This window comes from Rahnella sp. AN3-3W3 (assembly GCF_003263545.1).
Classification (GTDB): Bacteria; Pseudomonadota; Gammaproteobacteria; order Enterobacterales; family Enterobacteriaceae; genus Rahnella; species Rahnella variigena.
Genome location: NZ_JYDG01000013.1, coordinates 115,343 through 173,013, shown reverse-complemented (window position 1 = coordinate 173,013; position 57,671 = coordinate 115,343). Strand labels below are relative to the sequence as shown.

General features: G+C 53.3%; 52 protein-coding genes and 1 pseudogene (2 of these 53 running past the window's edge). 32 read left to right on the top strand and 21 right to left on the bottom strand.

Annotated elements, in window-relative coordinates; genetic code table 11:
* Positions 1-469 carry the 3' portion of a bifunctional methylenetetrahydrofolate dehydrogenase/methenyltetrahydrofolate cyclohydrolase FolD gene (gene folD / locus UC15_RS06090; RefSeq protein ID WP_095925051.1) on the top strand. It extends 404 nt beyond the left edge of the window, so only the last 469 of its 873 coding nucleotides appear in the window; its start codon lies beyond the left edge, outside the window; the stop codon is at positions 467-469.
* A 32-nt stretch (positions 470-501) separates the two neighbouring features.
* Entirely contained in the window at positions 502-720 is a 219-nt protein-coding gene (ybcJ, locus tag UC15_RS06085) for a ribosome-associated protein YbcJ (RefSeq protein WP_112287597.1), read from the top strand.
* An 87-nt stretch (positions 721-807) separates the two neighbouring features.
* On the opposite strand, the gene UC15_RS06080 is transcribed toward ybcJ, so the two are convergent.
* Complete coding sequence (locus UC15_RS06080; protein WP_112287596.1) at positions 808-1,875, bottom strand: DUF1176 domain-containing protein; 1,068 nt, start codon at positions 1,873-1,875, stop codon at positions 808-810.
* Between the two features lie 255 nt (positions 1,876-2,130).
* Here UC15_RS06080 and UC15_RS06075 point away from each other — a divergent pair, with 255 nt between their 5' ends.
* Positions 2,131-3,306 (top strand): DUF3298 domain-containing protein, encoded by a 1,176-nt coding sequence (locus UC15_RS06075; RefSeq protein WP_112287595.1) that lies wholly within the window; start codon positions 2,131-2,133, stop codon positions 3,304-3,306.
* Positions 3,307-3,390: 84 nt separating this feature from the next.
* Here the strand turns inward: UC15_RS06075 and nudK are convergent, their stop codons facing one another.
* Both nudK and UC15_RS06065 read right to left on the bottom strand, forming a co-directional pair.
* Positions 3,391-3,981 (bottom strand): GDP-mannose pyrophosphatase NudK, encoded by a 591-nt coding sequence (nudK, locus tag UC15_RS06070; RefSeq protein WP_112287594.1) that lies wholly within the window; start codon positions 3,979-3,981, stop codon positions 3,391-3,393.
* A gap of 72 nt (positions 3,982-4,053) precedes the next feature.
* Positions 4,054-4,338, bottom strand: coding sequence for a helix-turn-helix domain-containing protein (locus UC15_RS06065; protein WP_198659671.1), 285 nt, complete (start codon positions 4,336-4,338; stop codon positions 4,054-4,056).
* 351 nt (positions 4,339-4,689) lie between these two features.
* Between UC15_RS06065 and acrD the strand changes: the two genes are divergently transcribed.
* From acrD to serC, 7 genes are all read left to right on the top strand, one after another.
* On the top strand, positions 4,690-7,845 hold the full coding sequence (gene acrD / locus UC15_RS06060) for a multidrug efflux RND transporter permease AcrD (RefSeq protein WP_112287592.1): 3,156 nt from the start codon (positions 4,690-4,692) through the stop codon (positions 7,843-7,845).
* A gap of 447 nt (positions 7,846-8,292) precedes the next feature.
* On the top strand, positions 8,293-8,676 hold the full coding sequence (locus tag UC15_RS06055) for an ArsC family reductase (RefSeq protein ID WP_112287591.1): 384 nt from the start codon (positions 8,293-8,295) through the stop codon (positions 8,674-8,676).
* A 1-nt stretch (position 8,677) separates the two neighbouring features.
* Positions 8,678-9,805, top strand: a complete 1,128-nt coding sequence (gene dapE / locus UC15_RS06050) for a succinyl-diaminopimelate desuccinylase (RefSeq protein ID WP_112287590.1) — start codon at positions 8,678-8,680, stop codon at positions 9,803-9,805.
* An 11-nt stretch (positions 9,806-9,816) separates the two neighbouring features.
* Positions 9,817-10,500 carry a M15 family metallopeptidase gene (locus tag UC15_RS06045; protein ID WP_181955506.1) on the top strand — a complete coding sequence of 228 codons (684 nt, stop codon included), beginning with the start codon at positions 9,817-9,819 and terminating at the stop codon, positions 10,498-10,500.
* Positions 10,487-10,672, top strand: coding sequence for a YpfN family protein (locus UC15_RS06040; protein ID WP_112287588.1), 186 nt, complete (start codon positions 10,487-10,489; stop codon positions 10,670-10,672). Before UC15_RS06045 ends, UC15_RS06040 begins: the two co-directional genes overlap by 14 nt.
* A gap of 130 nt (positions 10,673-10,802) precedes the next feature.
* Entirely contained in the window at positions 10,803-12,083 is a 1,281-nt protein-coding gene (locus tag UC15_RS06035; protein ID WP_112287587.1) for a RimK family alpha-L-glutamate ligase, read from the top strand.
* Between the two features lie 2 nt (positions 12,084-12,085).
* On the top strand, positions 12,086-13,144 hold the full coding sequence (gene serC / locus UC15_RS06030; protein ID WP_232829823.1) for a 3-phosphoserine/phosphohydroxythreonine transaminase: 1,059 nt from the start codon (positions 12,086-12,088) through the stop codon (positions 13,142-13,144).
* A gap of 118 nt (positions 13,145-13,262) precedes the next feature.
* Here the strand turns inward: serC and ypfH are convergent, their stop codons facing one another.
* The 7 genes from ypfH to dapA form a co-directional block, all read right to left on the bottom strand.
* Entirely contained in the window at positions 13,263-13,913 is a 651-nt protein-coding gene (gene ypfH / locus UC15_RS06025) for an esterase (protein ID WP_112287586.1), read from the bottom strand.
* A gap of 108 nt (positions 13,914-14,021) precedes the next feature.
* The gene (locus UC15_RS06020) at positions 14,022-16,007 is read right to left on the bottom strand and encodes a tRNA(Met) cytidine acetyltransferase TmcA (protein ID WP_112287585.1); all 1,986 of its coding nucleotides are present in this window, start codon (positions 16,005-16,007) and stop codon (positions 14,022-14,024) included.
* Position 16,008: 1 nt separating this feature from the next.
* Positions 16,009-16,461 carry a DUF441 domain-containing protein gene (locus UC15_RS06015; protein WP_112287584.1) on the bottom strand — a complete coding sequence of 151 codons (453 nt, stop codon included), beginning with the start codon at positions 16,459-16,461 and terminating at the stop codon, positions 16,009-16,011.
* Positions 16,462-16,575: 114 nt separating this feature from the next.
* Positions 16,576-17,454 carry a neutral zinc metallopeptidase gene (locus tag UC15_RS06010; RefSeq protein WP_112287583.1) on the bottom strand — a complete coding sequence of 293 codons (879 nt, stop codon included), beginning with the start codon at positions 17,452-17,454 and terminating at the stop codon, positions 16,576-16,578.
* A 220-nt stretch (positions 17,455-17,674) separates the two neighbouring features.
* A complete protein-coding gene (purC, locus tag UC15_RS06005) occupies positions 17,675-18,388 on the bottom strand; it encodes a phosphoribosylaminoimidazolesuccinocarboxamide synthase (RefSeq protein ID WP_112287582.1) in 714 nt (237 codons plus the stop codon).
* Between the two features lie 56 nt (positions 18,389-18,444).
* Positions 18,445-19,524, bottom strand: coding sequence for an outer membrane protein assembly factor BamC (bamC, locus tag UC15_RS06000; RefSeq protein WP_112287581.1), 1,080 nt, complete (start codon positions 19,522-19,524; stop codon positions 18,445-18,447).
* A gap of 16 nt (positions 19,525-19,540) precedes the next feature.
* Positions 19,541-20,422 carry a 4-hydroxy-tetrahydrodipicolinate synthase gene (dapA, locus tag UC15_RS05995; RefSeq protein WP_095925033.1) on the bottom strand — a complete coding sequence of 294 codons (882 nt, stop codon included), beginning with the start codon at positions 20,420-20,422 and terminating at the stop codon, positions 19,541-19,543.
* Between the two features lie 145 nt (positions 20,423-20,567).
* On the opposite strand from dapA, the gene UC15_RS05990 reads away from it, so the two are divergent.
* Positions 20,568-21,134, top strand: a complete 567-nt coding sequence (locus tag UC15_RS05990) for a glycine cleavage system transcriptional repressor (protein WP_112287580.1) — start codon at positions 20,568-20,570, stop codon at positions 21,132-21,134.
* Between the two features lie 25 nt (positions 21,135-21,159).
* Positions 21,160-21,633, top strand: a complete 474-nt coding sequence (gene bcp, locus UC15_RS05985) for a thioredoxin-dependent thiol peroxidase (RefSeq protein WP_112287579.1) — start codon at positions 21,160-21,162, stop codon at positions 21,631-21,633.
* Positions 21,634-21,708: 75 nt separating this feature from the next.
* Here the strand turns inward: bcp and UC15_RS05980 are convergent, their stop codons facing one another.
* Positions 21,709-22,773 carry an AI-2E family transporter gene (locus tag UC15_RS05980; RefSeq protein WP_112287578.1) on the bottom strand — a complete coding sequence of 355 codons (1,065 nt, stop codon included), beginning with the start codon at positions 22,771-22,773 and terminating at the stop codon, positions 21,709-21,711.
* Positions 22,774-23,027: 254 nt separating this feature from the next.
* On the opposite strand from UC15_RS05980, the gene UC15_RS05975 reads away from it, so the two are divergent.
* Together UC15_RS05975 and arsC are read left to right on the top strand one after the other, a co-directional pair.
* Positions 23,028-24,563, top strand: coding sequence for a M48 family metallopeptidase (locus UC15_RS05975; protein WP_112287577.1), 1,536 nt, complete (start codon positions 23,028-23,030; stop codon positions 24,561-24,563).
* Between the two features lie 27 nt (positions 24,564-24,590).
* Positions 24,591-24,947, top strand: coding sequence for an arsenate reductase (glutaredoxin) (gene arsC / locus UC15_RS05970; RefSeq protein WP_112287576.1), 357 nt, complete (start codon positions 24,591-24,593; stop codon positions 24,945-24,947).
* Between the two features lie 63 nt (positions 24,948-25,010).
* On the opposite strand, the gene hda is transcribed toward arsC, so the two are convergent.
* The 3 genes from hda to upp form a co-directional block, all read right to left on the bottom strand.
* Positions 25,011-25,718, bottom strand: coding sequence for a DnaA inactivator Hda (hda, locus tag UC15_RS05965; protein WP_013576559.1), 708 nt, complete (start codon positions 25,716-25,718; stop codon positions 25,011-25,013).
* A 164-nt stretch (positions 25,719-25,882) separates the two neighbouring features.
* Positions 25,883-27,175, bottom strand: coding sequence for a uracil permease (gene uraA, locus UC15_RS05960; protein ID WP_112287575.1), 1,293 nt, complete (start codon positions 27,173-27,175; stop codon positions 25,883-25,885).
* A gap of 91 nt (positions 27,176-27,266) precedes the next feature.
* Positions 27,267-27,893 carry a uracil phosphoribosyltransferase gene (upp, locus tag UC15_RS05955; RefSeq protein WP_095925026.1) on the bottom strand — a complete coding sequence of 209 codons (627 nt, stop codon included), beginning with the start codon at positions 27,891-27,893 and terminating at the stop codon, positions 27,267-27,269.
* Positions 27,894-28,241: 348 nt separating this feature from the next.
* Here upp and purM point away from each other — a divergent pair, with 348 nt between their 5' ends.
* The 5 genes from purM to ppx all read left to right on the top strand — a co-directional run bounded on the left by purM (position 28,242) and on the right by ppx (position 34,747).
* Positions 28,242-29,279: a phosphoribosylformylglycinamidine cyclo-ligase gene (gene purM / locus UC15_RS05950; protein WP_112287574.1), complete on the top strand. Its 1,038-nt coding sequence runs from the start codon at positions 28,242-28,244 to the stop codon at positions 29,277-29,279.
* Positions 29,280-29,321: 42 nt separating this feature from the next.
* Positions 29,322-29,960 (top strand): phosphoribosylglycinamide formyltransferase, encoded by a 639-nt coding sequence (gene purN, locus UC15_RS05945; RefSeq protein ID WP_112287573.1) that lies wholly within the window; start codon positions 29,322-29,324, stop codon positions 29,958-29,960.
* A 219-nt stretch (positions 29,961-30,179) separates the two neighbouring features.
* A complete protein-coding gene (speG, locus tag UC15_RS05940) occupies positions 30,180-30,755 on the top strand; it encodes a spermidine N1-acetyltransferase (RefSeq protein WP_112287572.1) in 576 nt (191 codons plus the stop codon).
* A gap of 355 nt (positions 30,756-31,110) precedes the next feature.
* Positions 31,111-33,180, top strand: coding sequence for a polyphosphate kinase 1 (gene ppk1, locus UC15_RS05935; RefSeq protein ID WP_112287571.1), 2,070 nt, complete (start codon positions 31,111-31,113; stop codon positions 33,178-33,180).
* Positions 33,181-33,202: 22 nt separating this feature from the next.
* Positions 33,203-34,747 carry an exopolyphosphatase gene (ppx, locus tag UC15_RS05930; RefSeq protein WP_112287570.1) on the top strand — a complete coding sequence of 515 codons (1,545 nt, stop codon included), beginning with the start codon at positions 33,203-33,205 and terminating at the stop codon, positions 34,745-34,747.
* Between the two features lie 82 nt (positions 34,748-34,829).
* On the opposite strand, the gene UC15_RS05925 is transcribed toward ppx, so the two are convergent.
* The gene (locus tag UC15_RS05925; RefSeq protein WP_112287569.1) at positions 34,830-37,061 is read right to left on the bottom strand and encodes an EAL domain-containing protein; all 2,232 of its coding nucleotides are present in this window, start codon (positions 37,059-37,061) and stop codon (positions 34,830-34,832) included.
* Between the two features lie 503 nt (positions 37,062-37,564).
* Here UC15_RS05925 and UC15_RS05920 point away from each other — a divergent pair.
* The 3 genes from UC15_RS05920 (at position 37,565) to UC15_RS05910 (ending at position 41,727) form a co-directional block, all read left to right on the top strand.
* Positions 37,565-37,783, top strand: a complete 219-nt coding sequence (locus UC15_RS05920) for a YfgG family protein (protein WP_112287568.1) — start codon at positions 37,565-37,567, stop codon at positions 37,781-37,783.
* Between the two features lie 9 nt (positions 37,784-37,792).
* Positions 37,793-39,232 (top strand): magnesium transporter, encoded by a 1,440-nt coding sequence (gene mgtE, locus UC15_RS05915; protein ID WP_112287567.1) that lies wholly within the window; start codon positions 37,793-37,795, stop codon positions 39,230-39,232.
* Between the two features lie 158 nt (positions 39,233-39,390).
* Positions 39,391-41,727 (top strand): PAS domain S-box protein, encoded by a 2,337-nt coding sequence (locus tag UC15_RS05910; RefSeq protein WP_232829822.1) that lies wholly within the window; start codon positions 39,391-39,393, stop codon positions 41,725-41,727.
* 10 nt (positions 41,728-41,737) lie between these two features.
* On the opposite strand, the gene alkA is transcribed toward UC15_RS05910, so the two are convergent.
* On the bottom strand, positions 41,738-42,601 hold the full coding sequence (gene alkA / locus UC15_RS05905) for a DNA-3-methyladenine glycosylase 2 (RefSeq protein ID WP_232829825.1): 864 nt from the start codon (positions 42,599-42,601) through the stop codon (positions 41,738-41,740).
* A gap of 76 nt (positions 42,602-42,677) precedes the next feature.
* A complete protein-coding gene (gene cysS / locus UC15_RS05900; RefSeq protein ID WP_112287565.1) occupies positions 42,678-44,069 on the bottom strand; it encodes a cysteine--tRNA ligase in 1,392 nt (463 codons plus the stop codon).
* A gap of 227 nt (positions 44,070-44,296) precedes the next feature.
* Here cysS and ppiB point away from each other — a divergent pair, with 227 nt between their 5' ends.
* Both ppiB and lpxH read left to right on the top strand, forming a co-directional pair.
* Positions 44,297-44,791: a peptidylprolyl isomerase B gene (gene ppiB, locus UC15_RS05890; protein WP_112287563.1), complete on the top strand. Its 495-nt coding sequence runs from the start codon at positions 44,297-44,299 to the stop codon at positions 44,789-44,791.
* 25 nt (positions 44,792-44,816) lie between these two features.
* Positions 44,817-45,539, top strand: a complete 723-nt coding sequence (gene lpxH, locus UC15_RS05885) for a UDP-2,3-diacylglucosamine diphosphatase (protein WP_112287562.1) — start codon at positions 44,817-44,819, stop codon at positions 45,537-45,539.
* On the opposite strand, the gene UC15_RS05880 is transcribed toward lpxH, so the two are convergent.
* A complete protein-coding gene (locus UC15_RS05880) occupies positions 45,523-46,155 on the bottom strand; it encodes a tRNA-(ms[2]io[6]A)-hydroxylase (RefSeq protein ID WP_112287561.1) in 633 nt (210 codons plus the stop codon). The two genes, lpxH and UC15_RS05880, sit on opposite strands and share 17 nt — an antisense overlap.
* 180 nt (positions 46,156-46,335) lie before the next feature.
* Here UC15_RS05880 and purE point away from each other — a divergent pair, with 180 nt between their 5' ends.
* Both purE and purK read left to right on the top strand, forming a co-directional pair.
* Positions 46,336-46,845: a 5-(carboxyamino)imidazole ribonucleotide mutase gene (gene purE, locus UC15_RS05870; protein WP_112287560.1), complete on the top strand. Its 510-nt coding sequence runs from the start codon at positions 46,336-46,338 to the stop codon at positions 46,843-46,845.
* Positions 46,842-47,906, top strand: a complete 1,065-nt coding sequence (purK, locus tag UC15_RS05865) for a 5-(carboxyamino)imidazole ribonucleotide synthase (protein ID WP_112287559.1) — start codon at positions 46,842-46,844, stop codon at positions 47,904-47,906. The genes purE and purK overlap by 4 nt, the downstream gene beginning before the upstream one ends.
* A gap of 145 nt (positions 47,907-48,051) precedes the next feature.
* On the opposite strand, the gene ybbP is transcribed toward purK, so the two are convergent.
* Both ybbP and ybbA read right to left on the bottom strand, forming a co-directional pair.
* A complete protein-coding gene (gene ybbP / locus UC15_RS05860) occupies positions 48,052-50,484 on the bottom strand; it encodes a putative ABC transporter permease subunit YbbP (RefSeq protein ID WP_112287558.1) in 2,433 nt (810 codons plus the stop codon).
* Entirely contained in the window at positions 50,481-51,167 is a 687-nt protein-coding gene (gene ybbA, locus UC15_RS05855) for a putative ABC transporter ATP-binding protein YbbA (protein WP_112287557.1), read from the bottom strand. Before ybbA ends, ybbP begins: the two co-directional genes overlap by 4 nt.
* Between ybbA and tesA the strand changes: the two genes are divergently transcribed.
* The 5 genes and pseudogenes from tesA to UC15_RS05830 all read left to right on the top strand — a co-directional run bounded on the left by tesA (position 51,138) and on the right by UC15_RS05830 (position 55,340).
* Positions 51,138-51,767 carry a multifunctional acyl-CoA thioesterase I/protease I/lysophospholipase L1 gene (gene tesA / locus UC15_RS05850; RefSeq protein ID WP_198659669.1) on the top strand — a complete coding sequence of 210 codons (630 nt, stop codon included), beginning with the start codon at positions 51,138-51,140 and terminating at the stop codon, positions 51,765-51,767. The two genes, ybbA and tesA, sit on opposite strands and share 30 nt — an antisense overlap.
* A 120-nt stretch (positions 51,768-51,887) precedes the next feature.
* Positions 51,888-52,663: pseudogene (locus tag UC15_RS05845) on the top strand (SDR family oxidoreductase).
* Between the two features lie 208 nt (positions 52,664-52,871).
* The gene (locus UC15_RS05840; RefSeq protein WP_112287555.1) at positions 52,872-53,729 is read left to right on the top strand and encodes a co-chaperone YbbN; all 858 of its coding nucleotides are present in this window, start codon (positions 52,872-52,874) and stop codon (positions 53,727-53,729) included.
* A gap of 235 nt (positions 53,730-53,964) precedes the next feature.
* Entirely contained in the window at positions 53,965-54,885 is a 921-nt protein-coding gene (locus UC15_RS05835) for an SPFH domain-containing protein (RefSeq protein ID WP_095925004.1), read from the top strand.
* Positions 54,885-55,340 carry an NfeD family protein gene (locus UC15_RS05830; RefSeq protein ID WP_112287554.1) on the top strand — a complete coding sequence of 152 codons (456 nt, stop codon included), beginning with the start codon at positions 54,885-54,887 and terminating at the stop codon, positions 55,338-55,340. Before UC15_RS05835 ends, UC15_RS05830 begins: the two co-directional genes overlap by 1 nt.
* Positions 55,341-55,349: 9 nt before the next feature.
* Here UC15_RS05830 and cueR read toward each other — a convergent pair whose 3' ends face one another.
* Positions 55,350-55,751: a Cu(I)-responsive transcriptional regulator gene (gene cueR / locus UC15_RS05825; RefSeq protein WP_112287553.1), complete on the bottom strand. Its 402-nt coding sequence runs from the start codon at positions 55,749-55,751 to the stop codon at positions 55,350-55,352.
* A gap of 145 nt (positions 55,752-55,896) precedes the next feature.
* Between cueR and copA the strand changes: the two genes are divergently transcribed.
* Positions 55,897-57,671: the 5' portion of a copper-exporting P-type ATPase CopA gene (gene copA / locus UC15_RS05820; protein ID WP_112287552.1), read on the top strand. 757 nt of this gene lie beyond the right edge of the window; the window shows 1,775 of its 2,532 coding nt (coding positions 1-1,775); it begins with the start codon at positions 55,897-55,899; its stop codon lies beyond the right edge, outside the window.

Genomic DNA, 57,671 nt, shown 5'->3' with positions numbered 1-57,671 from the left:
GCCAACGCTCCGCCCTTGTACGCCGCGTGGCATCGTGACGCTGCTCGAGCGTTACGGTATCGATACCTTCGGTCTGAACGCAGTGGTGATCGGCGCTTCCAACATTGTTGGCCGTCCGATGAGCATGGAATTACTGTTGGCCGGTTGCACCACCACCGTTACGCACCGTTTCACCAAAAATTTGCGACATCATGTTGAGAATGCCGATCTGGTGGTGGTTGCGGTCGGTAAACCGGGCTTTATTCCCGGCGAATGGATTAAACCGGGCGCGATTGTCATTGATGTCGGTATTAACCGCCTGGAAAGTGGTAAAGTTGTCGGCGATGTGGAATATGATGCCGCCGCTGAGCGCGCTTCCTTTATCACACCGGTGCCGGGCGGCGTTGGCCCGATGACGGTCGCGACGCTGATTCAGAATACCTTGCAAGCGTGCGAGGAATATCACGACATCAGCGCCAGTAAGCCTTAAACAATTCGCACTACACAAAAAGTCAGGAACACATGGAAACTTTCTTTCTCGAAAAACACCCGCACGTAGAACTGTGCGACCTGCTCAAATTTATGGGCTGGTGTGACAGTGGCGGTACTGCGAAAGCAGTGATTGCTGAAGGCCAGGTTATGGTCAACGGCAAAGTCGAAACCCGTAAGCGCTGCAAAATCGTTGCTGATATGAACGTTGAGTTCGCCAGCAACAAAGTCGTGGTGAAAGCGTCCGAATAAACTTTCCGGCGACGTAACACTGCAAAAGAAAAAGCCCTGCAAGCGAAAGCTCACAGGGCATTTTTTTATTCTCAGTTTGTGACGGGGTTACGGTTGAGTCACCCAAAGTACCGGCCATTCTCCGCCGCTGCTGTACCCGTCGCAGCTGGGTTCAGAAGCAAACGCCGCCAGACGGAACGCTTTACCATCAAATATCCAGCGCGATGAAACACCACAATCCCCGATACCCCGCCCTTTGTCATAGGTCGAAAGCGTGCCGGTTTTAGGATCGAAATCTGCATTGATCAGCTCAGGTGATCCCTCATCCTCGCCCAGTTTAAACGGCATATTCAGCGCCAGATCGTCCATCTTATAAGGCGCCTGCCGGTTCACCAGAAAACCCAGCGCGAAGAGATTATACGCACCCATATCGCAATTGACGGTCATCAGGGCCTTGTCGCTGCTCAAGGCAAAAATATGCACTTCACGTTCAGAAGGATCCAGGCTGCAATCGTTATTCTCAATCGTGGTCGCCGCGTTTTGCGTGATGGCTGAGATTTCAGATTCGGTTAACGCCTGCGGTTCACTGAAATGCGGCAGAACCGGCGCGGAAGGGATCGGTGGTACGGTATTTACCGGTTTTGTGCCGCGGTTAGCCCACGCCGTTTTAGTACCGACGCGCCCCTGCTGGGCATCGATCGCCAGTAATGCGGCTTTTATGCCTTTCAGGGAAATCACCGGAGGCACCGGTTGTGCCGGATCCGCTTTACCCGCCAGCGAAATTGCGCTGCCTTCGCGAATGGCGGCGATAAAATCATTCACTACCAGACGATTATTTGTGGAAAGATGTTTTTTACTGACATCCCATTCACGGTGATTAAAGCTCAGGGTTTTGCCGTTCATTTGCAGGCGTCCGGCAACCGGCGCATCTGCACTTTGTTCATCGCTGTTACGCTGATAATCAATGCTGACGGAGGATTTTCCTTCCGGTCCGGCTTCACGACTGATTTTCATCACCAGTTCCTGGCCGTCCTGAGAATTGCGCGCGACACAGTGGTTAAGGTTGTCACAACTGACCTGCCAGTCGCTATAAATGGCCTGTAAAGGCTCAGCCTGCGTGCTAAAAGCCAGCAGCGTGCCCAGCAGGCATAAAGGGGCGGTTATCCATCTGCACATTATGAGTTTCAACTCTGTTTGGATTTATCTTTCTGATAATAGCGTAACACCCGGCAAGAGACTGCCAACAATGCTGCATTTTTTATTCGAAATAAGAAAGAGATACCCCGTCCGATCGGGCTTTTACAGAGGATAATTTTTCTCCGGATATGAAATCACGTAATGGTGACGTAACGAAACATTCAGTACACTGGCAAAGCCAATAACGAAAAATAATGGCGTAAAGGATGACTTTCATTTCTCCGGGAGATTCAGATGAAGTTATGGATTTGGCTGATAGCCGTGTTTTCACTGCCTGCGCTGGCTGAAGAGCCGCCGGTGGTGTACTCCGGCACGCTGGGTAAAACCAGCATTGTGCTCGAACTGGATTTAAATAAACCAGACGAAGTCACTGGCCGGTATTTCTATCAGAAATATCATTTAGATTTACCCCTCAACGGTGCGCTGGATGGTCAGGAACTGAAACTTCAGGAAGGTCTGGACGATTTTGACGATACGCCACGTCCTGAGCTGACCCTGACGAAAGATGAGAATGGCGGCTGGCAAGGTAACTGGACCAATCCGCAAGGAAAAACATTGCCGGTGAAACTGCAACCGGTGCAAATGCCCGCAGCAGCCACGGACGACGGCTACCTGAGCGCGCTTATTCATACCGATCCTTACGAGTATCTGCGGTTATCTGCGCTGCAACTCAAAGCGGGTAAAAACGAGAATTTCATGGGCTACCAGCTGCAATGGTGGACGGAGCCGCAGTCGAAAATCAGCTTCTTTGAAATCGTCTCAGGCTATCCGGAAACGGAAATACAGGCGATTAACCAGAAATTGCGTACCCGCTTGTGGCAGGAAGTCAGCGGCTGGCATGCCTGTATGCTGGGCGCAAGCCGGTTTGGTCAGGGTGAATATCAGCAGACCGTCACACCGGAATACCTGAGTGATGAAATCGTCAGTGTCAGCGTGTTTACCTCGTATGATTGTGGCGGTGCGCATCCTGATTTCGGCGAATCGCCGGTCAACCTCAATGCCAAAACCGCAGAAACACTGACGCTGGAAGATGTGGTATGGGTTGGCGAAGGCGCGCCTTTCCATTATCTGAATGCGGAAGACCGTACCCTGACGGGCAAAAATGACGTGGATTTTGATACGTTTGCGGATTATCGCGATAAGAAATGGGCACCGTGGCTGGTGAAGCAGCTGACGGCGGCGTATCCGGAGCAAATGAAAAAGCCGACCGAAGAAAGTGATGATGATTGTGATTACTCGGATACTTCTGTCTGGCAATTCCCGGCGTGGTATTTCACGAAGAAAGGACTGTATTTTGACCCGACGTTCGCCCGCGTTTTGCGTTCATGCGAAGGTCCTGAATGGTCGGTTCTGCCGTGGTCTGCGATGAAAGGTCACGCGGGTAGCGTCGCTATAAGTCAGGAACACTAAAAGACGAAAGGCACCGTCGGGTGCCTTTTTTATTGAAGCTCATTTCATTGAAGCTCATTTCATTGAAGTTCAGAGGCGGAAACGTTATGCCAGCCAGCCCTGAATTTGCGCATGTTGTAACAGCATAATGGTCTTGCCGTCTTTAATGCGGCCATCTTTGATCATCGCCAGTGCGTCGGTGAACGGCACTTCGAGCACATCGATATCTTCATCTTCCACACCGCCACCGGCGTTCTGACGCTGGGACTCATCGTATTCTGCGGCAAAAAAGTGAACAATCTCCGTCACACTTCCCGGCGACATATAGGCTTCAAACAGTTTATCTACCTTGCCCACCGCAAAACCGGTTTCCTCAATCGCTTCTTTACGGATGCAATCTTCAGGCGAATCGTTGTCGAGTAAACCGGCACAGGTTTCCAGCAGCATGCCGGTCGGATTTCCATTGACGTAGGTCGGCATACGAAACTGTTTGATCAGCAGGACGGTTTTTTTAGGCCGGTTATAAAGCAGGATTGTCGCCCCGTTTCCCCGGTCATACACTTCGCGGGACTGCGGCTGGCGTTCGCCGTTGCGCCTGATTAAGTCGTAGGTGTATTTGCGAAGAACATACCAGTTATCAGAGAGTAACTGGTTCCGGACGTTTTCGATTCTGGATGACTTGTCATGAGATGACATATTGCGTGCCCCCGCTCAGAAGTTGTGAGAGAAGCCAGACAGCATAGCCGGATTCATCGGCTGCCGCTACCGTCAACCGTGCTCAATCGCGGTCAGAAGTTGCTCGCTATGACGTTCAATCCATTGGGGATCTAACGGCCCCCAGCTCGAGAGCTGATAATAACCGTCATTGTTGCGCACGCCCTGCTGTATAAACTCCAGCCCGACGCCCATTCCGGGCAGAGCTTTCAGCACATCCTGCAAAGTGCGCCGTGGCCAGCCGGTGATTTCCATCAGCTTTGGCACATTCGGTTTTTGTTCATTCCTGATCAACCAGCAAAGATATAAACGACGGGCAAAGACGGAATTAATTAGCAAACTCATCTGGACAGCTCCTGCCGGGATGTCATAAAAATGAAGATAGCCAAAGAGTAGACTGTTTCAGCGAATATCGCTGAGAGATAACCCTGTGTACGGGGAGGATTTTTTACATTATCTCCTTTATTTCTCCACGTTTTATGCCATATGAACAGGTAAAGTGCTTAGGCGTAGAACACCACTCTAACACTCGCTCCGTCCCGCCGGGACAGTACCGCCTCTGAGACCTCTTCTGAAAAGACAATTTCTATGAAGACAATGCTCAGGGGATTTTTTTGTCAGATTACTGGCATTGTGTTTGTTTGCTGATGTTAGTCACTCACGCCAGAGTGACAACGAGGTTCCTGAAGCATGGCTAACTTTTTCATCGATCGCCCGATTTTTGCCTGGGTTTTAGCGATCATCATTTCCCTGACCGGCGCACTCGCGATCTATTTTCTTCCGGTTGAGCAGTATCCTGATCTGGCTCCGCCAAACGTCAGGATCTCTGCAACGTATCCAGGCGCATCAGCACAAACATTAGAAAATACCGTTACCCAGATTATCGAACAGAACATGACGGGCCTTGATAATCTGATGTACATGTCGTCACAAAGCAGTAACGATGGTAAGTCGCAGATAACCCTGAGCTTTACTGCCGGTACGGATCCGAACGAAGCGCTCCAGCAGGTACAAAACCAGTTGCAACAGGCGCTGAAACGTCTGCCACAGGACGTGCAGACGCAAGGCGTGACCGTCTCAAAAACCGGTGATACCAACCTGATGATGGTGGCGTTTGTTTCCACAGACGGCAGCATGGATAAGCAGGATATCGCCGATTATGTGGCGTCCAATATTCAGGATCCGCTGAGCCGCGTGCCCGGCGTCGGCAGCATTGATGCGTACGGTTCGCAGTACGCCATGCGTATCTGGCTCGACCCGGACAAGCTGAATAATTATCAACTGACTACCGCCGATGTGGTCACCGCGATTAAAGCGCAAAACAGTCAGGTGGCCGTCGGTCAGCTCGGCGGTGCGCCTTCTGTGGATTTTCAGGCGCTGAATGCCACCATTAACGCGCAGTCTCAGTTACAGACACCGGAACAGTTCCGCCAGATCACCTTGAAAGTGAATCAGGACGGTTCGCAGGTCAAACTTGGTGATGTCTCAACCATCGGTCTCGGCGCGGAAAACTACGCCCTGCTCAGCCGGTATAACGGACAGGCCGCATCCGGTATGGGTGTGAAACTGGCGTCCGGTGCCAACGAACTGCAAACGGACAAAGCCGTCCGTGCGCGCCTTGAAGAGCTTTCTCATTATTATCCGCACGGGCTGAAAGCCGAAATCGCCTACGAAACCACGCCATTCGTCAAAGCGGCGATCACCGACGTGGTGAAAACGCTGTTTGAAGCGATCGTGCTGGTGTTCCTGGTGATGTATCTGTTCCTGCAAAACTTCCGTGCCACGCTTATCCCGACCATTGCCGTGCCGGTGGTTCTGCTCGGAACCTTTGCTGTACTGCATCAGTTCGGTTACAGCATCAATACCCTGACGATGTTCGCGATGGTGCTCGCCATCGGCCTGCTGGTGGATGACGCCATCGTGGTGGTGGAAAACGTCGAGCGCGTGATGAGCGAAGAAGGCCTCAGCCCCAGAGAGGCGACGCGAAAATCGATGGGACAAATTCAGAGTGCGCTGGTCGGTATCACCATGGTGCTGTCGGCGGTGTTCGTGCCGATGGCCTTCTTCGGCGGCACCACCGGCGCAATTTACCGTCAGTTCTCCATCACGATTGTTTCCGCAATGGTGTTGTCAGTGTTCGTCGCCCTGACGCTGACACCGGCGCTGTGCTCCACCATTCTCAAGCCTATCGCGCAGGGACATCATCACGGTAAACGCGGCTTCTTCGGCTGGTTTAACCGGATGTTCGACCGCAATGCCCGCCGCTACGAAAACGGCGTGGCACGCGTGCTGCGTAACAGCGTGCGCTACATGCTCGGTTATGCGGCGCTGGTCGCCTTGCTGGCCGTCATGTTTATCAAACTGCCGACCTCATTCCTGCCGATGGAAGACCGCGGGGTATTCACCGTTCAGATCCAGTTGCCACCGGGTTCGACGTTGCAGCAGACGCAAAAAGTCGTTGAAAAGGTCGAGAAGTATTTCCTGCAAGAAGATAAGAAAGACGTGCTTTCGGTATTCTCGACCATCGGCGCAGGCCCCGGCGGTAACGGGCAGAACGTGGCCCGTATGTTCGTGCGACTGACGCCGTGGGATGCACGCACCGGTGAAGACGATTCTTCTTTTGCTCTGATTGAACGGGCGACCAAAGCGTTTAACAAGATAACCGAAGCCCGCGTTATCGCCAGCAGCCCGCCCGCCATCAACGGTCTCGGCAGCGCGACCGGCTTTGATATGGAACTTCAGGATCACGCCGGACTGGGTCACGCCGCGCTGATGGCAGCACGCGACCAGTTACTTGAAATGACGTCGAAAGACAGTAACCTGACCCGCGTTCGTCACAACGGTCTGGATGACAGTCCGCAATTGCAGATCGACATCGATCAGGTGAAAGCACAGGCGCTGGGCGTGGCGATCGCTGATATCAACAGCACGTTAAGTACCGCGTGGGGCTCGACCTACGTCAATGACTTCGTGGATCGTGGCCGCGTTAAGAAAGTCTATGTGCAGGCCGGAGCGCAATACCGCATGTTGCCGGACGATATCAACCGCTGGTATGTGCGAAATTCTGCCGGAACCATGGTGCCCTTCTCAGCTTTCGCTACCTCAAAATGGCTGACCGGTTCACCGCGTCTGGAACGTTACAACGGTTATTCCGCACTGGAAATTGTGGGTGAACCGGCAACGGGCATCAGCAGTGGTACGGCGATGGATGACATGGAAAAACTGGTCGCGAAATTGCCGGTAGGTATTGGCCTCGAATGGACAGGTCTGTCGTATCAGGAAAGGTTGTCAGGTTCGCAGGCTCCGGCGCTGTATGCCATTTCTCTGCTGGTGGTGTTCCTGTGTCTGGCCGCGTTGTATGAGAGCTGGTCCATTCCGTTCTCGGTGATGCTGGTCGTTCCGCTCGGCGTACTCGGCGCGGTGATTGCCACCTGGATGCGCGGGCTGGAAAACGATGTGTACTTCCAGGTCGGGATGCTGACCATCATCGGCCTGTCGGCGAAAAACGCTATTCTGATTGTCGAGTTTGCCAATGACCTGAATGTTCGCGGCAAGGAATTGCTGGAGGCCACGCTTGAAGCATCGAGAATGCGTCTGCGTCCGATACTGATGACGTCGCTGGCATTTGTGTTTGGTGTTCTGCCGATGGCGACCAGCATGGGCGCAGGTTCAGGCAGCCAGCACGCGGTCGGTACCGGCGTCATCGGCGGGATGATTTCCGCAACGATCCTGGCCATCTTCTTCGTGCCGCTGTTCTTTGTGCTGATCCGCCGCCGGTTTCCCGGAAAAACCGCGCATCCCGTGATTGCCGATATCGCTGAGACAGTGCCCGCAGATCACAAATAACGGCGCTGAATTTCAGGCAACAAAAAAGGCGTTAATGTGAATTAACGCCTTTTTTATTAAGGATTTACTGGCTGTGAGAATCGTCGCTAAATCGGACGTAATGGTCTTCAAGAACAAACGTTTTTTATAATGACGTACTGCACTGAGAATAAATCTTTTCTTTGCTTTAACGGTAACGATGCGGGCAATTACGCTTTCAACATACGGTCGATAAAGTCTTTCCAGTGGCCTAACTCTTGCTCTAACATTTTACTCCCCTTGATTGGACGGACGGATTATACGTCTATTTTTTGACCATGTAAAAAGGCCTTCATTATTTTTTAAGCGCGATCACAATCCCGCCCCGTCTGGATCCTGCAGCCGTTTTGCCTCATTATGTGTCCCATCCTTACGTCCGTTTTTATGCGGGTAAAAAGTTCTTATTTTACTGACAGGTTACGTTTTTCTATGGCAACGACTTCCGCTCCAACCTCTTTTATTCTCTACGGCATAAAAAATTGCGATACCGTGAAAAAAGCCCGCCGCTGGCTGGAAGAAAACGGGGTTGAATACCAGTTTCATGATTATCGTGTCGAAGGGCTGGATGATGCGTTGTTGCAGAACCTGCTGGATAAGCAAGGCTGGGAAGCCATGCTCAATACGCGCGGAACGACCTGGCGCAAACTTGATGAAGCCACGCGCGCAGCCTGTGATAACGAAGCCAGCGCCAAAGCGGTGATGCTCGAACAGCCTGCGGTGATCAAACGTCCATTTTTGCTGGCCGCCGATGGTCAGTCCCTGCTGGGATTCAAACCAGAAACCTATCAGCAATTTCTCGCACAGGTGAAGTAACATGAGTTGTCCGGTTCTCGATTTAGCCCAACAGTTAATCCGCCGCCCTTCCCTCAGCCCGGATGACGCTGGCTGTCAGGAAATTATGATTGCCCGCCTCGAAGCCGCTGGCTTTCACGTGGAACCCATGCATTTTGGCGATACCCTGAATTTCTGGGCCACACGCGGCGAAGGTAAAACGCTGGCCTTTGCCGGTCATACCGATGTCGTGCCGACCGGCGATCACAAGCTGTGGGTGACCGGTCCGTTCGAGCCTACGCTGCGCGACGGCATGTTGTACGGGCGCGGTGCGGCAGATATGAAAGGTTCGCTGGCGGCGATGGTGGTCGCGGCGGAACGTTTCGTTGCCGCAAACCCGAATCATCAGGGTCGTCTGGCGTTTCTTATCACCTCAGATGAAGAAGCCAGCGCCGTCAACGGCACCGTAAAAGTGGTCAACGCGCTGATGGAACGCAATGAGCGCCTCGATTACTGCTTAGTCGGCGAGCCTTCCAGCACCACGCGCGTCGGCGATATTGTGAAAAATGGCCGCCGCGGTTCGATGACCGCTAATCTTCACGTACACGGCGTTCAGGGACATGTCGCCTATCCGCATCTGGCGGACAATCCGGTGCATCGCGCCATGCCTGCGCTGAATGAACTGGTCGCCACCGTGTGGGATAACGGCAACGAATTCTTCCCGCCGACCAGCATGCAGATCGCCAATATTAACGCCGGTACCGGCAGCAACAACGTGATCCCTGGCGAGCTGTATGTGCAGTTCAATTTCCGTTTCAGCACCGAACTGACTGACGCCATCATCAAACAACGCGTGGCAGAACTGCTGGACAGGCATAACCTGCAATACACCCTGAACTGGGTGGTTTCCGGTCAGCCGTTCCTGACTTCACGCGGTGCGCTGGTCGATGCGGTGGTTAACGCCGTGCGTCACTACAGTGAAATCACGCCGGAACTGCAAACCACCGGCGGCACCTCTGACGGGCGTTTCATCGCGCTGATGGGCGCGCAGGTGGTCGAACTCGGGCCGGTCAACGCCACCATCCACAAAATTAATGAATGCGTCCACGCGGCAGATTTACAAGTTCTGAGCCGTATGTATCAGCGCATCATGGAACAGTTAGTCGCATGATCAGCCATGAAATGCTGACCGGCCGCTCCGCTGAGCATCTGGTGACGCTGGGCGAAGGCCCGCACCGGTTGCAGAAAGAGGCAGCGCAGGCATTTGAAAAAATGCGCCAGGCCGCCAGTGTTGCCGGTTTTGATCTGCAACCGGCCAGCACTTTTCGTGATTTCAGTCGCCAGCTGGCGATCTGGAATGGCAAATTTCGCGGCGAGCGACCAGTATTAGATAAGAACAGCCAGCCGGTGGATATCAGTGAGTTAACCACAGCGGAACGTTGTGAGCTGATTTTACGCTGGTCGGCGCTGCCGGGTGCCAGCCGCCATCACTGGGGCAGTGATCTGGATGTGTACGATCCTTCTCTGTTACCGGCTGATAAAAAGTTGCAGCTGGAGCCATGGGAATACGAAGAAGGCGGTTATTTTTATCCGCTGAATCAGTGGCTTTCAGCACATATGGCGGAATTTGGTTTTTATCGACCGTACGCAGAAGATACCGGTGGTGTCGCCGTTGAACCCTGGCATCTGAGTTACCGTCCGCTGGCGCAGGAGTGCGAGAAATTGCTTACACCGCACGTTCTCATCAGCGCCTGGACAGGACAGGAAGTGGCCGCCGCAGACTGGTTAGCCGGTCAGATGACGGAAATATTTCCGCGATTTATCGCCCTCTCACCCCTTAAAGGAGCACACCATGGAGTGGCTTAAAGATTACTGGTGGATCGTTCTGATCATACTGGTCGGGATGTTAATCAGCGGGATCAAAGAGCTGAACCGCGTGGATGTTAAGAAGTTTTTGAAAGACAAACCGGAGATCCCACCGCACCGCGACAACAATGCGGAATGGGATAAAGATGACGAGTGGCCGAAGAAAAAGTAATTTCTATCCGGTAGCCCCTCATCTTTAATCAATATTAGTCGGCGGATAATCTAGCGATTCTCCGCCGATTGACTTTCTCCCCTGCCGGTAACATGCAACGTGAAACCGATGCACGGAGAGAACACGTCCTTTGCAAACACTACCTATTTCCCACCCTGTTCAGGCTGCGTCTGAGCATTTCGACGCCACGCAATTTCTGGGACTGGCTCCGTTTTTACGTATGAGCATCGCCGGTGATGAGTGTACTGACATCGCACAGGAGCTGGTGACCCGCGCGCAGCAAAACCCTGATGACGCCGTGCTGTGGATGAACCTGTCCACCGTCATGTTGTGCCTGCAGCGCACCGATCTCGGGCTGACTATTCAGGATCAGGCGCTGGCTATGCAGCAGGTTTATACCCTGAATGCCGCACAACAACCGGCGAAAATGCGCCTGCTGATGCTGATGGTTCCCGGCACGTTATCGGCCAATGTGCCGCTGGATTGCCTGCTGGAAAACAGCGATATCGAGCTGATTTACTACTACATCACGCCCGAAGCGCCGTTTGAAGCGCCGATCCCTGAGCATGATGTGCTGATGGTCGCCATCAGCGCCACCACTGAAAACCTGTTCCTGTTACAGCAGCTGGAAAGTATCACCCGCCAGTGGCCGGTGCCGGTCATCAATGCGCCGCAACATATTCCTAATTCCGAGCGTCATAACGCCAGCACGTTGTTGCAAAATCAACCGGGATTAACCATTGCGCAGGCGCATCTGGTGACATTCTCGGCTTTATCTGCGGTAGCGGAAGGCAACATCTCCCTGAGCAGCGCATTGCCCGGCAGTGATTTTCCGGTGATCCTGCGACCTGCCGGTTCACACGGCGGTCACGGTCTGGAAAAAATCACCAGTCCGGAAGAGCTGGCCGTTTATCTGACCCGTGTGCAGGTGGAAGATTATTTCCTTTCGCAGTTCATTGATTACAGCAACGCTGATGGTCAGTTCCGCAAATACCGTATTTCGCTGATCGACGGCGTGCCTTATGCCTGTCATATGGCGATTTCGTCGCACTGGATGGTGCATTACGTCAACGCCTTCATGTATGAAGATCAGAAAAAACGTGAAGAAGAAGCCGCGTTTCTGAATAACTTCCATGAATTCGTTGCCCGTCATCAGCAGGCGCTGAAGGCCATTTTTGAGACCACGCAGCTCGATTATCTGGGGATTGATTGCAGCGAAGCGCCGGACGGCAGTTTGCTGGTCTTTGAAATCGATCCGGCGATGGTCGTCCACGCGATGGATCTGGAAGTGATGTTCCCGCACAAACAAATCCATATGAATAAAGTTAAAACAGCATGCCGAGAGTTGCTGTTATCCCGTGCCTTTGCGCACAGCGGTGCATCGGCTGATGCGCCAGAAGGAAAAGAATAATCATGATTTCACGTAACGCCCTTAATTTCTCCGGTGGTCCCGGCGCATTGCCGGAAGTCGTACTCACACAAGTTGAAGCGGCGATTAAAGAAGTGCCGGAAGTTGGCCTGTCAATTCTCGGTATCAGCCATCGCTCTGACTGGTTTGCCGCCATTGTTGAAGAAACCGAAAATAACATCCGCACCCTGCTCGGCTTGTCGAAAGATTTCCATATCCTGTTCCTGCAGGGCGGCGCAACGCAGCAGTTCTCGATGGTGCCGATGACGCTGTTACGCGGTCAGAAACATGCCGCAGAATATCTGGATACCGGTTACTGGAGCAGCAAAGTCGTCACCGAAGCGCGTCGCGAAGGGCCGGTGAAAGTGCTGTGGAGCGGTGAATCTTGCGGGTTTAACCGCCTGCCCGCGGATGACGAACTGGCGTTTTCGCCTGACGCGCCGTATCTGCATTACGTTTCTAATGAAACAGTGGAAGGCTTGCAATTCCAGCGCGTTCTGGGACGTGACGATGTACCGCGTGTCTGCGATATGTCCTCTGATTTCCTGTCCAAACCCTGCGATGCCAATAAATTCTCAGTGATCTATGCCCACGCGCAGAAAAACATCGGCCCGGCTGGCGTCACTATCGTGCTGGTGCACGACACCGTGGTGAAAGCGTCGTCTGACGAATTGCCCTCATTCCTGAATTATCGCCGTCAGGTGGAATCCCATTCCAACCTCAACACGCCGCCGGTATTCGCGATTTATGTGGTGCTGCTGGTCACGCGCTGGTTGCTCAATGATGTCGGCGGTCTGGACAATATGGAACAGACCAACCGCCACAAAGCGGAACTGCTGTACGCGATGCTCGATAACAGCGACGGTTTCTATAACGGCTGGAGCAGCAAAGCGGACCGTTCACAAATGAACGTGGCATTTAAACTGCCGGATGAATTGCTGGAGAAGAAATCCTGGCGGAAAGCCATGAAGCAGGTTTCTCGGGTCTGTCAGGCCACCGCGCCATCGGCGGTATCCGTGCGTCTATCTATAACGCCCTTTCGCTGCCGGCGGCTGAAAAGCTGACAAACTTTATGGATGATTTCATGCGTAAAAACCGCAAATAATCACCATCAGGCAGACATAAAAAACGCCCCCGGTTGTCATGCAGCCGGGGGCGTTTCTTTTTAAAATCTCGACAAAATCAGCGCTGGCGCGATTTCGGCTCGTAATTCTGTAAATGAGCAATGGCGGTGTTGATCATATGCGAATCCAGTCCGTGGGCCATACCGGCCTGCAAATCCAGAGTACAGTCACAGCCCAGAGACTTCAGACGTTCTGCCGCACTTTTCGACTGGAATGGGTTGATCACCGGATCCTGCTCGCCGTGAATGAAATGTACCACCGTACCGGCGGCAATCGGCTGTTGCGGCAAAGACGAGAAACGTCCGCTGAAGGCGATAATGCGTGATGCCAGATGCTCTTCAACTTTCGTCGATTCCAGCGCCATGATGGTGCCCTGTGAGAAGCCCACCAGCGTGGTGTGCTCCGGCGTGACACCGGTTTTCTGCTGCCAGTCACGGACAATCTGTACGAAAGCCGGCATTGCGGCATCCACACGTGGCTGGCGATTTTGTTCGGTCACGCCTTGCACGGAAAACCACTGGAAACCGCGGCCAAAATCACAAATGTCCGGACTGCCGACGCTGATCACCTGCGCCTTCGGGAATGAAACAGCGAAAAACTTACCGATTTCGCCCATTGAAATCGGGTTATCACCCACGCCATGAAACAATAAAATCAGCTGGTTAGCTATTTCTTCCGGCTGCTGGACGATAATCTGTTCTGAGCTCATTGCTCTCTCCCGTTGTCGATTAATGGGTTCACTATACGCCGCCTGCCGGTCAGTGAAATCGGGTTTTATTGAACGAGTCTTTCCATTTTTTGCAATGAAACCGGTGACTTATTCCGCAGTTCCCGCGTCTTTCAGTGCCTGTTGTGTCTCCTGACGCCAGCGGGTCAGTAAGGCTTTACGGCCGGAAAGTTTCAGCGCCGTGACGATTTCTGCCACGCTCTGCCCCTGTTGCAGATGAGCACGCAGCGCGGTCAGCGGCAAAGCACTGTGTAAAAGCAGGCGATTGAGCGCCGGTAAACTGCTTTCCAGCGGACGATGAGCAAAAGCAAATCCGTTCAGTTCGCGCCAGTCCGCGTCGTCAGGCTGCGTGTCTGCCGGGCTGTTTAGCGGTAACACCGGATCCATCTGCGGCGCCAGCCAGCGCCAGTCACGGTTAAGCTGATATTCTGCACTCTCTGCCAGCGCCTGCCCTGCTGCACTGAGCGGTAATATCGCCATCGCGGCATAACATCCGCTGCTGGCTTCTTTCTGCATACTGATACGCACCAGCCGAAATCCGGCCTGCTGCCATAATGACGCCAGATCTGATGTGTAGCCAAAACTCACCGACAGGAAATCCAGCCCCGCCTGCTGCGCACGCTGTTGCTGTTCCGCCAGCAAATCGCGAGCAATACCCCGACGGCGAAACGCGGGATGTACCGCAATGCGGCTGACGCGCCGTGAACGTAATACGGCGGCTTCGGTGAAACCCGCGTGAGCCGCGAGTGATTGTGCGACCAGATTACCGCGCGGACGTCGCCTGCCCGCCCAGACCTCCTGCGCCAGTTCCGCACTCAGTCCGCCCTCATCCACCAGCCATAACGCGCCGGTCAGCGTGTTGTGCATCCGCGATGCGCTGAAGGTCATGCCCGGCGCATCCAGCAGACGACGCAGATCCAGCGGTGACGTACGGTAATGCGCGCTGGTAAGCAGGCCGTAGAAATCCTGCAACAACGCCGGTTCACTCAGCCAGTCTCCGGCATTAACCGGGACTATTTCTGATGTGCCGTCCGTCTGCTCAGCAACCGGAAGATGCTCATCAAACAGCAATAAATCGCTAATGAACGGCTCAAGAGTGTCGGCGAATGACCAGCGGATCGGCGCATTGAGACGCAGGTCATGCCACTGCGGCAAAGACGCACAGAATTTGAGTAAGAACCCGCGCCCCGTGCCTTCATATCCCTGAACCGTAGTGGTCAGCAACACACGCGGGAAAGCCGCAACCAGCTCTGAAAGCATCGGTGCCGGAATAGCGGCAGCTTCGTCGATAATTAGCCAGTCAGCGCCGGTTACAGCGCCTTCGCGGCATAACGCCAGCAGCGCATCAGGCGCGATAAAATGAGCAGATTCAGCTGGCTGATTAAGTATCTGGCTGGCCGACGCTTTGGCCGGTGCGGTCACGCAACAGCTGCCCGGCCACCGACGGATCAACATGCCCGCCAGCGTCGATTTACCCCGACCACGCGGCGCGGTCAGCACCCACACGCCGGACTGAGCCTGCATCAGTTGTTGTAAAATTTGCGATTGATCAGCGGTAGGCCGACCGTCGGGTGGCAGCCAGTCTGCTGCAACGGGCAACGGCGCGAGCTCAAAGGGCTGATTCTGCCGCCAAACCGTGACGCTGCGGTCTTGTTCAAGCAAACACTGGAAACGGCGGATAAAGCGCGGCGTCGGGATCGCCTGCGGCTGTTCGCTCCAGCGCAGACTATCGGCATCCGGCGTGTCAGCCCAGGCGCTCCATTCCGGCACCAGTAAAATCAGCCAGCTTCCGGCTTTCAATGTGCCGGAAAATGCCGCCAGCGCCTCGACATTCAGGCTATGGCGGGCATCAAACACGCCGTGAAAAATATCCTGCCCGAGCAGCGTATGTGCCGCTGACGGCGAACAGGCGTTCACGTCGTCAGGCGCGGAATCACTGAGCCAGAGCCAGTCACCGGCACTCTGTGCGCAGAACTGAATGGCCTGTTGTTCACACCACAGCGCGTCGCCACTGAACACCAGCAAACGCCGGACGCCCAGCCGCTGCATCTGTTGCTGTGGCAAAGTGACTGACATGTCAGGTTTTCCCGACAATCATCGATAACAGACCGGCAGCGATCAGCGGCCCGACCGGCACACCTTTAAACATCGCCACGCCCAGCACGGTGCCCACCAGCAAACCCGCCACCAGATGCGGCTGCGTACCCATCAGCGTCAGGCCACGTCCGCCAAGCCATGACACCAGCACGCCCACCAGAATGGCGACAATGGATTTCCAGTGAAAGAACGAATGCACCACGGTGCTGGCGCTGATTTTTCCGCTGGCAATCGGCGCCATCACGCCAATGGTCAGAATAATAATGCCGATGGTCAGACCGTATTTTTCAATCCACGGGAAAAAGTTGTTCAGCGGCGTAATGCGTACCGTAAGAAGGAAGAACATTGCGATGGTGACGGCGCTGTTGTGGCTGATGATGCCCAGACCGGCGAAGACAAGTAAAATCAAAAGGGTTGGATCGAGAAAAGCCATGGCATTCCCAGCGGTTCAACATGAGGAAAAAAGAGAGGCTCACTGAGCCTCTCTGGATCGGTCATTGATTATTGAACAGTTTTTGGCAGCAGACCAGCGCTTATTGCCTGTTAATCAGCGGCTGGCGAAGGTGTTGCACTGATCCGGATTACCGGTATCAAATCCACGTTTGAACCAGGTATAACGCTGTTCAGACGTACCGTGTGTGAAGCTGTCCGGCACAACGCGTCCCTGACTTTGCTGCTGTAAACGGTCATCGCCGATGGCACGCGCAGCATCCAGCGCTTCTTTCAGGTCGCCCTCTTCGAGAACGTTTTGCTGCTGCATGGCATGTCCCCAGACACCGGCGTAGCAGTCAGCCTGCAATTCCATTTTCACCGACAGCTGATTCACCACCGTCTGCGATGCGCCCTGCTGCATCTCGCGAACCTTACGCTCAGTACCCAGCAAGTTCTGCACATGGTGACCGACTTCGTGCGCGACCACATAGCCCTGCGCAAAATCACCGCCCGCGCCGAGTTTGTTCTGCAATTCCTGATAGAAAGACAAATCGATATACACCGTGCTGTCCGCCGGGCAGTAGAACGGGCCCATCACCGACTGGCCGGTACCGCAACCGGTACGGGTTGCGCCGCGATACATCACCAGTTTCGGCTCACGATAAGTCATGCCCTGCTTCTGGAAAATCTCTTTCCAGGTGTCTTCCGTTGAGGCGAGGATCACCGAGGTGAATTTTGCCTGCTCATCATCTTTCGGGCTGATGGATTGTGACTGTGTCTGTTGCTGCATACCGCCGGACTGCCCGCCGTCAATCAGCGGAGTGAGGTCGATACCGTAATAACCGGCAACCAGCACCACAATGATAATCACAATGCCGCTTTTGCCACGGATAGGCAGACGCATCCCGCCGCCACCTAAACCGCCACCGCCGTTTGATCCCTGTCCGCGTCTGTCTTCTACATTGTCGCTTTCGCGACGCCCTTGCCAACGCATAGATACCTCCAACCTGTTTTTTTTAAGACTAGCCAGCACATGCAGTTAATACCATCTGCGAAAGGACGTAATTTTAGTGACGAAGGGATTAAATGAAAGGAATCAGTGTGAAAACAGGAAAATTAAATGCAGGAAAGAGAACGGGTGACGGAGACCATCACCCGTTAAGTGCGCACCGCGTAAACGATTGCGCAGTCTGGCTAAAAAAATAACGCGCCGCTTAGTCCAGTTTCACACCGATACGGTGAGCCACTTCTTCATAGGCTTCAATCAGGCCACCGAGGCTCTGGCGATAACGGTCTTTGTCCATCTTGTTCAGGGTTTCTTTATCCCACAGGCGGCTGCCGTCTGGTGAGAACTCATCACCCAGCACCACTTCACCGTTGAACAGACCGAATTCCAGTTTGAAATCGACCAGGATCAGACCCGCATCATCAAACAGTTTGCTCAGCACGTCGTTGGCTTTGTAGCTCAGCTCTTTCATGCGCACGAGGTTTTCTTCGTTCACCCAGCCAAACGTTTTGCAGTAAGACTCGTTGACCATCGGATCGTGCATCGCATCGTTTTTCAGGAACAGGTCGAACAACGGCGGGTTCAGTTCCAGACCTTCTTCAATGCCCAGACGTTTTACCAGCGAGCCAGCAGCACGGTTACGGATAACGCATTCAACCGGGACCATATCCAGTTTTTTCACCAGTACTTCGGTGTCAGACAACAGGCGTTCCATTTGCGTAGGAATACCGGCTTCTTCCAGCTTAGCCATGATGAAATGGTTAAATTTGTTGTTAACCATACCTTTACGGTCGAACTGCTCAATACGCTGACCATCCAGTGCTGACGTATCGTTACGGAACTCCAGTACCAGAAGGTCCGGGTTTTCGGTGGTGTAGACGGTTTTCGCCTTGCCGCGATACAACTCAGCTAACTTTTGCATCTTTACTTACTCCAGTGGAAAAAACAGATGTAAAAAGGGGCCGGAGCCCCTTGGTATTATTTTGCGCTGCTCTGGCTAAACGCGGCCTGCATGACCGCCACCATCGCGTCATTCTGCGACTGGCTGAGAGCATGTCCTTTCGGATCAAGGAACTGCAAGCTACTACGGTTGTCGAGGTCGCCAACCTGAAGTTTGTAATCACCGGAGCTGAGGCCCGGATCTTTCGCACCCAGTGTCTGCCACGCATCGTCATTCAGCGGTTTGTAAGTCACAGACATTGTGCCTTGCGGACGACTGCTGTCGGTCACTTTCATGCCGGCTTTCGCCAGGGCATTAGGCAGACGATCCCAGACCACACCGTAAGATGAACGGACGATCAGCACCGGTAAGCCGGTATCATCAGCGCCGCTCTGGACGTCGATTTCACCTACGCGGCGGTTATCGAGACGCGCCTGAGTATCCTGCTGCACTTTATCCAGGTTCGCCGTGATGGCGTTCATCATCTGGCTGTTGTAGCGCTGGATTTCGGCAGTAGACGTCACCGCTTTATCTTGCTGTTTCAGCTCAAGCGTTTTCACGGTCAGTGCCAGCTGGTAGCTCTGCTGTTTCACGCTGATCTGATAACGGCCCTGGTACTGGAAGTCTTCATCCGCACGATTCCAGTCAACGAAATCTGTGGAGAGCGTCTGGTTCGCGTCATCACGGTTGGCAATTTTGAATTTATTTTGCTCAACAGCTTTAACGACGTTGTTCCACAAATCGCGGTTTTGCGGCGTGTTTTCCAGCAGCACGGTACTGGTGTCGCCGGAGAACTGAGTCTGGGAACCGTTCAGCAACGCCAGCGGCTGGGCCGGTGGACGAATGTCGAGCTGCTTACCTACTGCGCCCTGCATTGCGCCTTGCTGAATATCATAAGTGCCGTTCTGCACTGGCAGGATCATGCCTGATGGTGCTTTCAGCTCATGCAGCGCGGGCGCATCCAGGTAGGCTTCATCACCGCTCACCTGGCGCTTGTAGCGCTGGTCACTGGAACATGCAGCCAGCAGCATAATCAGGGAAACACCCACGACTTTTGCTACGGCTGTTTTCTGCAATCGGGTCATCTGGAAACTATTCTTGTCAAATAAAGAGGCCATCAAATCTTCCTAAGAGTTACAGCAAACCGGCGCTTTTTAATGCTTCTTCCACGACCGGACGGGCAGCATCTGTTAACGGCGTCATAGGCAGACGCATCGTATCGGTTGCCATCAAACCCAGTGCCTTACAGGCCCATTTCACCGGGATTGGGTTTGCTTCTACAAACAAATTCTGATGCAAAGGCATCAGGCGCTGATTCAGGCGACGCGCCTCGGCAAAATTGCCAAGAGCAGCCAGCTCACAAAGTTGTGCCATTTCACGGGCAGCGACGTTAGCAGTAACGGAAATAACGCCCTTGCCACCCAGCTGCATAAAGTCCAGACCACTGGCGTCATCGCCGCTCAGCAGAATGAAATCTTCATCATCAACCAGCACTTGGATCTGACTAACACGACTTAAGTTCCCTGTTGCCTCTTTAACAGCAACAATATTCTTCAATTTTGCTAAACGCGCGATGGTCGGCGGCAGCATATCGCAGCCGGTACGTGAAGGCACGTTGTAGAGAATTTGCGGCAGGGAGGTGTTTTCAGCGATAGCTTTGAAGTGCTGATACAGGCCTTCCTGAGTCGGACGGTTGTAATAAGGGGTGACTGTCAGGCAACCAACAACGCCACTTTTTTCAAAACGTTGCGTCAGAGAAATCGCTTCAGCGGTGGCATTTGCACCTGTGCCTGCGATCACCGGAATGCGGCCGTCGGCCAGTTCCAGTGTTTGTAAGACCACGTCACCATGCTCTTCGTGGCTCAGCGTTGCTGACTCGCCGGTTGTGCCAACGGAAACGATCGCCGCAGTACCACTGGACACATGATAATCAATCAGTTTTTTCAGACTTGCGCGATCGACGGCACCTTTGGTGTCCATCGGCGTAACCAGTGCAACAATACTTCCCGTAAACATTGACCTTCCCCTCCACAAACAGGTCACTCATGGTACTTTTGACACCACTGCAAAAGCAAGCAATCAACGAGCGGTAACCGCTTGTCCGGCGGTTTTTTTTATGTTTACCTTGGGAATACTCCAAAGCACGACAGGAAGACCCATTTTGCCGCAGCCACAACAACATTATCTGGTCATCACCGCGTTGGGTGCCGATCGCCCTGGTATCGTCAACACTATTACCCGTCAGGTGAGCAGCTGCGGCTGTAATATCGAAGACAGCCGGCTGGCAATGCTGGGCGATGAGTTTACGTTCATCATGCTGCTTTCCGGCAGCTGGAACGCCATCACCCTGATTGAATCCACCCTGCCGCAAAAAGGCGCGGAGCTTGAATTGCTGATTGTGATGAAACGCACCAGCGCGCATGAACGCCCGCCGATGCCGGCAACTGTGTGGGTGAAAGTGGAAGTCAAAGACTCGCCGCATCTGATTGAGCGTTTTACCGATTTATTCGATACGCATCAGATGAATATCGCCGAACTTGCGTCAAAAACTCGTCCGGCGGACGCCACGTTGCCCGCGCAGCTTTCTATTCAGATCACGGCGCACAGCGCGGCAAATACCGATCCGGCAATTATTGAGCAGGCGTTTCATCAGCTATGTACAGAACTGAAAGCGCAAGGCAGTATTAACGTCGTTAGTTATTCTGAGAATGAAAATAAACTGCAGTAACAGCTGAAAGATACGGAGAAAGACAATGAGCCCACTGAAAGCCGGTGACCCTGCGCCGCAATTTAGTTTACCCGATCAAGATGGTGAACAAATTAATCTGGCCGACTTCCAGGGACAGCGTGTCCTGGTCTATTTCTATCCAAAAGCCATGACCCCGGGTTGTACGGTACAGGCCTGCGGACTGCGCGATAACATGGATCAGTTGAAAAGTGCAGGCGTCGAAGTGCTGGGGATCAGCACCGATAAGCCAGAAAAACTGTCGCGTTTTGCTGAAAAAGAGTTGCTGAACTTCACGTTGCTTTCCGATGAAGATCATCAGGTCTGCGAGCAGTTTGGCGTCTGGGGTGAAAAATCCTTTATGGGTAAAACCTATGACGGCATCCATCGCATCAGCTTCCTGCTCGACGGCAATGGCAAGGTCGAGAAAGTGTTCGACGACTTTAAAACCACTAACCACCATGACATCGTGATGGCCTATCTGAACGAGAAGTCTGCCTGATCTCTCACGCCTGACAAACGTTCATAAAAAAAAGCGCAGACGCGCTTTTTTTATTGAGTACGGTAGCAGAAAGAATCAGACCGTTTCGTTCAGTGATTCATCCGGCCAGACGTGAACCACGGCTTTGACCAGCGTCGCCAGCGGTATCGCAAAGAATACGCCCCAGAATCCCCACAACCCGCCAAACACGACAACCGCCAGAATAATGACCAGTGGATGCAGGTTTACCGCCTCTGAAAACAGCAGCGGCACAATCACGTTACCATCCAGTCCCTGAACGACCAGATACGCGACTATCAGCGTCCAGAAATCCGCGCCGAGTCCCCACTGGAACATCGCCACAATCACCACCGGAATGGTCACCAGCATCGCGCCGATATACGGGATAAGCACTGATACGCCCACCAGCACCGCCATCAGCAACGAGTAACGCATGTCCATCACCACAAATACCAGATAAGTGGCGACACCGACGATGATCATCTCCAGCACTTTACCGCGGATATAATTAGTAATTTGCTGATTCATCTCCACCCAAACCTGTCCGGCCAGCCCGCGATCGCGTGGCAGCACGCGACGCACAGCATTGAGCATCTGCTCTTTATCTTTGAGGAGGAAGAACACCATCATCGGCACCAGAATCAGGTAAATCGCCAGCGTCAGTAAGCCAACCAGCGACGCCAGTGAATATTTCACCACAGACTCGCCGAGCCCCGATAACTTGCTGCGCATGTTTTCGGCCATCATATCGATGATACCGGCATCGACCAGCGCCGGATAACGCTTGGGTAACGTGGCTGCAAAATCGTAAAAACGATTAAGCATACTGGGCAAATCTGTCATCAGATTCACGCCCTGTTGCCAGGTAACCGGCGCAATAACGAACATGCCGAGCAGTAAAATACCGGCAAAAATAATCAGCACGACGCTGACGGAAAGCGTGCGGGAAAGCCCGACATGTTGCAGACGAACAGTTGGCCATTCCAGTAAATACGCCAGAACAATCGCCACCAGAAGCGGAGCAAGAATGCCATTAAGAAAATAAAGAATACAAAAACCCGCGACCAGGATGGCCAGCAGCGCAATGGCCTGGGGATCGGTAAAGCGACGGCGATACCACTGTAACAACATGTCCAACATCAGAGAACGCTCCTGTAGTTTCCTGTTCTGGCGGGTGTGCGCTGTATGTTCCCTGCGCGCTCAGACACAAGTAACTATCTAAAAAATTCGTTGTCATACCACTGTAGCTGCACAGTGTTTTAAACTCTCACGAGGATAGCTACTATAGAGACAGGCGCAAAGAAAAGCGTCAGAAAATAATGGTCTGACTCACTGATCATGGAAGAAAGGCTCGCAAAGCTCATCGGTATCGCGGTTCACTTATTGGGAAGCAAATGTTTATGGTCATGCGGTTGAAAAAAACGGTGATTGCCCTGTGTCTGGGCAGCCTGCTCACAGGCTCTATTCTGCCCGCAGGTGCGGATGACAGTTCATTCTGGTCAACGCCGGTGAGTTCTGCCAAAACCAGTTCACCCCTGGCTCCGCCGGTAAGCGATCAGTTACCCGATATCGGTACCACCGCCGGCGGCACGCTGAGCATCAATCAGGAACTACAGATGGGCGATTTTTACGTCCGTCAGATGCGCGCCAGCACGCCGCTGATTAACGATCCGCTGCTTAATCAGTACGTCAATGAACTTGGCCAGCGGCTGGTAGCACACGCTTATTCCGTCCGTACTCCTTTTCATTTTTTTATCGTCAATAACGATGAACTGAACGCCTTTGCTTTCTTTGGCGGCAACGTGGTGATCCACTCTTCCCTGTTCCGTTATACCGATAATGAGAGCCAGCTGGCTTCCGTTATGGCGCACGAAATTTCCCACGTGACCCAGCGCCATCTGGCGCGCGCGATGGAAGATCAACAGCGCAATGCCCCGCTGACCTGGGTGGGCGCACTAGGCTCTATCCTCCTGGCGATGGCCAGCCCGCAGATGGGCATGGCAGCGCTGACCGGTACGCTGGCGGGCACGCAGCAAGGCATGATCAGCTTCACGCAAGGCAATGAGCAGGAAGCGGACCGTATCGGCATTCAGGTTTTGCAGCGTGCCGGATTTGATCCGCAGGCCATGCCCGCCTTCCTGCAAAAACTGGCCGATCAGGCCAGCTATTCGACCCGCCCGCCGGAAATGCTGCTGACGCACCCGTTACCCGACAGCCGTCTGGCCGATATCCGCAACCGCGCCAACCAGATGCCGCACCCGATTGTGCAATCTTCACAAGATTACACCATGGCGAAAGTGCGCATATTGGGGATGTACGGTTCCGACAGTTTCCCGCTGAGCGATGATTATTTACTGAAGCTGAGCAACGGCAATATCCGTGAGCAGCTGGCAGCAAAATACGGCCATGCGCTGCAATTATACAAAGCTAAAAAATACGATCAGGCACGGGCGATCCTCGAGCCGCTGCTGGCACAAAATCCCGGCAACGAATGGTTGCTGGATTTAGCGACCGATACCGATATCGAGAGCAAACGTGCACCGCAGGCTATTGCGCGTCTGGAACAGGCAGGTGCGGCGACCAGTTCAAATCCGGTACTTCAGCTCAATCTGGCCAACGCTTACCTCGAAGGGGCGAAACCGGCCAATGCCATGAAGATCCTCAACCGCTATACTTTCAATTACCCGGGTGATCCGAATGGCTGGGATCTGTTATCTCAGGCCGCTGCGGCGCAAGGTTTGCGTGCGCAGGAACTGGCTGCCAGAGCGGAAAGCATGGCGTTAATCGGCCGTCTGGATCAGGCGATTGAAATGCTGAGCAACGCCAGCGCATTACAAAAATTAGGCAGTCTGGAACAGGCCCGTTACGACGCACGCATCGACCAGCTTCGTCAATTGCAGGGGCGATTCCGTCAATATCAGAAAGGCTGATTTCAACGCCAGAATGGAGAAATGTTAATGCCACATGATGTCGAGATTTACCACAATCCGGCGTGTTCAAAAAGCCGTGAAACCCTGAAATTACTGGAAGCAGAAGGCATTGAGCCGCAGGTGATTTTGTATCTGGAAACTCAGCCGTCGGTGGACAAGCTGAAAGAACTGCTGGGGCTGCTGGGCTTTAGCTCAGCGCGGGAACTGATGCGCAAAGGCGAGCAGATTTATAAGGATCTGAATCTTAACGACAAAGACCTGAGCGAGGAACAACTGTTACAGGCAATGGCGGATCATCCGCGGCTGATTGAACGTCCGATAGTGGTTGCCAACGGCAAAGCGCGTTTAGGTCGTCCGCCGGAACAGGTTAAAGAGATTTTATAACCCCGCCAGTACATTCGGGTTCGGTTACGAACCCGGCTGTCCTTTCCCATTAAAGCCTTCCGCTCACAGCCCGAGAATTTCTTTCACGAACGGGATCGTCAGTTTGCGTTGCGCGGTGATAGATGCGCGATCGAGCTGATCGAGCGTCATAAACAGCGTACGCATTTCCCTGTCCAGCCGTTTTAACAGGAAGCGGCCCACGTCTTCCGGCAGTTCAAAGCCGCGCAGTTTGGCGCGCAACTGCAATGCCTGAAGTTTTTCTTCGTCGGAAAGTGGCTGAAGTTTGTAGATTTGCCCCCAGTCGAGACGGGAAGCCAGATCTGGCAGACTGAGATTCAGCTGACGCGGAGGACGATCGCCGGTAATAAACAGACGCGTGCGACCGGTTTCAAGAATGCGGTTATAAAGATGGAAAACAGCGGCTTCCCATTCATCATCACCGGCAATGCCTTCGATATTATCGATACACACCAGCGCCAGATGCTCCATGCCGTCCAGCACTTCCGGCACGAAATAAGCCCGCTTGTCTAAAGGCACATACCCCACCGCTTCGCCGCGCTGCGATAATTCTGCGCAAGCTGCGTGTAACAGATGGCTGCGGCCGCCGCCTTCGCGTGACCAGAAATAAATATAAGTGCCGTGTTCCTGATGCAATGCGCTCTGAATGGCAGATAGCAGAGAAGGGTTTTCCCCCGGATAAAAACTGGCAAAGGTTTCATCATCGGGTAGATAAAGTGGCAGGGAAAGCTGTGCCGGCGTATTCAGAAGCACCTCAACCGAAGCGGCATAAAGACCGCAGATGTTGTCACGTCAATAAAAGGAACTGCCGAATTCTAGCAAGGATCCGTCGTGAAATGAACTGTACCCGGTGCAACCGCTTGCGATCCGAGCACCTGACCGGCAAGCAGCTGCCTGACGGTCAGGAATGATCACGGTCAGACTGGCGGATTTTCCCGCTCATCTTCCACGTCAATGATCTGTTCTTCGCCGCGGAAAATCTCAATCACTTTGAACAACAGGCTCAGGAAGATACCGACGATCGTCGCCAGCGCCATGCCTTTCAGCTCAGCCGCACCGATGTGGATCTTCGCTCCGCTGACGCCGATGATCAGGATCACCGCAGTCAGGATCAGGTTCTGCGCTTTATTGTAATCAACTTTCGATTCAATCAGCACGCGGATCCCTGAAGCGCCAATGACGCCGTAAAGCAGCAGCGAAACCCCGCCCATCACCGGTACCGGCACCGCCTGAATGGCCGCCGCCAGTTTCCCGATACAGGAAAGCAGAATAGCCAGGATTGCCGCGCCGCCGATAACCCAGGTGCTGTAAACCTTGGTGATCGCCATCACGCCGATGTTTTCGCCGTAGGTGGTGTTTGGCGTAGAACCGAAGAAACCGGACAGCACGGTAGAAAGACCGTTCGCCAGCATCGAACGATGCAAACCCGGATCCCGCAGCAAATCTTTCTTCACGATGTTTGCCGTCACGACCAGATGCCCGACGTGCTCAGCAATCACCACCAGCGCCGCAGGCAGGATGGTGAGGATAGCCACCCATTCAAAACGCGGCGTATAGAAAGTTGGCAGCGCGAACCAGTGTGCGTTTTCAATAGCAGAAACATCCACTACGCCCATGAAGAACGAGAGTGCATAACCGACCAGCACGCCAATCAGGATCGGGATAATCGCCAGGAAACCGCGGAACAGTACGGAACCCAGAATCGTCACCGACAGCGTCACCAGAGAAATGGTGATGGTGGTGGAATCCACCGCTGCGCCATCGGCAGGCAGCAGTCCGGCCATATTCGCTGCGACACCGGCCAGTTCAAGCCCGATGACGGCTACGATTGCCCCCATCGCCGCGGGCGGGAACATCACGTTGATCCAGCCAATCCCGGCTTTCTTAACAATCAGCGCCACCAGACAAAACAGTAAACCGCAGGCAATAAATCCGCCCAGCGCCACTTCATACCCCATCGGCAACAGCAACAGCACCGGTGAAATAAACGCGAAACTCGAGCCGAGATACGCCGGTATCTTCCCTTTACAGACAAATAAATACAGCAAAGTCCCTATGCCATTGAACAGCAGCACCGTTGCCGGGTTTATCTTAAACAGAATGGGAACCAGAACGGTGGCACCAAACATGGCAAACAGATGCTGAAAACTCAGGGGGATTGTCTGCAGCAATGGCGGACGTTCGCTTACCCCGATGACACGACGGGTCATGAATGTGATCCTCTCAATGGTGTGATGTTGTGTTGTGTATGACGTGCAAAAAAATTCCAAAAAAAAGCCGACTCTTCAGTCGGCTAATTGATTACTTCGTACCAAATATCTTATCGCCCGCATCACCGAGTCCCGGGATGATGTAGCCTTTCTCGTTGAGTCCCTGATCCACCGAGGCGGTGTAGAGTTCAACGTCCGGGTGCGCGGCTTCGAGAGCGGCGATCCCTTCCGGAGCAGCAACCAGCACCAGCACTTTAATGCTCTGGCAGCCCGCTTTTTTCAGCAGGTCGATGGTGGCAATCATAGAACCACCGGTGGCCAACATCGGGTCAACGACCAGCGCCAGACGTTCTTCGATGTTAGAAACCAGTTTCTGGAAATACGGCACAGGTTTCAGGGTTTCTTCATCACGGTACACGCCGACGACGCTGATACGCGCACTCGGAACGTGCTCCAGTACGCCTTCCATCATGCCCAGACCGGCACGCAGGATTGGCACGACAGTAATTTTCTTGCCTTTGATCTGATCGATTTCCACCGGGCCATTCCAGCCTTCGATGGTGACTTTTTCAGTTTCTAAATCGGCAGTCGCTTCATACGTCAGCAGACTTCCCACCTCAGAAGCCAGTTCGCGAAAACGTTTCGTGCTGATGTCGTTTTCACGCATCAGGCCCAGCTTGTGTTTCACCAGCGGGTGTTTCACCTCGACGATCTTCATTATTTATTCTCCTAAGGTGGTTGAGCTGCAAAAAAAAATCGCGAGATTATAACGCCATTTTTTTTGAACGCCATACCAATTAGCCTGATCCAAATCAACTTATCCTTCTTCATTGAAGCCGCAGCGGCGTTAGCGGCTCTCTCTCACCCGAATTACTGACTCAAGTCAGCTCGTCGGGATTCGCTCGTTTGCTGCCTTGCTGCAACGCCAATGACTTCGGCTAAGTGTTGTATCTTTAAGTATAGATAGTGACTCTGAATAAGGCGCTCGCAAACGTTTGCTTCCACTGTTAGAATTGCCCCGCTTTATTCTTCAACCACCAACCCAAACCGCCGTGGGGACTTCGCAGTGACCGACAAAACCTCTCTCAGCTATAAAGACGCAGGCGTAGATATCGATGCCGGTAACGCATTGGTAGATCGCATTAAAGGTGTAGTAAAACAGACCCGTCGCCCGGAAGTTATGGGTGGATTAGGGGGTTTTGGTGCTCTCTGCGCGCTGCCGCAAAAATATCGTGAACCCGTGCTGGTTTCGGGTACCGACGGCGTTGGCACCAAGCTGCGTCTGGCGATGGATTTACAACGCCACGATACTATCGGTATCGACCTGGTCGCGATGTGCGTCAACGATTTGATCGTTCAGGGCGCTGAACCTCTGTTCTTCCTCGACTATTACGCCACCGGCAAACTGGACGTCGATATCGCCGCCAGTGTGATCACCGGTATTGCAGAAGGCTGTAAACAGTCTGGCTGTGCGTTAGTCGGCGGCGAAACCGCTGAAATGCCGGGCATGTACCACGGCGAGGATTACGACGTCGCCGGATTCTGTGTTGGCGTAGTGGAAAAATCAGAAATTATCGACGGCAGCAAAGTGGCTGACGGCGATGTGCTGATCGGCCTCGCCGCCAGTGGCCCGCACTCCAACGGTTACTCCCTGGTGCGCAAAATTCTGGAAGTCAGCAACACTGACCCTGAAACCACCACACTGGCAGGCAAATCCCTGGCTGATCACCTGCTCGCACCAACCAAAATTTACGTGAAGTCGATCCTCAATCTGATCGAAAACGTGGACGTTCACGGTATCGTTCACCTGACCGGTGGCGGCTTCTGGGAAAATATTCCGCGCGTACTGCCGGAAAACACTCAGGTCATCATCGAAGAAGCCAGCTGGGAATGGCCGGACGTCTTCACCTGGTTGCAGACTACCGGTAACGTCAGCCGTCACGAAATGTACCGCACCTTTAACTGTGGCGTGGGCATGGTGGTCGCACTTCCGGCAGAACGTGCCGACCAGGCCATTGCGTTACTGAATGACAAGGGTGAAAAAGCGTGGAAAATTGGCTATGTTAAGGCCTCTGACTCCGCTAAGCGCGTCGTTATTGAGTAATCAGTCAGGTCACTCTATTCACTGAAGACGACAGGTAGGGATATGAAAAGGATTGTGGTTCTGGTATCGGGCGAGGGAAGCAACTTACAGGCCCTGATCGATGCCTGCCAGCAGGGGCGAATCAACGCAGAAATCAGTGCAGTCTTCAGTAATAAAATCGCTGCATACGGGCTTGAAAGAGCCCGTTTAGCCGATATTCCGGCGCATGCGCTGGATGTAAAAGCTTACGAAGATCGCATCGCCTTTGACGTTGCACTGGCTGATGCTATTGAAACTTTCAAGCCCTCTCTGGTGGTACTCGCGGGTTACATGCGGATCCTGAGCGCCGAATTCGTTCAGCGTTTTGCGGGGCGCATGATTAACATCCACCCTTCCCTGCTGCCGAAATATCCGGGTTTACATACTCACCGTCAGGCGATTGAAAATCAGGATGCTGAACACGGCACGTCCGTACATTTCGTGACGGAAGAACTCGATGGCGGCCCGGTGATTTTACAGGCCAAAGTGCCTGTTTTTGCTGAGGATACGGAAGAAGAGCTGGTTGCCCGCGTGCAAACGCAGGAACACAGCATTTATCCGTTGGTGGTCAGCTGGTTTGTTGACGGACGTTTATCACTGCAAAACGGTCAGGCGTTTCTGGATAACAATCCGCTTTGTGAGCGCGGATACGCAGAAGATTAATCTGCTCTTGCCTCACAATTTCACTATAAACCGGCCACGTGCCGGTTTTTTATTTTCCATCATTTGACATTTGTTTACATTTCACCCGATATAATGCACATCCCGGCGCACGTTTAAACGTCGTTTGTGCGCGACCTTCATCTGAAACACGGTTGTTTCAGACCTCATATTTACGAAGGTTACCCTCATAAAACGGCTTTTATAGTTGAGGAACACCCCATGTTTAGCCATAACAGCGTCAGATTACGTCCACTGGAAAAGGACGACCTGTCGTTTGTTCACCGTCTTGATAATAACGCCAGCATCATGCGTTACTGGTTTGAAGAACCTTACGAGGCTTTCGTCGAACTGACCGACTTGTATCACAAACACATCCATGACCAGAGCGAACGCCGCTTTATTATAGAATTCGAAAGCGGACCGGTCGGCTTAGTGGAGCTGGTGGAAATTAATCATATTCACCGCCGCGCGGAATTTCAGATAATCATTGACCCGCAACATCAGGGCAAAGGCTTTGCCGGTGATGCCGTGCGTCTGGCGATGGATTATGCCTTCTCGGTTCTGAACCTCTACAAACTGTATTTAATCGTGGATAAAGAAAATAAAAAGGCGATCCACATTTACAGCAAATTAGGGTTTGAGATCGAAGGTGAACTGAAACAGGAATTCTTTGTGAACGGGGAATACCGCAGCGCCATCCGCATGTGTATTTTCCAGCCGCAATTCCTGGCGAAGTACAAAACCAAACCGGTTCAGGTCAAAACTGAATCACTGATTGGCGCCAGCGCGGTGTAGTTTAGTGCAGTGTAGTTTAGTTTAGTGCTGTACAGTTAAGCGCAGTAAAAATCAGGCCATGAATTACCGGTGAGGGGAAAAGAACTCCTTCACCGGTAAGACTTTTCCTGACTTTTTCTCTCATTTATTCCCCTGATATAAACTCTCCTGAAATCATCCCCAGTTATGTTGGACTTTCCTGTCAATCTTTCGCAATATTGATAGCAGACACTAGGCCCCTCTCACTGACGGCTTCCTGTTGCGCTGACCTGAAAATATGGCCCGTAACACGAGGAATAAGCTGAGCTAAATTGCGGTGTTTTCGGGCAAATTTGCCTGTATGGGCCAGGTTGCAAGCTAAATGAACGGAGTGAAAATGGGTCAGGAAAAGCTTTATATCGAGAAAGAACTAAGCTGGCTGTCCTTCAATGAGCGCGTGTTGCAGGAAGCGGCAGACAAAAGCAATCCCCTGATCGAACGGATGCGTTTTTTAGGGATCTACTCCAATAACCTGGATGAGTTCTATAAAGTCCGTTTTGCCGATTTAAAGCGACGGATCCTCATCAGTGAAGAACAAGGCTTTCTGGGTGCCTCCCGTCATTTACTGAAAAAAATTCAGGCGAAAGTTCTGCGTATTGATCAGGAATTTGACAGCCTTTACAACGATTTGCTGCTGGAAATGGCGCGTAATCAGATCTTCCTGATTAACGAACGACAGGTTTCTGAGAATCAGCAAGCCTGGTTGCGTCAGTATTTCAAACATCATCTGCGCCAGCACATCACGCCCATTCTGATTAATCACGACACCAATCTGGTGCAGTTCCTTAAAGACGATTACACCTATCTGGCGGTCGAAATTATCCGTGGCGAAGAAATTCACTATGCGCTGCTGGAAATTCCCTCAGATAAAGTGCCGCGCTTCGTCAATCTGCCGCCGGAAGCGCCGCGCCGCCGCAAGCCGATGATCCTGCTTGATAACATTCTGCGTTATTGCCTGGACGATATTTTTAAAGGCTTCTTTGATTACGACGCGCTGAATGCCTATTCGATGAAAATGACCCGTGACGCCGAATACGATCTGGTCACGGAAATGGAATCGAGCCTGCTGGAACTGATGTCATCGAGCCTGAAACAGCGTCTGACCGCCGAGCCGGTGCGTTTTGTTTATCAGCGCGATATGCCCGATGAAATGGTGGAATTGCTGCGCGGCAAGCTGGGTATCTCGAACTATGATTCTGTGATCGCCGGTGGCCGTTACCATAACTTTAAAGATTTCATCAGTTTCCCGAATGTCGGTAAAGCCAATCTCGTCAACCGCCCGCTGCCACGTCTGCGTCATTTATGGTTCGATAAATTCCGCAACGGCTTTGCGGCGATCCGCGAGCAGGATGTGCTGCTGTATTATCCGTATCATACGTTTGAACACGTGCTGGAACTGCTGCGCCAGGCGTCGTTCGATCCGAACGTTTTATCCATAAAAATCAATATATACCGCGTTGCGAAAGATTCACGCATCATCGAATCGATGATCCACGCGGCGCACAACGGCAAGAAAGTGACCGTCGTCGTCGAACTTCAGGCGCGCTTTGATGAAGAAGCCAACATTCACTGGGCGAAACGTCTGACAGAAGCCGGTGTACACGTTATTTTCTCTGCGCCGGGCCTGAAAATTCACGCAAAACTCTTTCTTATTTCCCGCCGCGAAGGCGATGAAATTGTCCGTTATGCTCATATTGGGACCGGTAACTTTAACGAGAAAACCGCCCGCCTTTATACCGACTATTCGCTGCTCACCGCGGATGCGCGCATCACCAACGAAGTCCGCCGGGTGTTTAACTTTATTGAGAACCCGTACCGGCCGGTCTCTTTCGAGCATCTAATGGTGTCACCGCAAAACTCGCGCGACATGCTGTATCGCCTGATTGACAAAGAAATTGCCAATGTACAGGCTGGCGGCACAGGTGGAATTACGCTGAAAATCAATAACCTGGTGGATAAAGGACTGATCGACCGCCTGTACGTCGCGTCTAACGTCGGGGTGAAAATCCGTTTACTTATCCGCGGTATGTGTTCGCTGGTCCCTAATTTACCGGGCTTTAGCGAAAACATTCAGGTCACCAGTATTATTGACCGCTATCTTGAGCACGACCGTGTTTATGTCTTTGAAAATGGTGGCGATACCAAAGTATTCCTGTCTTCTGCTGACTGGATGACCCGTAATATCGATTACCGAATTGAGGTTGCTGTCGCCCTGCTCGATCCACGCCTTAAACAGCGCGTTCTGGATATTCTAGAACTGCTGTTTAGTGACACGGTAAAAGCCAGAGTGATTGATAAAGAACTGAGCAACCGGTATGTTCCACGCGGAAATCGTCGCAAAGTGCGTGCGCAGCTGGCGATTTACGAATATCTGAAAGATCTGGAACAACAAAGTCAGCAAGCCTGAATCTCTGGAGCGCTACACAACTATGCCCCTTAAAAACAGCCCAATGAACGCCAAGCCACAGGAAATTGCGGCTATCGATCTCGGATCGAACAGTTTCCATATGGTCATCGCGCGCGTGGTTAACGGCGCGATGCAGGTCTTAGGTCGCCTGAAACAACGCGTTCATCTGGCCGATGGTCTCGACAATAAAAGTGTGCTCAGTGAAGAAGCCATGCAACGTGGGCTGGATTGCCTGGCTTTATTTGCAGAACGTCTGCAAGGTTTTCCGGACAGCAACGTTACCATCGTCGGCACGCATACCCTGCGTCAGGCGGTGAACGCCGAGGAGTTCCTCAGGCGTGCCAAAGAAGTGATCCCCTACCCGATTGAAATTATTTCCGGGCAGGAAGAAGCCCGTCTGATTTTTATGGGTGTTGAACACACGCAACCGGAAAAAGGTCGCAAGCTGGTCATCGACATCGGTGGCGGTTCTACGGAACTGGTCATCGGCGAAGATTTCGAACCTTTGCTGGCAGAAAGCCGCCGTATGGGCTGTGTCAGTTTTGCGCAGATGTTTTTCCCGGAAGGCGAAATCAGTCGCAGCAACTTCAAACGTGCGCAACTCGCTGCCGCGCAGAAGCTGGAAACACTGGCCTGGCAGTACCGTCTGCAAGGCTGGCAGTATGCGCTGGGCGCGTCCGGCAGTATCAAAGCGGCTTACGAAGTGCTGGTCGCAATGGGGGAGAAAGACGGACTGATCACCCCTGAGCGTCTGGAAATGCTGACCGAAGCGGTGCTGAATTTCAAAAAATTCAGTGATCTGGATTTACCGGGCTTATCGGAAGACCGTCAGTCAGTGTTTGTGCCGGGACTGGCGATTTTGCGTGGCGTATTTGATGCGCTGGCTGTCAAAGAGCTGCGTCTTTCAGACGGCGCGCTGCGTGAAGGTGTGCTGTATGAGATGGAGGGTCGTTTCCGTCACCAGGACATCCGCACGCGTACCGCGAAAAGTCTGGCCGACCATTACAATATCGACCGGGAACAGGCGCGCCGCGTGCTGGAAACCACCGAGCAGCTATACAGCCAGTGGTTAGCGCAAAATACTAAACTGGTGCAGCCGCAGCTGGAATCACTGCTGAAATTCAGCGCCATGCTGCATGAAGTGGGTCTGAGCATTAACCACTCCGGAATGCATCGCCACTCTTCTTATATCCTGCAAAACACTAATTTGCCGGGCTTTAATCAGGAACAGCAAACTCTGCTGGCGACGCTGGTACGTTTCCATCGTAAAGCCATCAAGCTGGAAGAATTGCCACGCCTGAATCTGTTTAAGAAGAAACACTATATTCCTCTTATTCAGCTGCTGCGTCTTGGCGCATTACTCAATAACCAGCGCCAGTCCACGACCACACCGGAATCCCTGCGGTTATCTACCGATGATAATCACTGGACCCTGCGTTTCCCGGCCGGATATCTGGCGCAGAACAACCTGGTTCAGCTGGATTTTGAAAAAGAACAAAGCTACTGGGATGACGTCACGGGCTGGAAACTGATGCTCGAAGAAGAAGACGGCGCAGCGGAAGACTAATTCGTTTGTCGCTATAAAAAAGCCCTCCGGCACAACGTGCTCAGAGGGCTTTTTATTTTCTATGCCCCAATCACCCGCGAAATCAGGTAGCAGGGAAATCGAGCAATGTGGCCAGTGGCTCCGGTTTACCCACCAGATATCCCTGCATGTAATCGACGCCCAGCGCATGGAGCGCAGCTTTCTGTTCTTCCGTCTCCACATACTCCGCCACAATAGACAGATGCTTCATACGTGCGACCTGGCAGATAGATTGCACAATGTAAGCATCCAGTGAATCGGTGAGCATATTGCGCACAAAACTGCCGTCAATTTTCAGGATGTCGGCCTGAATAGCTTTCAGACGTCCGTAACTGGCGTAACCGGTGCCAAAATCGTCTATTGCAATCCGGCAGCCATAAGCACGCAGTTCCCGCATCGCGAAGTCGGCATATTTCATATTCTGCAAAAGATGCGATTCGGTGACTTCCAGTACGATCTGGAACGGCTCAATTTCATATTCCAGCATCAGCGATTTAAAATCGCGGGTGAACGTCGGACGACATAACGTCGATGGCGTGAAATTTACGGCAAAACGCAGGCTCGGCAGACGTACACGGTTCTGATTAATAAACATCAGCGCATGCCGGAGTACCCACATATCCATCTGATAAGACAGCCCGAATTCGTGAACCACCGGCAGGAATTTATCCGGCGTGATCAGGGTATCCTGCGAACCATCAAACATGCGCAGCAGGATTTCGTAATAGCTGTCGCCGCGAACACCCAGTATCGGCTGAGCCATCAGAACAAAGCGGTCGTCATCTAAAGCACGCTGAATTTTGTGCAGCATGTCGACTTTGTCTCTGATCTCCAGCTGAACCTGACTGTGGTCGCTTTTGTTCGACTCAGGCTGACCGGTGGTCAGTGAAACTTCTGCAATACCACTGAGTTCACCCAGCAAAATAGGCAGATGCTCGACTGGCGAATATACCGTGCAGTACGACAAACCAATGTTGGGATGCAACGGCAAACCGTTCCAGAGCAGGCGGAAATCCTCGAGATAATCATGCAGCCCCTGCAATTTCATATCTGCATCTTCACAGTTCAGGCGCAGAACCAGATCATAGCCGGGTAAGTGATACACACGCTCGCCGGACTGAAGGAGAGGTTTGAGCCCGACTGCCAGTTGCTGTTTGAACTGGATCCGCAGCTGCATCCCGTAGTTACGGCTGAGAACGTCCATATCCGACACGCGGATGAAGCAAAGCATGGAACGCGGATGGCGGGCTAAATCGCGGTTAAAGGCACGCAGATTAGGCAAACCAAACACCGGATCCAGCAGGGCGGCTGATTTGAATTTTTTCATCAGCAGTCGCTGGCGCGAAGAAAGCGCCGACATCAGCAACAGCGTAATGGTGTAAACCAGCATCAGCGCAGAAACAAAGACCAGATTATGAACAAAGCCGGTTTCTGAGATAAACCCCTGATAATTGTAGAATAATACAGTGAGCGTAATACTCCATACGATACTGATGAAGTAATAGCCATAGCGTAACGCCCCGAACAGCATCACAGGGAAAAGCAGCGTCAGAGTGTAATCACTCAGCAAAATTTTTGTGAACGGCTCGCTTATACTGGGCACGCTGAGCAGCGTGACCATGGTGGCCATGACCAGAAACCAGACCACCATTTCGGTGGTTTTCACGCCCGGCGCCCGTTGCTTACGCAACATCATCCGCAACACGCGCCAGTAGCGGGGCTGACGAATCATGCGGATCACCAGGTAAATGACATGCGAATTGAGCAAAATGCCGATGATCATCGCCTGCAAATTGATGAGTGTCCGCAACGTCACAAAATCAGCCGTGACCAGCCCCAGATAACCCGGCAGCAACCCGCTTTCCACCACAATTTGCAGTACAGTCATGAAGAAGACCGTGAGGAACACCAGCAACCAGCCGACACGTATCCACGCCAGATTCATCAGACCTAATGGCGCCGACCAGCGATTTCCGGCCTGCCAGCGGTATCCGAGCCAGGCCAGAAAAAGCGAGGTGAAATAAATAACCGTCAGCAACGTCGCCATTTCTGCGCCGACCCTGAAATAATAACGCAGGAACAACGTCAGGACGATCCCGGGTAATGCAGCCCAGTCAAATACCATCAGCAGCGCAACACACGTCGCCAACGGCATATAAATCAGATAGGTGCGACCTTCAGGCAAAAATATGATCGGAGAAAGCCATGAGGTAACGGGGATCAAGACCAGCGCGCAAATGACGGGAAGTCCCCACCATTTATGGCGAATCTCATGCCAGGAAAAAATTTTACGCATTCAGTCCATCTAAGTTTTGCGCATGAACTTCATGCCGCGGTGAGTGATTCATCGTGTAACGGACGCCAGACAAGCTGGCTGACAACCGCAGTTGCAGACGTCGTCTAAAATTATCGTAGTAAAAACGTCACTTCACACAAAATAACTGAAGAAAAAAGAATACAGCGGAGGTCAGAGTACAACGCTTCAAAATAAGACTGAATTCTAATGTCACTTATCTTAAATCCCTTGATGCAGATCATTAAACACAATCTTTGTGTTTTAACGTAAAAATCATCTTAAACAAATTCATCGCGTGACTAACAGAATGGTTTTTATATCCAGTGATATAGAATAATCCGAGGAAAAAGGAAAATTACTCGTTTACAAAAATGGACGTTACGGAAATTCGCTTTTATTTGATTATCTGGCTGCTCGTTTAGATGTGTTATATATTGTAAACGTTATCATTTGCAGTTCTTCATCCTTCCACCGGAGCAACGATTTACTTAAGCGATCAAATTATGTCTCGAAAAACCAACATCACAATGACGAAAATCGTTTTATCGATCAGCTTCATTATTTTGTTAGGACGTCTGGTCTATTCCGGTATCGGCGCGTATTCCCACCATCAGAACCAAAAACAACAGCAAACAGATGGGCAAACTGTCGCACCTCAGGAACCGACTTCCGACAAAACTTGTACCGGCACACTCAAGACCTGCCGCTACCATAAGGACTAAGGATCCCGAATGTCTGCCGAAAAACCAAAAAGTTACGGACAAAAACTCGCCGAGAGTCGTGGCCGGATCCTCGATCTCCTGCTTAACACCGATGATCTTGCTGACAGCATTCTCGGTGAAGAAATTGACGTTGATGATGCCACCCGCGCCAGGCTGATGGATTACACCGCGGAGCTGAGCTCGCGGGTGCAGAAACTCCATGCCGCTGACGTGGCGGATGTGCTGGAAGCGTTACCCATTCACGAACGCCTCGCGTTGTGGCGGCTGGTTGAACCCGCTGCCCGCGGTAAGGCGCTGGTCGAAGTCTCTGAAACCGTCTGGGACAGTCTCATTGAGGAAATGAGCGACAAGGATCTGCTGAAAACCATGTCTCTGCTGGATGTGGATGATCAGGTCTATCTGGCCGAATATCTGCCGCGTGACCTGACGGGCCGCGTGCTTACCTCACTGGATCCGCGTCAGCGCGATAAAGTGCGCGAGGTGATGAAATTCAATAAAGAGTGCGTCGGCAGGATCATGGACTTCGAGCTGCTGACGGTTCGCCCTGATGTTTCTCTAGGCACCGTGCAGCGCTTTCTTCGTCTGAATAAAGTCATCCCTGAAGCGTCCGATAAGCTGTTTATCACTGACCGTAAAAACACGTTATTAGGCGAACTGCCGCTGACGGCGATTTTGCTGAACCCGCCGCATACGCTGGTTTCAGACGTCATGGTCACCGATCTCACCAGTTTTGAGCCAGAAGATAAAGCCGAAGATGCTGCCAGTGCGTTCGAACGTTATGACCTGATCACTGCGCCGGTGGTGGACAAAAAAGGCAAGCTGATGGGACGTCTGACGGTGGAAGAAATCGTCGATTTCGTCAATAACGACACCGACAGCAATTTACGCCGCATGGGCGGGCTGAGCCCGGAAGAGGATGTCTTTTCACCGGTCACTAAAGCGGTGCGTAATCGCTGGGCGTGGCTGGCGATCAATCTGTGTACGGCTTTCGTGGCGTCGCGCGTGATCGGTTTGTTTGAACATACGATTTCACAACTGGTGGCGCTGGCTGCCCTGATGCCAATTGTTGCCGGCATCGGCGGGAATACAGGCAATCAAACCATCACCATGATTGTCCGCGGACTGGCCCTGCACCATGTCCAGCTCGGTAACCTGAAGTTCCTGATGTTCAGGGAACTGGGCGTCGCGCTGATTAACGGCCTCGTCTGGGGCGGACTGATGGGCGTCGTGACCTGGCTGCTGTACAGCGACTGGGAAATGGGCGCCGTAATGACGCTGGCGATGGTGCTGAACCTGCTGCTGGCAGCGCTGATGGGTGTGGTCATTCCGCTGACCATGGTGCGTCTGGGGCGCGACCCTGCGGTCGGTTCCAGCGTGATGATAACTGCCCTGACAGATACCGGTGGATTCTTTATCTTCCTCGGCCTCGCCACCATTTTCCTGCTCTGACCCTCTTATTCCGGCCATCCGGCCGGAATATTCGTCAACTATTCCAACGTAATGTAAAATTTATATTAATAATTAGTCACGCTTTTCCGATACTGATAACGATACTGATAACGATACTGAGAGTACGTGTCATCGTTTGTGCTCATGGTGACGCCTGAGTGATAAAAAATACAAAAACGACCATCACTGCAACTGTTCTGGATCCAAACACCAGTCAGAAAAAGGTTTTCACCGTGGAAAAAAGCAAACCACCCCCGATCATAATAAGCCGGGCGAACTGGACATCTCACGTACTGTTAGGCATTTCTGTCTGCCTGCTGGCGCTCGCCTGTATGAGCGTGATCCAGAAATCATCCAGCCTTGCAGGCTTGTGGCTGCCAACAGCGCTGATGATCCCGGTTCTGTTTCGCCATCGCTACCGCGACTGGCTGCCATTACTGTGTGCCAGCGCATTGGGCATTGCTGCCGCACATACCGTTCTGGGCACGCCTTTCCTGCGCTATCTGCCTTACCTGCTTAACAATCTTTTTGAAGCCGCATTTTGCGCGGCATTGTTGCGGCGATTGTTGCCGGAGCAGGATCCCCTTACCGGCCTCGGTTACTGGGTCAGATTCCTGATGGTTGCGGTCATTTTCTGTCCGCTGGTCAGCTCATTAATCATGATGCTGTTTATCCTGCACATTCAATCGCCGGTGGAGTTGCAAAGTCGTTTTGCCACCTGGTTCATGTCTGAAGCTGTCGCAATCCTGGCGCTTACCCCGCTCGGGCTGGTTTATCAGCGCGGTTATTTCAGGAAAAACCTGACTTCCGGGCGTTTTTTCGGATTGCTTCTGACGCTCATCATCACGCTGGCGGCAGGTTTTCTGGCGCTCAAATGGCTGCCTTATACCTTCGCCTTTATCACCATTCCGCTGTTGTGGTGCGCCATCCGTTTACCCCGCATAGAAGCGTTCATTATTTTCCTGTCCATGACGCTGATGATTGCTTTACTGCACACCAGCGGCATTGTTTCCGTGCAGCCGCATACCGTCGTACAAATTCCTCAGGGGCTGATTTTCCTGCCACTGCTGCTGATCCTGACTCCGGCAAACGCCATGGCGATGGCGATGCACGCCCTGCGGGCAGAGAAATCGCATATCACGCAAAGTGAAAATCGTTTTCGCAACGCGATGGAACACTCGGCAATCGGCATGGCGCTGGTATCCCCGCAAGGCAGGCTGCTGCAGGTCAATAAATCGCTGTGTAATCTGCTAGGGTATGAGGCGGAATATCTCACCACGCTGACCTTCCAGGAAATTACTTATCAGGAGGATTTGGGCAAGGATCTGGCGATGCTGGAGCAACTGCTTAACGATGAAATCCAGACCTACACCATGGAAAAACGTTACCTGTGTCGTAACGGAGAAGTGATTTGGGCTTTACTCGCCGTGTCGCTGGTGCGCGATGAAGAACAAAATCCGCTGTATTTCATTTCTCAGATTGAAGATATCAACGAGCTCAAACATACCGAAATGACCAATAAGCGTCTTTCGGAAGCGCTGCATGAAGAGAAAGAACTCATGCACATCACCCTCAATTCCATCAACGAGGCGGTGATTTCCACCGACCGGAATATGAATATCACGTTCATGAATCCGGTGGCGGAGAAAATGACCGGATGGACCGAGGAACAGGCGCAGGGCCAGCCGGTGAACCGCATTGTACTCATCAGCAAAGGGCAGGATGGTCCGCTAATCGACAATCTGCTGCACTTTGATATCAACGAAAATCTTCACTCTTCCGTTGAGCGTTCACTGGTGTTGCATGGCCATCATACCGGTCTGTTTGATGTCCAGCTGGCGGTGTCTCCGCTGCGTACGTTGAAAGATGAACCAATCGGGATCGTGCTGGTATTACAGGACGTCAGCAGATCGCGCGAACTGATGCGCAGGCTGAGCTACAGCGCGTCCCACGATTTACTGACCGGATTGTCGAACCGTGGCAGTTTCGAATCCAGCTTGAAAAAAGCACTGAATCTGATAGCCACTGCGCATCAGTCGCACTGTCTGGCGTTTATCGATCTGGATCATTTCAAAGCGATTAATGACACGGCCGGGCACGCCGCAGGTGACGAACTGTTACGTCAGATCAGTACGCTGATGCAGGAACACATGCGCAACAGTGACCGCCTCGCGCGGCTGGGCGGCGATGAGTTTGCGCTGATCTTATTTGATTGTCCGGTGGAACAGGGTTTGAACACCCTCTCAAAACTGGTGAGTGAAATCAATCAGTTCGAATTTATCTGGGAAGACAAAATTTACCGCATCGGTGCCAGCGCCGGATTAACGAAGATGAATGACCCCACCGTCAGCGGCAGCGAATACATGGCACAGGCGGATAAGGCCTGTTATACCGCGAAAAATAACGGACGGGGACGGGTTTTCCGCTATGAGCCGCAACAAAAAACCGCCAGCGTTCATACCGACGACAGCATTTTCCCGCCTGAAAAACCTTAGCCAGCACGGATTAAGGCATATCCGGTTGCCAGTCGTTATTGAACCATAAATGCAGCGTGGCGTAAGTGCGCCACGGTTTCCAGACTTCGGCATAGCGGGCAATTTCCCCCGGCGTCATGCCCGGAAAACGCTGTTTAATCAGATAATCACCGCCGAGAAAAACGTCCGGCGCAGACCATGCCCGCATAGCCACATAACTGGCCGTCCAGCTGCCAATTCCCGGCATCGCCAGCAGTAATCTGACACCTTCCTGCACATCGGTAATGTCATCGAGCGGCAACCGCCCTTCTTCCACTGCCTGCGCAATATTGATCAGACAGGCTGCGCGTTTGGCCTGCACGCCGATACCGCGTAAATCATCGACCGTTAATTTCGCCATCGCCGCCGGAGACGGAAACAAATGTGTCAGCGCCGCGAATGGCGTGCTCACCGGCTCGCCCCATTTTTCGGTCAGCCGGGTTGCCAGCGTCGCGGCCATTTTCACACTGACCAGTTGCCCGAGAATGGCCCTGACCGTCAGCTCAAAACGGTTGATGCAGCCCGGCAGACGTAATCCCACGGCGTTTTCAGCCAGCGGACCTAAACCCTCAGCGATAAGTAATGGCTGCGCATCGAGATCCAGTAAACGCCGCACCTGCTTTGCCACGCTATTCTTCACCGGCTCAAGCGACGGCGAAATCTCAAGTTCGACGCTGTTAATGTCCGCCAAAGGCCGCAGCCGCAACCAGCCGGTCAGCCGCACGCCGTTGTGTATTACCGCCAGCGTCCGCTGATAATAGTCGCCGTCCTGCTGCTCGATGCCCTGCAACGCACGCGCACCGAGAAACGCCGTCATCCACTGCCAGTCATACGGAGGCTGATACGTCAGAAGCATTTGGGTCACAGGATGATCCTTATAAAAATGGCCCCCGGTTGGGAGCCATAATTCGCATTCAGAACAAAAGAATAGACTATTTTCTACGCCAGGTGGTGCCTGCAGCTCCGTCTTCTAACACGATGCCCATTTCATTCAGACGATCGCGCGCTTTATCCGCCATACCCCAGTCTTTGCTGGCGCGGGCATCGTTGCGCTGTTTGATCAACGCTTCGATTTCAGCAACTTCATCGTCGTTATCCGCCTGCGCTCCGGATTTCAGGAACAGCTCCGGATCCTGCTCCAGCAAGCCGAGCACGCCCGCCAGCTGACGCAGTTCTGCTGCCAGACCGTTGGCCGCCGCCATATCTTCCGCTTTCAGGCGGTTGATGTCGCGCGCCATATCGAACAGCACGGAATAGGCTTCCGGCGTGTTGAAATCGTCGTCCATTGCCGCACGAAAACGCGCCACGAAAGCCTCACCACCGGCTGGCGTTGCACTAACGTCCGTGCCGCGCAGCGCGGTATACAGACGTTCCATCGACGTACGTGCCAGTTTCAGGTTCTCTTCGCTGTAGTTCAGCTGGCTGCGGTAATGGCCAGACATCAGGAAGTAACGCACGCTTTCGGCGTCGTAATATTTCAGCACATCGCGCACGGTAAAGAAGTTGTCCAGTGACTTGGACATCTTTTCGCGGTCGATCATGACCATGCCGGAGTGCATCCAGGTGTTGACGTACGGGCCGTCGTGCGCGCAGCTGGACTGAGCAATTTCGTTTTCGTGGTGCGGGAACATCAGGTCAGAACCGCCGCCGTGAATATCGAAATGCGCGCCAAGCTGTTTGCAGTTCATAGCAGAACATTCGATATGCCAGCCCGGACGGCCTTCGCCCCACGGTGACGTCCAGCTCGGCTCACCCGGCTTGGACATTTTCCACAGTACAAAGTCCATCGGATTGCGTTTCACGTTGGCTTCAACTTCAACGCGGGCGCCCGCCTGCAACTGATCCAGATCCTGACGGGATAACACGCCGTAATCCGGATCGCTCTCCACCCAGAACATCACGTCGCCGTTCGACGCCACATACGCGTGGTCACGGTCGATCAGCTTCTGCACGATATCGATGATTTCATGAATGTGACCGGTGGCGCGAGGCTCAGAATCCGGCGGCAGAATGTTCAGTGCAGCAAAATCCGCGTGCATTTCGGCGATCATACGATCGGTCAATGCCATAAAGGTTTCGCCATTCTCAGCGGCACGTTTAATGATTTTGTCGTCGATATCGGTAATGTTACGCACGTATTTCAGGTCATAACCAACGTAACGCAGGTAACGCGACACCACGTCGAAAGACACAAAGGTGCGACCGTGGCCGATATGACACAGGTCGTAAACAGTGATCCCACACACGTACATCCCGACTTTACCGGCATGAATTGGCTTGAATTCCTCTTTTTGGCGACTCAGGGTATTAAAAATCTTCAGCATCAGGCTATTCCGTGTGTTGGGCGTAGAAAATGACGTTGGCGCATTTAAGCGACACTAACGGCCATAATATAACGAAAATGATTTCACCGAAATGGCATAAGGCCGCCGGACGGGCTTTAGTGGTCATAAAGGCGCTGCTGACGGCAACTTTTGAGTTATGGTATAAGAAAAGGCTATAGTAGCCGCTCTGACACAGAGCACACATCAACATTAGCAGGATGATAATTATGGTCACTTTCCACACCAACCACGGCGACATCGTCATTAAAACTTTCGCTGACAAAGCGCCAGCCACGGTTGAAAACTTCCTGAACTATTGCCGTAAAGGCTTCTACGACAACACAATTTTCCACCGTGTTATTAACGGCTTCATGATCCAGGGCGGCGGTTTTGAGCCAGGCATGAACCAGAAAAATACCGATGCACCTATCGATAACGAAGCAGACAACGGCCTGAAAAACACCAAAGGCACGCTGGCGATGGCGCGTACCAACGATCCACATTCTGCTACCGCACAGTTCTTCATCAACGTAACTGACAACGACTTCCTGAACCACAGCGGCAAAAATGCGCAGGGTTGGGGCTACTGTGTATTTGCAGAAGTTGTTGAAGGTATGGACGTGGTTGACGCGATCAAAGCCGTCAAAACGGGCCGCAGCGGTATGCACCAGGACGTTCCAAAAGAAGATGTTGTGATCAAAAGCGTGACAGTCAGCGAATAACAGACGTTTTTAAGAACACGTCGGCATGACCACGTTTTTTATCGCAGATATCCATCTTTGCGCACAGGAACCGGCAATCACTGCCGGTTTCCTTCGTTTTCTACGTGAAGATGCGCCACAGGCCGATGCTCTGTACATTCTCGGCGACCTTTTCGAAGCCTGGATTGGCGACGACGATCCGCAGCCACTTCACGCAGAAATCTCCGCCGCACTGAATCATTTGCACCAGCAAGGCGTGCCCTGCTTCTTTATTCACGGCAACCGCGATTTTCTGCTCGGCAGACGTTTCGCCCGCGACAGCCTGATGACGCTGCTGCCGGAGAAAAAAGTGCTCGAGCTGTACGGACGCCGCATCCTGATCCTGCACGGCGACACGCTGTGTACCGACGATGTCGCGTATCAAAACTTCCGCAAAAAAGTCCACAATCCGTTTATCCAGAAACTTTTCCTGATGCTGCCACTGAAATGGCGACTGGGTATTGCTGCCAGAATGCGCGCTAACAGTAAGGCGTCGAATCAGGGTAAATCACTGGAGATTATGGATGTGAACCCGCAGGCGGTGGTCAGCGAAATGCAGATGGCTGGCGTCGAGTGGATGATCCACGGCCATACCCATCGGCCAGCCATTCACGATGTCACGCTCGGAAACAAAACCGGCCATCGTGTGGTACTCGGCGCATGGCACGAAGAAGGTTCGATGGTGAAAGTCACCGCCGATAACGTCGAGCTGATCAGCTTCCCGTTTTAAGTCCGCAGACGGGTACACCGCTGTGGAAGCGGAACTGCTCGTCCGGGGTTAAGATCAGTTCCGCTTCAATCCTGCCAAACTCCTCTACCCGCTCACTAATATCCGTTCCGGCATATTGCTCTGCCAGCGCCAGATAATCGGCAAAATGCCGTGATTCAGAACGCAGCAGCGAAGTGTAAAAACGCGACAAGGTTTCATCGAGATGCGGCGCTATTTTGGCAAAACGCTCGCAAGAGCGCGCTTCGATGTATGCGCCGATGATCAGCCGGTCGACCAGAATATTCAGATCATCGTGATGGCGGGTATGTTTAATCATGCCGCTGGCGTAGCGCGATGGTGAAAGCTGGGTGTAGGTGATATTGCGTTTTTGCATGATTTCCACCACTTGTTCAAAGTGATGAAGTTCTTCACGCGCCAGACGCGCCGCACAAAATAGCAGTTCTGTGCGGTCCAGATATTTGGTCATCAGGCTCATCGCCGTCGCCGCCGCTTTCTTTTCACAGTTAGCGTGGTCAATCAGCATGACCGTCTGATTTTCCAGCGCCACATCCACCCACAGAGCGGGCGTTTCACAGTGAAGAAAATCATAAATCGGTGCCAGTAAAGCCTGCGTCATAAATCAGTTTCCACTCAAGTTTGTCTTTAATATATTGGTTTGGATTATACAAATCTGCCGCCAACTTCTCATCAAAAATGCGCCGTTTTCCGGCCACGCAACCGTTTTCCTCCCTCTCGGAGCGTGTTATCATTTGCGCCCTCGCAGTTTCTATTTCCGAATCACAGGAGCTTTAAAGACATGTCATCCAACGTTACCCCGGCAAAAATCGCCATCGTTATGGGGTCTAAAAGTGACTGGGCGACCATGCAGTTCGCCGCCGAAGTTCTCACAACGCTGAATATTCCTTTCCATGTCGATATCGTCTCCGCTCACCGCACACCGGATAAATTGTTCACTTTCGCTGAGCAGGCTTCTGCCAATGGCTTTGATGTGATCATCGCGGGTGCCGGTGGCGCAGCACATTTACCAGGCATGCTGGCGGCAAAAACGCTGGTGCCGGTACTCGGTGTTCCGGTTCAGAGTGCTGCCCTGAGTGGCATCGACAGTCTGTATTCCATCGTACAAATGCCACGTGGTATTCCGGTCGGTACGCTGGCGATCGGAAAAGCCGGTGCAGCTAACGCCGCTTTGCTGGCCGCACAAATTCTGGCGCTTCACGATGCTGAGATTGCTAAAAATCTGGCTGCATGGCGCACTGCACAAACTGACGAAGTGCTGAATAATCCCGATCCGCGGGAGGAAGCATGAAGCCGGTTTGCGTCCTTGGAAACGGTCAGTTAGGCCGGATGCTGCGTCAGGCTGGTGAACCGCTGGGCATCGCCGTGTATCCCGTCGGGCTTGATGCCGAACCGGAAGCCGTGCCATATCAGCAAAGCGTGATCACCGCTGAAATCGAACGCTGGCCGGAAACTGCACTGACCCGCGAACTGGCAACGCACAACGCGTTTGTTAACCGCGAGATTTTCCCACGCCTGGCTGACCGCCTGACGCAAAAACAGTTGCTCGACCAGCTCGGTCTGGCAACTGCGCCGTGGCAGTTGCTGGCTGATGCCGCCGAATGGCCGCAGGTTTTCTCTCAGCTTGGCGAACTGGCGATTGTTAAACGTCGCGTCGGCGGGTACGACGGCCGTGGTCAGTGGCGCTTACGTTCTGGCGAAGAAAAGACTCTGCCGCAGGATTGCTACGGCGAATGCATCGTTGAGCAGGGCATCAATTTTTCCGGCGAAGTTTCGCTGGTGGGCGCACGCGGTCACGACGGCAACACTGTGTTTTATCCGCTGACCCACAACCTGCATCAGGACGGCATTTTACGCACCAGCGTCGCATTGCCGCAGCCGGACGCAGCCCTGCAACAGCAGGCAGAAAGCATGCTGTCAGCCATTCTCAACGAACTGAATTATGTCGGCGTGATGGCGATGGAATGTTTCGTGGTCAGCGAAGGTTTGCTGATCAATGAGCTGGCTCCGCGCGTTCACAACAGCGGTCACTGGACGCAAAACGGCGCGTCCTACAGCCAGTTTGAGATGCATTTGCGCGCCATCCTTGGTCTGCCGCTGCCGAAACCGGTCGTCAGTACGCCGTCGGTGATGGTGAATCTGATTGGCACGGATGTGTCAGAAGATTGGCTGAGCCTGCCGCTGGTCAATCTGCACTGGTACGAGAAAGACGTGCGTCCGGGTCGTAAAGTCGGACACCTGAATCTCAACGACGCCAGCGCCAGCCTGCTGAAAGACACTCTCAACGCACTGGTCCCGATGCTGCCGTCAGAATACGCCAGCGGCATTGAATGGGCAGTTGAAAAGCTTTGATTTGAGCACCTCCTTCCCCTGCGAAGGGGAAGGTTGGGGTGGGGTATTAAGGTCAAAATCTCATAGTTAAAGTGTGCTTTGACAAACAGTTTGCCATTAAAACCCCCTCCCTGCCTCCCCCTTCGCAGGGGGAGGAGTTTAGAAACTACGCGTCGTATTGCCGGAATAATGCCCGCCCCCGCAACAACCGCACACCCAGCCAGCCACCGCAGACGGACAACAACACCGCGCTAACCACCGGCACCGCAATCCACATCAGGTAATTCGGTTCCCACGGGAAATCGAACACTTTGCGTTGCAGCAGCCACAGTGCGGCTTCCGCGCCAATCGCAGCAGCGATACCCGCCACCAGACCAAGCACGGCAAACTCACACCACAGCGTCCGGTGCAGCATTTTTTTGCTGGCCCCCAGCGTGCGGTAAACGATCAGCTCCTGACGGCGCTGACGCATACCGACCTGAATCTGCGCGATTAATAACAATCCACCACACAGCATCACCAGCAGAACCATCACTTCCAGCGCCCTGCTCACCTGCTGTAAGACCTGACCGACCTGCCGCAGGATAGAACCAATATCCAGCAAACTCAGCGTCGGGAACTGGCGGTTTAGCTGCGTAATGGTGCTGACATCCCCGTGATAACGGAAACTGGTCAGCCAGCTTTGCGGCTGTGCATCCAGCGCACCCGGCGGGAAGATGAAGTAGAAATTCGGCTTCAGGCTGTCCCAGTCCACTTTCCGCAGGCTGGTGATTTTGGCACTGAATTCCTGCGTATCGCCGCTAAAGGTCACGGTATCGCCAGGCTTCAGCCCCAGGCGCCCCGCCAGCCCTTCATCTATCGACACTTCACCGGCCTTCGGTGGCCCGTCGCCCGCGACCAGCGGATTATGATCCGGCAGCCCCTCCATCCAGGTCAGATTCAGCTCACGGTTCACAGCTTCGCCGCCAGCATCGTCCGGTTTGATGATATCCGTGGCAACCTTGTCGTTAATCTTCGTCAGACGCACGCGCACAATCGGATAGAAGGTTTCCGGCTCCGCTTTATGCTGATGCAGGAAGTGCTTCACCTGCGGAATTTGCTCTTTGGTGATATTAAGCAGGAAGTAATTCGGGCTGTCCGGCGGCAGCTGTTGCTCCCAGCGATCCAGCAAATCCCCGCGCATCACCAGCAGCAAGGCCAGCAACATAAATGACATCGAGAACGCCGCCAGCTGACTGAGTGTCACCCACGGCTGGCGCAGCAGACGGTTAACGGCCAGACGCAGCGGTAACTGACGAAACGTCAGCTTGCGTAGCAACAACAGCGCCCCCCAGCCAATCACACCGAGCAGCAGCGAAAGTACCAGCACGCCCGCCAGCAGTGACCAGAGCAGCGAACTGCCGCCCATCAGTACCGCCAGCAGACCGACGACCACCAGCACCATCACCGGCAGGAAATACCGCAGCGGCCAGACGTTCGCCACCACATCCTGACGCAGCACCCGCAGCGGCTGAGTGGCCAGCAACTGACGATACGGACGGATGCCGATCAGCAGAGAAATCACCACCATAGCGCCCATCGACCACACCCATGGCCAGCCACCGGCAGGCGGCAACGCCTCGGGCAGAACCGGTGCCAGCACCTTCATCAGGATGGCTTCGAATACCAGCCCGACCACGCTGCCGCACAATCCTGCCAGCACCAGCACCGACAGCCACTGTCCGATAATCAGTTTTTGCAGCGCCTTTTTCCCGGCACCCAGCGTTTTCAGCACGGCAACCAGATCGTAACGGCTGCGGCAGTAATGCCCCATCGACACCGCGATCGCCGCAATCGACAACATCAGGGTCAGCAGCGCCGACAATGTGAGGAATTGCTGTGAACGCTGTAATGATTTGCCCAGCGCGCCATCTGAATCCTCCATGCCGGTCCAGCGTTGATCCGGCTTGAGCAGCCCTTTGATCGCATCGCCATAGGTCTGAATGGCCTGCGGCGAACCGGCAAACATATAGCGATACGTCAGACGGCTGCCCGGCTGCACCGCGCCGGTTTTCGGTACGTCATCCAGATTCATGATCACGCGTGGCGCAGTCTGGAACGGGTTAAAGCCCGAATCCGGTTCCTGAACAATCACTCCGGCAATTTTCAGCGTGGTATCGCCGACGTCCAGATTGTCACCGACTTTCACGTTCAGCAGCGCCAGTAAACGAGGCGCGACCAGCACGGTTCCCGGCTGAGGTTTCAGCCCTGCCGGTTCGGTTTGTAACGCGCCATAAAGCGGATACGCCAGATCGGTGGCTTTGACGGCCGCCAGCTGCGGCGTTTCACCGGCAAAGGTCATGGTCATAAACGAGAGCTGACGGCTGACTTTCAGCCCCTGCGTCTGCGCATCTTGCAACCAGGCTTCGGTAATCGGATGCGCGGAACGCAACACGCGATCGCCTGCGATAAATTCGCGGCTTTGCTGACTCAGCCCTTTGTCCATACGGTCGCTGATGCTGCCGAGCGCCAGCACACATGCCACCGCCAGCGTCAGCGCCAGCCAGACAATCAGCAGCGAAGGCGATCGCCATTCCCGCCAGAACCAGCGCCAGATCATGCTTCCTCCCACAATTTCCCGTCGCGCAGACGTAAGCGGCGCTGACACCGCGCCGCCAGCTGTTCATCATGCGTGACCAGAATCAGCGTGGTCGCCGCGTCGCGGTTCAGTGAGAACAACAAGTCGACGATACGTTCGCCGGTTGCGCGATCCAGATTGCCGGTCGGCTCATCGGCAAACAGCAGTTTAGGTTTACCGATGAATGCCCGCGCCAGCGCCACACGCTGCTGTTCGCCGCCGGAAAGCTGCGCCGGAAGATGATGCAGACGCCCGCCCAGCCCGAGACTTTCCAGCAACTGCACCGCCTGCTGACGGCTGCTGCTGTCGCTTTCGCCGCGCAACAGCGCAGGAAGTTGCACGTTTTCCAGCGCGTTGAGCGTCGGCACCAGCATGAATGACTGGAACACAAAGCCGACATTTTTTGCCCGCAACGCTGCGCGCCCTTCCTCATTAAGTTCGCCAAGAGATTTGCCCAGCAACTTCACGTCGCCGCTGGTGCCATCATCCAGCCCGGCAAGAATGCCGAGCAGGGTGGATTTACCGGAACCGGATTCGCCAATCAGGGCAATTGTCTGGGCAGGTTTGACAACCAGCTCCACACCGGACAGGATGGTGAGCTGACCTTCACCCTGACCGACGTGCTTACTTAAATGATGAACTTCAAGAACATTTTCCGCTGGCATCTCCCCTTCCTTATGTTGTTAGGATTATTGAGTTTTCGCGCCGTTGCTGCTGATAACTTGCTGATTATTGGCGACAGTTTGAGTGCTGTCTATCGCCTTCCGGTAGCCGAATCGTGGCCGACATTACTGAATGACAAATGGCAAAAAGAAGGTGGCAAGCCCACCATTATTAACGCCAGCATCAGCGGCGATACCGCTGAACAAGGGCTGGCGCGTTTGCAAACGTTGCTGGAACAACACCATCCGCGCTGGGTGCTGATTGAACTGGGCGCTAACGACGGATTGCGCGGTTTCCCGCCGCAAACCATTTCGCAAACGCTGACGCAGATAATCAGTCAGGTCAAACAGGCCAATGCCCAACCGCTGCTGATGCAAATCCGCCTGCCCCCTAATTATGGCCGTCGCTACGGGGATGCGTTCTACGCTATTTATCCGGCGCTGGCGAAGCAGGAAAATATCCCGCTGGTGCCGTTCTTTATGGAACAGGTCGCCGTTAAACCTGAATGGATGCAGGACGACGGTTTGCATCCGGCACTGGCAGCACAGTCGTTTATTGCCGGCTGGATGTCAGAAAAACTCACACCGCTGCTGACGCATTAAGTTTAAAATACGACGAATAAAATAATACCGGGACGTGAGTAAAACCAAGACGTTACCTTTTCATCCGACTCCCTAGTAAATCACAGTCATAAAAAATAGGGACATCCCACAGGTAAAGTTATGCAAAAAGCTGTATTAATCACCGGTTGTTCAAGCGGTATCGGGCTGGTCGCCGCACAGGATTTACGCGCTCGTGGCTACCGGGTACTGGCGGCATGCCGCAAAACGCAAGATATCGACACGCTGCAACAAATGGGTTTTGAAACTGTTCAGCTCGATCTTGATGATAAACAGAGTGTGGAACGCGCCGCCGCCGAGGTCATCGCGCTGACGGGAAACCGTCTGTACGGCCTGTTTAATAACGCGGGTTACGGCGTTTACGGGCCACTTAACAGCATCAGCCGTGAACAGTTCGAGCAACAATTCTCTACCAATCTGTTTGGCACGCATCAGCTGACGCAGCTTTTGCTGCCGGCCATGTTGCCGCACGGCGAAGGACGTATTATCCAGACCAGTTCGGTGATGGGGCTGATTACCACGCCGCGTCGTGCGTTTATGCCGCCAGTAAATTTGCGCTGGAAGCCTGGTCCGACACGCTGCGTATGGAGCTGCACGGCACGGGAATTCAGGTCAGCCTGATTGAACCCGGCCCGCTGAGCAGTAATTTCACCGCCAATGTCAGTCAGTCACAAGCCGATCAGCCGGTAGAAAATCCGGGTATTGCGCGACGTTTTACGCTCAAGCCGGAGGCAGTTTTACCCAAACTGCACCATGCTTTAGAAAACCCGCGCGCGCGTTTTCGTTATCCGGTCACGCTGGTCGCCCATGCACTGACGGTGCTTAAACGCCTGTTGCCAGCCCGTTTGCTGGACAAAATATTACGCGGAAACAGCTAAGTAAAAACGATAAGGGGTTGAAGCGGCACGAGTCGCCCCCATTTGTTCTTAAATACTTTAAATTTCTATACCCTAAATAATTCGGGTTGCGGGAAGACGGCCAGTTCACGAGATACCGGGAGCTTAGATAACTAAGTGACCGGGATGAGTGAGCGCAGCCAACGCATCAGCAGCTCGAAGTATGACGGGTAGCGGAGAGACAGAATTCATGCTTGCACAACCTACAGTAATCGATATCAACGAATCCAACTTGCACCAGACGCTGGAACAATCCATGTCTGTGCCGGTGATGTTCTATTTCTGGTCTGAACGCAGCCAGCACTGCCTGCAACTGGGGCCGATTCTCGACAAACTGGCTGTGGAATACGCCGGTCAGCTGATCCTGGCAAAAGTGGATTGCGATGCCGAGCAGATGATTGCTCAGCAGTTTGGTCTGCGTTCTATCCCTGCCGTGTACCTGTTTAAAGACGGTCAGCCTGTCGATGGTTTCCAGGGGCCTCAGCCCGAAGAAGTGATACGCGAACTGCTGCAAAAAGTGTTGCCGAAAGAAGAAGAACTGAAACTCGCTCAGGCGCAGGAAATGCTGCAGGCGGGCAATGTGGCGGAAGCCCTGCCGCTGCTGAAAGATGCCTGGCAGCTGAGCAATTACCGCAGTGATATCGGCTTGCTGCTGGCGGAAACGCAAATTCATCTGAACCGCACCGATGATGCCGAAGCCGTGCTGGCGACCATTCCGTTACAGGATAAAGATTCCCGTTATCAGGGGCTGATCGCACAAATCGAACTGCTCAAACAGGCCGCAGATACGCCGGAAATTCAGCTATTGCAACAGGAACTCCAGCAGGATCCTGAGAACGCTGAACTCATCGTCAAACTCAGCCTGCAATTGCATCAGGTCGGGCGCAACGAAGAAGCGCTTGAACTGCTGATGGCGCCGCTGAAAAAAGATTTAGGCGCGGCGAACGGTGCAGCGCGTAAAACGCTGATGGATATCATGGCCGCTCTCGGTACCGGCGATGCGCTGGCTGCCAAATATCGCCGCCAGTTATATTCTCTGCTGTATTAATTCATACGGCCCGGCTGTAAGATATCAGACGCACGTCACTGAACAGGACGTGCGTTTTTTTTGAGCTTCCCCCCGCCTTTTATCCCCTGAACTATCCTTTATTAATACGATGTAACGGTTATTTGTGCGACAATTCATCACACACTTTGCCGGTCGGCAAATGTGCCAGGGACATGTTTTTACTCGACTATTTCATCCGGATTAGTCAGGACACAGTTTTACAGGAGTTCACCCTATGTTTGATCTGATTCCCATTCCTATCCTTATTTTGATCGTGCTGGCGCTGCTGGTGGTTTACGCCGGGATCAAAATTGTGCCTCAGGGTTATCAGTGGACTGTCGAGCGCTTCGGCCGTTACACCAAAACGCTGATGCCGGGGCTGAATCTGGTGGTGCCATTTGTTGACCGCATCGGCCGTAAAATCAATATGATGGAACAGGTGCTGGATATTCCTTCTCAGGAAGTGATTTCTCGCGATAACGCCAACGTTGCCATTGACGCCGTGTGCTTTATTCAGGTGATTGACCCGGCGCGTGCCGCGTATGAAGTCAGCAATCTGGAACAGGCGATCGTTAACCTGACCATGACCAACTTCCGTACGGTTCTGGGTTCGATGGAACTTGACGAAATGCTGTCACAACGTGACAACATCAACGCACGTTTGCTGCATATCGTCGACGAAGCCACCAATCCGTGGGGCGTCAAAATCACCCGTATCGAAATCCGTGATGTGCGTCCGCCTGCTGAACTGATTTCCGCCATGAACGCGCAGATGAAAGCCGAACGTACAAAACGTGCCGATATTCTGGAAGCTGAAGGTGTGCGTCAGTCTGCCATTTTGCGGGCTGAAGGTGAGAAGCAGTCGCAGATTTTGAAAGCGGAAGGTGAGCGTCAGTCAGCGTTCCTGCAGGCCGAAGCGCGTGAACGTGCGGCGGAAGCAGAAGCCCAGGCAACCAAAATGGTGTCTGAAGCGATTGAAGCCGGTAGCGTGCAGGCGATTAACTACTTCGTGGCACAAAAATATACCGATGCACTGACCAAAATCGGTTCTGCTAATAACAGCAAAATCATCATGATGCCGCTGGATGCCACCAGTCTGATGGGCTCCATTGGCGGGATTGCTGAGCTGCTGAAAGAAACCAAAGGCGGCAAATAATGCTGCACGATTTCATGGCAAATCCGCACGTATTCTGGCTGTCTCTGGGCGGCCTGTTGCTGGCGGCTGAGCTGGTGGGTGCGAGTGGTTACTTGCTGTGGAGCGGCGTGGCGGCGGCCTTAGTGGGCGCTGTCACGTGGATCCTGCCGTTGCCGTGGGAATGGTCAGGCACTGCGTTTGCGCTGCTGACCATTCTGGCGGCGTGGCTGTGGTGGAAGTGGCTGAATCAGCGTGTCGACAAATCGGCGGGCAATTCAGCGCTGAACCAGCGCGGCCAGCAGTTAGTAGGCACTCACGCCACCGTGCTGGAACCGGTTACTAACCAGTTTACGCGGGTACAGATCGGTGACAGCAGCTGGCGGGCAATTTGCGCGTCGCCGCTGAACGTCGGTGACAAAGTGGTGATCACCGGCGTAGAAGGCGCGACGCTGCGCGTGGAACCTGAGGCTCGCTAAAACAAAATCTCAGTGCTTATGACAGCATCCGCTGAGGTTATCAATGATCGGGCAGTCTGCCCCTTCGTCACCCGGACAGGCATCCGCCAGCGTCAGTAAGCGCTCACGCATTACTTTCAGTTCTTCAATGTGCCGCGCAATTTCGGCGGCCTTTTCTAATGTCCGCGCTTTCACGTCCGCACTGTGGCGATCCGGGTTGTGGAATAACGCCACCAGTTCCTGACACTCTTCCAGCGTGAATCCGACCTGCCGCGCCTGACGCAATAACGTCAGTTCTTCGATATGTTTTTGCGCATAACTGCGGTAGCCGTTTTCGCTGCGAGCCGGTGCAGTAACCAGCCCCTTCTCTTCATAAAATCGAATCGCTTTACTGGTGAGACCGGTTTTTTTCGCTACATCACTGATGTTCATTTCGCCTCCACGACAAGCTGATTGTTGCGCATGATACGAACATCATACGCCATGAAATTAAAATAACAGAGACTGCGGCTTGACCTTCCCCTTGCTGGAAGGTTTATCCTCTGTCCTGAGTGAAGTTAACCCAAGGAAAATGATCATGACAACCACCGTATTATCTCTGCAAGGCCTGTCCTGCGGGCACTGCGTGGCTTCAACGCGTAAAGCGCTGGAAGCCGTGGAAGGCACGACTGCCGTTGAAGTTTCTCTGGATAAAGCCATCGTCAAAGGCGATGCCAGCAGCCAGAGTCTGGTTGATGCCGTGGTTAACGCCGGTTATGAAGCACAGGTGGTGGAAGACGCATCCCCAAAATCTGAGCCGCTGACCGATAAGGCGAAAGTTTTGCCGGAACCCCTGTCAGCGGCGGCGTCACCTGTTCCGGCAGAAACTCATGCACCACAAACCGCAGACGACAGCGTGCAGCTGTTGCTCAGCGGGATGAGCTGCGCCAGTTGCGTCAGTAAAGTGCAGCGGGCGCTGGAAGGCGTGAACGGTGTCGAACGGGCACGCGTCAATCTGGCGGAACGCAGTGCGCTGGTCAGCGGTAATGCCGACCAGAATGCGCTGATTGCCGCCGTTGAACAGGCCGGTTACGGCGCCGAAATCATTATCGACGAAACTAAACGCCGTGAGCGCCAGCAACAAACCTCACGCAAAAGTATGATCCGCTTCAGCTGGCAGGCGGCTCTTGGCTTAGCTGCGGGTATCCCGATGATGTTATGGGGATTACTCGGCGGTGAAATGATGGTGACCGCCAGCAACCAGACCGGCTGGCTGATTGTCGGCCTGCTGACGTTGCTGATCATGATTGTCGCGGGCGGCCATTTTTACCGAAGCGCCTGGAAAAGCCTGATGCACGGCAGCGCCAATATGGACACGCTGGTGTCGCTCGGTACTGGCGCGGCCTGGATATTTTCCTTCGCCGTCAGCCTGTGGCCGGAGGCGTTCCCGATGCAGGCACGTCATCTTTATTATGAAGCCAGCGTGATGATTATTGGTCTGATTAACCTCGGCCACGCGCTGGAACAACGCGGACGTCAGCGTTCGTCTCAGGCACTTGAACGTTTGCTGGATCTGACCCCGCCGACCGCACGCGTGGTTACCGAAGAAGGCGAGAAAACCCTGCCGCTGGCTGACGTTCAGCAAGGGATGATGCTGCGCCTGACGACCGGTGACCGCGTGCCGGTTGACGGCGAAATTCAACGTGGTGAAGCCTGGATGGATGAAGCGATGCTGACCGGGGAGCCGATCCCTCAGCAAAAATCGCAGGGTGAAAAAGTGCACGCCGGTACGCTGGTGAAAGACGGCAGCGTGCTGTTCCGCGCAGATGCCATCGGCAGCCAGACCACCCTTTCACGCATTATTAATCTGGTGCGTGAAGCCCAAAGCAGTAAACCTGAAATCGGTAAGCTGGCGGATAAAATCTCTGCTGTCTTCGTACCGGTTGTGGTGCTGATTGCGTTATTCAGCGGTGCCATCTGGTACTTCTTTGGTCCGCAACCGCAACTGATGTATACGCTGGTGATTGTCACAACGGTACTGATTATCGCCTGTCCTTGTGCGCTCGGTCTGGCAACACCGATGTCGATTACCGCCGGTGTCGGACGCGCCGCTGAGTTTGGTGTGCTGGTGCGCGATGCCGATGCACTGCAAAAAGCCAGTACGCTTTCAACACTGGTGTTTGATAAAACCGGCACGCTGACCGAAGGCCAGCCCAAAGTGACAGACATTCATACGTTCAGCGGTTTCAGTGAACAACAGGTTTTACGGTTTGCAGCCGCACTGGAAAAAGGTTCACACCATCCTCTTGCCCAGGCCATTGTCGAAAAAGCGCAAGGGCTGGAAATCCCTGATATCGCGAATTTCCGTACCCT

What these genes read in the sequence shown, in the direction of transcription:
- ybcJ (WP_112287597.1), top strand. Translation starts at nt 502, where the DNA reads ATGGAAACTTTCTTTCTCGAAAAACACCCGCACGTAGAACTGTGCGAC.
- UC15_RS06080 (WP_112287596.1), bottom strand. Translation starts at nt 1,875, where the DNA reads ATGTGCAGATGGATAACCGCCCCTTTATGCCTGCTGGGCACGCTGCTG.
- UC15_RS06075 (WP_112287595.1), top strand. Translation starts at nt 2,131, where the DNA reads ATGAAGTTATGGATTTGGCTGATAGCCGTGTTTTCACTGCCTGCGCTG.
- nudK (WP_112287594.1), bottom strand. Translation starts at nt 3,981, where the DNA reads ATGTCATCTCATGACAAGTCATCCAGAATCGAAAACGTCCGGAACCAG.
- acrD (WP_112287592.1), top strand. Translation starts at nt 4,690, where the DNA reads ATGGCTAACTTTTTCATCGATCGCCCGATTTTTGCCTGGGTTTTAGCG.
- UC15_RS06055 (WP_112287591.1), top strand. Translation starts at nt 8,293, where the DNA reads ATGGCAACGACTTCCGCTCCAACCTCTTTTATTCTCTACGGCATAAAA.
- dapE (WP_112287590.1), top strand. Translation starts at nt 8,678, where the DNA reads ATGAGTTGTCCGGTTCTCGATTTAGCCCAACAGTTAATCCGCCGCCCT.
- UC15_RS06045 (WP_181955506.1), top strand. Translation starts at nt 9,817, where the DNA reads ATGCTGACCGGCCGCTCCGCTGAGCATCTGGTGACGCTGGGCGAAGGC.
- UC15_RS06040 (WP_112287588.1), top strand. Translation starts at nt 10,487, where the DNA reads ATGGAGTGGCTTAAAGATTACTGGTGGATCGTTCTGATCATACTGGTC.
- serC (WP_232829823.1), top strand. Translation starts at nt 12,086, where the DNA reads ATGATTTCACGTAACGCCCTTAATTTCTCCGGTGGTCCCGGCGCATTG.
- ypfH (WP_112287586.1), bottom strand. Translation starts at nt 13,913, where the DNA reads ATGAGCTCAGAACAGATTATCGTCCAGCAGCCGGAAGAAATAGCTAAC.
- UC15_RS06020 (WP_112287585.1), bottom strand. Translation starts at nt 16,007, where the DNA reads ATGTCAGTCACTTTGCCACAGCAACAGATGCAGCGGCTGGGCGTCCGG.
- UC15_RS06015 (WP_112287584.1), bottom strand. Translation starts at nt 16,461, where the DNA reads ATGGCTTTTCTCGATCCAACCCTTTTGATTTTACTTGTCTTCGCCGGT.
- UC15_RS06010 (WP_112287583.1), bottom strand. Translation starts at nt 17,454, where the DNA reads ATGCGTTGGCAAGGGCGTCGCGAAAGCGACAATGTAGAAGACAGACGC.
- purC (WP_112287582.1), bottom strand. Translation starts at nt 18,388, where the DNA reads ATGCAAAAGTTAGCTGAGTTGTATCGCGGCAAGGCGAAAACCGTCTAC.
- bamC (WP_112287581.1), bottom strand. Translation starts at nt 19,524, where the DNA reads ATGGCCTCTTTATTTGACAAGAATAGTTTCCAGATGACCCGATTGCAG.
- dapA (WP_095925033.1), bottom strand. Translation starts at nt 20,422, where the DNA reads ATGTTTACGGGAAGTATTGTTGCACTGGTTACGCCGATGGACACCAAA.
- bcp (WP_112287579.1), top strand. Translation starts at nt 21,160, where the DNA reads ATGAGCCCACTGAAAGCCGGTGACCCTGCGCCGCAATTTAGTTTACCC.
- UC15_RS05980 (WP_112287578.1), bottom strand. Translation starts at nt 22,773, where the DNA reads ATGTTGGACATGTTGTTACAGTGGTATCGCCGTCGCTTTACCGATCCC.
- UC15_RS05975 (WP_112287577.1), top strand. Translation starts at nt 23,028, where the DNA reads ATGTTTATGGTCATGCGGTTGAAAAAAACGGTGATTGCCCTGTGTCTG.
- arsC (WP_112287576.1), top strand. Translation starts at nt 24,591, where the DNA reads ATGCCACATGATGTCGAGATTTACCACAATCCGGCGTGTTCAAAAAGC.
- uraA (WP_112287575.1), bottom strand. Translation starts at nt 27,175, where the DNA reads ATGACCCGTCGTGTCATCGGGGTAAGCGAACGTCCGCCATTGCTGCAG.
- upp (WP_095925026.1), bottom strand. Translation starts at nt 27,893, where the DNA reads ATGAAGATCGTCGAGGTGAAACACCCGCTGGTGAAACACAAGCTGGGC.
- purN (WP_112287573.1), top strand. Translation starts at nt 29,322, where the DNA reads ATGAAAAGGATTGTGGTTCTGGTATCGGGCGAGGGAAGCAACTTACAG.
- speG (WP_112287572.1), top strand. Translation starts at nt 30,180, where the DNA reads ATGTTTAGCCATAACAGCGTCAGATTACGTCCACTGGAAAAGGACGAC.
- ppk1 (WP_112287571.1), top strand. Translation starts at nt 31,111, where the DNA reads ATGGGTCAGGAAAAGCTTTATATCGAGAAAGAACTAAGCTGGCTGTCC.
- ppx (WP_112287570.1), top strand. Translation starts at nt 33,203, where the DNA reads ATGCCCCTTAAAAACAGCCCAATGAACGCCAAGCCACAGGAAATTGCG.
- UC15_RS05925 (WP_112287569.1), bottom strand. Translation starts at nt 37,061, where the DNA reads ATGCGTAAAATTTTTTCCTGGCATGAGATTCGCCATAAATGGTGGGGA.
- UC15_RS05920 (WP_112287568.1), top strand. Translation starts at nt 37,565, where the DNA reads ATGTCTCGAAAAACCAACATCACAATGACGAAAATCGTTTTATCGATC.
- mgtE (WP_112287567.1), top strand. Translation starts at nt 37,793, where the DNA reads ATGTCTGCCGAAAAACCAAAAAGTTACGGACAAAAACTCGCCGAGAGT.
- alkA (WP_232829825.1), bottom strand. Translation starts at nt 42,601, where the DNA reads ATGCTTCTGACGTATCAGCCTCCGTATGACTGGCAGTGGATGACGGCG.
- cysS (WP_112287565.1), bottom strand. Translation starts at nt 44,069, where the DNA reads ATGCTGAAGATTTTTAATACCCTGAGTCGCCAAAAAGAGGAATTCAAG.
- ppiB (WP_112287563.1), top strand. Translation starts at nt 44,297, where the DNA reads ATGGTCACTTTCCACACCAACCACGGCGACATCGTCATTAAAACTTTC.
- lpxH (WP_112287562.1), top strand. Translation starts at nt 44,817, where the DNA reads ATGACCACGTTTTTTATCGCAGATATCCATCTTTGCGCACAGGAACCG.
- UC15_RS05880 (WP_112287561.1), bottom strand. Translation starts at nt 46,155, where the DNA reads ATGACGCAGGCTTTACTGGCACCGATTTATGATTTTCTTCACTGTGAA.
- purE (WP_112287560.1), top strand. Translation starts at nt 46,336, where the DNA reads ATGTCATCCAACGTTACCCCGGCAAAAATCGCCATCGTTATGGGGTCT.
- purK (WP_112287559.1), top strand. Translation starts at nt 46,842, where the DNA reads ATGAAGCCGGTTTGCGTCCTTGGAAACGGTCAGTTAGGCCGGATGCTG.
- ybbP (WP_112287558.1), bottom strand. Translation starts at nt 50,484, where the DNA reads ATGATCTGGCGCTGGTTCTGGCGGGAATGGCGATCGCCTTCGCTGCTG.
- tesA (WP_198659669.1), top strand. Translation starts at nt 51,138, where the DNA reads ATGAACTTCAAGAACATTTTCCGCTGGCATCTCCCCTTCCTTATGTTG.
- ybbA (WP_112287557.1), bottom strand. Translation starts at nt 51,167, where the DNA reads ATGCCAGCGGAAAATGTTCTTGAAGTTCATCATTTAAGTAAGCACGTC.
- UC15_RS05840 (WP_112287555.1), top strand. Translation starts at nt 52,872, where the DNA reads ATGCTTGCACAACCTACAGTAATCGATATCAACGAATCCAACTTGCAC.
- UC15_RS05835 (WP_095925004.1), top strand. Translation starts at nt 53,965, where the DNA reads ATGTTTGATCTGATTCCCATTCCTATCCTTATTTTGATCGTGCTGGCG.
- UC15_RS05830 (WP_112287554.1), top strand. Translation starts at nt 54,885, where the DNA reads ATGCTGCACGATTTCATGGCAAATCCGCACGTATTCTGGCTGTCTCTG.
- cueR (WP_112287553.1), bottom strand. Translation starts at nt 55,751, where the DNA reads ATGAACATCAGTGATGTAGCGAAAAAAACCGGTCTCACCAGTAAAGCG.